Annotated in this window: 50 protein-coding genes (2 of these 50 running past the window's edge); 34 read left to right on the top strand and 16 right to left on the bottom strand. The window is 66.6% G+C overall.

What is annotated here, in order from left to right; translation table 11 throughout:
• A protein-coding gene (locus GUY23_RS16885) for a hypothetical protein (RefSeq protein WP_208085391.1) crosses the window boundary here: on the top strand, positions 1 to 195 show its final stretch. The gene continues 321 nt to the left of window position 1, outside the view; the window shows 195 of its 516 coding nt (coding positions 322-516); the start codon falls outside the window, past its left edge; the stop codon is at positions 193 to 195.
• Positions 188 to 544 carry a hypothetical protein gene (locus GUY23_RS16880; protein ID WP_166974563.1) on the top strand — a complete coding sequence of 119 codons (357 nt, stop codon included), beginning with the start codon at positions 188 to 190 and terminating at the stop codon, positions 542 to 544. The genes GUY23_RS16885 and GUY23_RS16880 overlap by 8 nt, the downstream gene beginning before the upstream one ends.
• 433 nt (positions 545 to 977) lie before the next feature.
• Here GUY23_RS16880 and GUY23_RS16875 read toward each other — a convergent pair whose 3' ends face one another.
• Complete coding sequence (locus GUY23_RS16875) at positions 978 to 1,250, bottom strand: GlsB/YeaQ/YmgE family stress response membrane protein (RefSeq protein ID WP_166974560.1); 273 nt, start codon at positions 1,248 to 1,250, stop codon at positions 978 to 980.
• 381 nt (positions 1,251 to 1,631) lie between these two features.
• Here GUY23_RS16875 and pyrE point away from each other — a divergent pair, with 381 nt between their 5' ends.
• The 4 genes from pyrE (at position 1,632) to GUY23_RS16855 (ending at position 5,543) form a co-directional block, all read left to right on the top strand.
• The gene (gene pyrE, locus GUY23_RS16870) at positions 1,632 to 2,198 is read left to right on the top strand and encodes an orotate phosphoribosyltransferase (RefSeq protein WP_166974557.1); all 567 of its coding nucleotides are present in this window, start codon (positions 1,632 to 1,634) and stop codon (positions 2,196 to 2,198) included.
• A 182-nt stretch (positions 2,199 to 2,380) separates the two neighbouring features.
• Positions 2,381 to 3,262, top strand: coding sequence for an ABC transporter ATP-binding protein (locus GUY23_RS16865; RefSeq protein WP_166974554.1), 882 nt, complete (start codon positions 2,381 to 2,383; stop codon positions 3,260 to 3,262).
• Complete coding sequence (locus tag GUY23_RS16860) at positions 3,262 to 4,899, top strand: ABC transporter permease (RefSeq protein ID WP_166974551.1); 1,638 nt, start codon at positions 3,262 to 3,264, stop codon at positions 4,897 to 4,899. The genes GUY23_RS16865 and GUY23_RS16860 overlap by 1 nt, the downstream gene beginning before the upstream one ends.
• Positions 4,896 to 5,543, top strand: coding sequence for an RNA methyltransferase (locus GUY23_RS16855; protein WP_166974548.1), 648 nt, complete (start codon positions 4,896 to 4,898; stop codon positions 5,541 to 5,543). The genes GUY23_RS16860 and GUY23_RS16855 overlap by 4 nt, the downstream gene beginning before the upstream one ends.
• A 386-nt stretch (positions 5,544 to 5,929) precedes the next feature.
• Here the strand turns inward: GUY23_RS16855 and GUY23_RS16850 are convergent, their stop codons facing one another.
• The 5 genes from GUY23_RS16850 to GUY23_RS16830 all read right to left on the bottom strand — a co-directional run bounded on the left by GUY23_RS16850 (position 5,930) and on the right by GUY23_RS16830 (position 11,838).
• A complete protein-coding gene (locus GUY23_RS16850) occupies positions 5,930 to 7,078 on the bottom strand; it encodes an acyl-CoA dehydrogenase family protein (RefSeq protein ID WP_166974545.1) in 1,149 nt (382 codons plus the stop codon).
• Positions 7,079 to 7,115: 37 nt separating this feature from the next.
• Positions 7,116 to 8,309 (bottom strand): acyl-CoA dehydrogenase family protein, encoded by a 1,194-nt coding sequence (locus tag GUY23_RS16845; protein ID WP_166974542.1) that lies wholly within the window; start codon positions 8,307 to 8,309, stop codon positions 7,116 to 7,118.
• Positions 8,310 to 8,491: 182 nt separating this feature from the next.
• The gene (locus tag GUY23_RS16840; protein WP_208085390.1) at positions 8,492 to 10,261 is read right to left on the bottom strand and encodes an ABC transporter permease; all 1,770 of its coding nucleotides are present in this window, start codon (positions 10,259 to 10,261) and stop codon (positions 8,492 to 8,494) included.
• Between the two features lie 3 nt (positions 10,262 to 10,264).
• Positions 10,265 to 11,200 carry an ABC transporter ATP-binding protein gene (locus GUY23_RS16835; protein ID WP_166974539.1) on the bottom strand — a complete coding sequence of 312 codons (936 nt, stop codon included), beginning with the start codon at positions 11,198 to 11,200 and terminating at the stop codon, positions 10,265 to 10,267.
• On the bottom strand, positions 11,197 to 11,838 hold the full coding sequence (locus GUY23_RS16830) for a TetR/AcrR family transcriptional regulator (RefSeq protein ID WP_166974536.1): 642 nt from the start codon (positions 11,836 to 11,838) through the stop codon (positions 11,197 to 11,199). The genes GUY23_RS16835 and GUY23_RS16830 overlap by 4 nt, the downstream gene beginning before the upstream one ends.
• 101 nt (positions 11,839 to 11,939) lie before the next feature.
• Between GUY23_RS16830 and GUY23_RS16825 the strand changes: the two genes are divergently transcribed.
• Together GUY23_RS16825 and GUY23_RS16820 are read left to right on the top strand one after the other, a co-directional pair.
• Entirely contained in the window at positions 11,940 to 12,281 is a 342-nt protein-coding gene (locus GUY23_RS16825) for an ArsR/SmtB family transcription factor (RefSeq protein ID WP_166974533.1), read from the top strand.
• 31 nt (positions 12,282 to 12,312) lie between these two features.
• Positions 12,313 to 12,801, top strand: coding sequence for an SRPBCC family protein (locus GUY23_RS16820; RefSeq protein WP_166974530.1), 489 nt, complete (start codon positions 12,313 to 12,315; stop codon positions 12,799 to 12,801).
• 106 nt (positions 12,802 to 12,907) lie between these two features.
• On the opposite strand, the gene GUY23_RS16815 is transcribed toward GUY23_RS16820, so the two are convergent.
• On the bottom strand, positions 12,908 to 14,230 hold the full coding sequence (locus GUY23_RS16815; RefSeq protein WP_166974527.1) for an MFS transporter: 1,323 nt from the start codon (positions 14,228 to 14,230) through the stop codon (positions 12,908 to 12,910).
• 166 nt (positions 14,231 to 14,396) lie between these two features.
• Here GUY23_RS16815 and fbaA point away from each other — a divergent pair, with 166 nt between their 5' ends.
• Complete coding sequence (fbaA, locus tag GUY23_RS16810; protein ID WP_166974525.1) at positions 14,397 to 15,422, top strand: class II fructose-bisphosphate aldolase; 1,026 nt, start codon at positions 14,397 to 14,399, stop codon at positions 15,420 to 15,422.
• 156 nt (positions 15,423 to 15,578) lie between these two features.
• Here fbaA and GUY23_RS16805 read toward each other — a convergent pair whose 3' ends face one another.
• Positions 15,579 to 17,117 carry an alanine/glycine:cation symporter family protein gene (locus GUY23_RS16805; RefSeq protein ID WP_166974522.1) on the bottom strand — a complete coding sequence of 513 codons (1,539 nt, stop codon included), beginning with the start codon at positions 17,115 to 17,117 and terminating at the stop codon, positions 15,579 to 15,581.
• Positions 17,118 to 17,549: 432 nt separating this feature from the next.
• Here GUY23_RS16805 and GUY23_RS16800 point away from each other — a divergent pair, with 432 nt between their 5' ends.
• The 5 genes from GUY23_RS16800 (at position 17,550) to GUY23_RS16780 (ending at position 24,594) form a co-directional block, all read left to right on the top strand.
• Entirely contained in the window at positions 17,550 to 19,184 is a 1,635-nt protein-coding gene (locus GUY23_RS16800) for an ABC transporter substrate-binding protein (RefSeq protein WP_166974520.1), read from the top strand.
• 103 nt (positions 19,185 to 19,287) lie between these two features.
• Positions 19,288 to 20,379, top strand: a complete 1,092-nt coding sequence (locus GUY23_RS16795; RefSeq protein ID WP_166974517.1) for an ABC transporter permease — start codon at positions 19,288 to 19,290, stop codon at positions 20,377 to 20,379.
• Entirely contained in the window at positions 20,379 to 21,458 is a 1,080-nt protein-coding gene (locus tag GUY23_RS16790) for an ABC transporter permease (protein ID WP_228282504.1), read from the top strand. The genes GUY23_RS16795 and GUY23_RS16790 overlap by 1 nt, the downstream gene beginning before the upstream one ends.
• Entirely contained in the window at positions 21,455 to 23,218 is a 1,764-nt protein-coding gene (locus GUY23_RS16785; RefSeq protein WP_166974515.1) for a dipeptide ABC transporter ATP-binding protein, read from the top strand. Before GUY23_RS16790 ends, GUY23_RS16785 begins: the two co-directional genes overlap by 4 nt.
• Positions 23,219 to 23,526: 308 nt before the next feature.
• The gene (locus tag GUY23_RS16780; RefSeq protein WP_166969435.1) at positions 23,527 to 24,594 is read left to right on the top strand and encodes an IS110 family RNA-guided transposase; all 1,068 of its coding nucleotides are present in this window, start codon (positions 23,527 to 23,529) and stop codon (positions 24,592 to 24,594) included.
• Positions 24,595 to 24,671: 77 nt separating this feature from the next.
• Here the strand turns inward: GUY23_RS16780 and GUY23_RS16775 are convergent, their stop codons facing one another.
• Positions 24,672 to 25,334 carry a TetR/AcrR family transcriptional regulator gene (locus tag GUY23_RS16775; RefSeq protein WP_166974512.1) on the bottom strand — a complete coding sequence of 221 codons (663 nt, stop codon included), beginning with the start codon at positions 25,332 to 25,334 and terminating at the stop codon, positions 24,672 to 24,674.
• Positions 25,335 to 25,624: 290 nt separating this feature from the next.
• On the opposite strand from GUY23_RS16775, the gene GUY23_RS16770 reads away from it, so the two are divergent.
• On the top strand, positions 25,625 to 26,200 hold the full coding sequence (locus GUY23_RS16770; protein ID WP_166974510.1) for an NADPH-dependent FMN reductase: 576 nt from the start codon (positions 25,625 to 25,627) through the stop codon (positions 26,198 to 26,200).
• Positions 26,201 to 26,376: 176 nt separating this feature from the next.
• Positions 26,377 to 27,138: an SDR family NAD(P)-dependent oxidoreductase gene (locus GUY23_RS16765; protein WP_166974507.1), complete on the top strand. Its 762-nt coding sequence runs from the start codon at positions 26,377 to 26,379 to the stop codon at positions 27,136 to 27,138.
• Between the two features lie 9 nt (positions 27,139 to 27,147).
• Here the strand turns inward: GUY23_RS16765 and GUY23_RS16760 are convergent, their stop codons facing one another.
• The 5 genes from GUY23_RS16760 to GUY23_RS16740 all read right to left on the bottom strand — a co-directional run bounded on the left by GUY23_RS16760 (position 27,148) and on the right by GUY23_RS16740 (position 33,221).
• The gene (locus tag GUY23_RS16760; protein WP_166974505.1) at positions 27,148 to 27,780 is read right to left on the bottom strand and encodes a response regulator; all 633 of its coding nucleotides are present in this window, start codon (positions 27,778 to 27,780) and stop codon (positions 27,148 to 27,150) included.
• The gene (locus GUY23_RS16755; RefSeq protein ID WP_166974503.1) at positions 27,777 to 29,126 is read right to left on the bottom strand and encodes a sensor histidine kinase; all 1,350 of its coding nucleotides are present in this window, start codon (positions 29,124 to 29,126) and stop codon (positions 27,777 to 27,779) included. The genes GUY23_RS16760 and GUY23_RS16755 overlap by 4 nt, the downstream gene beginning before the upstream one ends.
• A gap of 54 nt (positions 29,127 to 29,180) precedes the next feature.
• A complete protein-coding gene (locus GUY23_RS16750; RefSeq protein WP_166974501.1) occupies positions 29,181 to 30,194 on the bottom strand; it encodes a hypothetical protein in 1,014 nt (337 codons plus the stop codon).
• A gap of 85 nt (positions 30,195 to 30,279) precedes the next feature.
• Entirely contained in the window at positions 30,280 to 32,310 is a 2,031-nt protein-coding gene (locus tag GUY23_RS16745; RefSeq protein ID WP_166974498.1) for a sensor histidine kinase, read from the bottom strand.
• A complete protein-coding gene (locus GUY23_RS16740) occupies positions 32,307 to 33,221 on the bottom strand; it encodes a hypothetical protein (protein WP_166974496.1) in 915 nt (304 codons plus the stop codon). Before GUY23_RS16740 ends, GUY23_RS16745 begins: the two co-directional genes overlap by 4 nt.
• 168 nt (positions 33,222 to 33,389) lie before the next feature.
• On the opposite strand from GUY23_RS16740, the gene GUY23_RS16735 reads away from it, so the two are divergent.
• A complete protein-coding gene (locus GUY23_RS16735; protein WP_228282502.1) occupies positions 33,390 to 34,121 on the top strand; it encodes a response regulator in 732 nt (243 codons plus the stop codon).
• A gap of 168 nt (positions 34,122 to 34,289) precedes the next feature.
• On the opposite strand, the gene GUY23_RS16730 is transcribed toward GUY23_RS16735, so the two are convergent.
• Entirely contained in the window at positions 34,290 to 35,321 is a 1,032-nt protein-coding gene (locus tag GUY23_RS16730) for a nitronate monooxygenase (protein WP_166974494.1), read from the bottom strand.
• A 257-nt stretch (positions 35,322 to 35,578) separates the two neighbouring features.
• On the opposite strand from GUY23_RS16730, the gene GUY23_RS18695 reads away from it, so the two are divergent.
• From GUY23_RS18695 to GUY23_RS16655, 15 genes are all read left to right on the top strand, one after another.
• On the top strand, positions 35,579 to 37,450 hold the full coding sequence (locus GUY23_RS18695) for an acyltransferase family protein (protein WP_456061967.1): 1,872 nt from the start codon (positions 35,579 to 35,581) through the stop codon (positions 37,448 to 37,450).
• Positions 37,451 to 37,966: 516 nt separating this feature from the next.
• Complete coding sequence (locus GUY23_RS16720; protein ID WP_228282500.1) at positions 37,967 to 39,604, top strand: ABC transporter substrate-binding protein; 1,638 nt, start codon at positions 37,967 to 37,969, stop codon at positions 39,602 to 39,604.
• A complete protein-coding gene (locus GUY23_RS16715; protein ID WP_166974491.1) occupies positions 39,604 to 40,623 on the top strand; it encodes an ABC transporter permease in 1,020 nt (339 codons plus the stop codon). The genes GUY23_RS16720 and GUY23_RS16715 overlap by 1 nt, the downstream gene beginning before the upstream one ends.
• Positions 40,620 to 41,576, top strand: coding sequence for an ABC transporter permease (locus GUY23_RS16710; RefSeq protein ID WP_166974489.1), 957 nt, complete (start codon positions 40,620 to 40,622; stop codon positions 41,574 to 41,576). Before GUY23_RS16715 ends, GUY23_RS16710 begins: the two co-directional genes overlap by 4 nt.
• Complete coding sequence (locus tag GUY23_RS16705) at positions 41,573 to 43,507, top strand: dipeptide ABC transporter ATP-binding protein (RefSeq protein ID WP_166974486.1); 1,935 nt, start codon at positions 41,573 to 41,575, stop codon at positions 43,505 to 43,507. Before GUY23_RS16710 ends, GUY23_RS16705 begins: the two co-directional genes overlap by 4 nt.
• On the top strand, positions 43,500 to 44,915 hold the full coding sequence (locus GUY23_RS16700) for an LLM class flavin-dependent oxidoreductase (protein ID WP_166974484.1): 1,416 nt from the start codon (positions 43,500 to 43,502) through the stop codon (positions 44,913 to 44,915). Before GUY23_RS16705 ends, GUY23_RS16700 begins: the two co-directional genes overlap by 8 nt.
• A gap of 1 nt (position 44,916) precedes the next feature.
• The gene (gene ssuE, locus GUY23_RS16695; protein ID WP_166974482.1) at positions 44,917 to 45,534 is read left to right on the top strand and encodes an NADPH-dependent FMN reductase; all 618 of its coding nucleotides are present in this window, start codon (positions 44,917 to 44,919) and stop codon (positions 45,532 to 45,534) included.
• Entirely contained in the window at positions 45,531 to 46,496 is a 966-nt protein-coding gene (locus tag GUY23_RS16690; protein WP_166974479.1) for an LLM class flavin-dependent oxidoreductase, read from the top strand. The genes ssuE and GUY23_RS16690 overlap by 4 nt, the downstream gene beginning before the upstream one ends.
• Positions 46,483 to 48,504 (top strand): FAD/NAD(P)-binding protein, encoded by a 2,022-nt coding sequence (locus GUY23_RS16685; protein WP_166974477.1) that lies wholly within the window; start codon positions 46,483 to 46,485, stop codon positions 48,502 to 48,504. Before GUY23_RS16690 ends, GUY23_RS16685 begins: the two co-directional genes overlap by 14 nt.
• Before the next feature lie 215 nt (positions 48,505 to 48,719).
• The gene (locus GUY23_RS16680; RefSeq protein ID WP_166976347.1) at positions 48,720 to 50,003 is read left to right on the top strand and encodes a trans-sulfuration enzyme family protein; all 1,284 of its coding nucleotides are present in this window, start codon (positions 48,720 to 48,722) and stop codon (positions 50,001 to 50,003) included.
• A 201-nt stretch (positions 50,004 to 50,204) separates the two neighbouring features.
• Entirely contained in the window at positions 50,205 to 52,244 is a 2,040-nt protein-coding gene (locus GUY23_RS16675; protein ID WP_166974475.1) for a sensor histidine kinase, read from the top strand.
• Positions 52,232 to 52,876 carry a response regulator transcription factor gene (locus GUY23_RS16670; protein ID WP_166974472.1) on the top strand — a complete coding sequence of 215 codons (645 nt, stop codon included), beginning with the start codon at positions 52,232 to 52,234 and terminating at the stop codon, positions 52,874 to 52,876. Before GUY23_RS16675 ends, GUY23_RS16670 begins: the two co-directional genes overlap by 13 nt.
• Position 52,877: 1 nt before the next feature.
• Positions 52,878 to 53,813, top strand: coding sequence for a DUF4097 domain-containing protein (locus tag GUY23_RS16665; protein WP_166974468.1), 936 nt, complete (start codon positions 52,878 to 52,880; stop codon positions 53,811 to 53,813).
• A 78-nt stretch (positions 53,814 to 53,891) separates the two neighbouring features.
• The gene (locus tag GUY23_RS16660) at positions 53,892 to 54,641 is read left to right on the top strand and encodes an SDR family oxidoreductase (protein ID WP_166974465.1); all 750 of its coding nucleotides are present in this window, start codon (positions 53,892 to 53,894) and stop codon (positions 54,639 to 54,641) included.
• 69 nt (positions 54,642 to 54,710) lie between these two features.
• Positions 54,711 to 55,250 carry a DUF421 domain-containing protein gene (locus tag GUY23_RS16655; protein ID WP_166974462.1) on the top strand — a complete coding sequence of 180 codons (540 nt, stop codon included), beginning with the start codon at positions 54,711 to 54,713 and terminating at the stop codon, positions 55,248 to 55,250.
• 51 nt (positions 55,251 to 55,301) lie between these two features.
• Here the strand turns inward: GUY23_RS16655 and GUY23_RS16650 are convergent, their stop codons facing one another.
• Entirely contained in the window at positions 55,302 to 56,237 is a 936-nt protein-coding gene (locus GUY23_RS16650) for an amidohydrolase family protein (protein ID WP_228282483.1), read from the bottom strand.
• Between the two features lie 63 nt (positions 56,238 to 56,300).
• Between GUY23_RS16650 and GUY23_RS16645 the strand changes: the two genes are divergently transcribed.
• Complete coding sequence (locus GUY23_RS16645) at positions 56,301 to 57,179, top strand: DUF402 domain-containing protein (protein ID WP_166974460.1); 879 nt, start codon at positions 56,301 to 56,303, stop codon at positions 57,177 to 57,179.
• Between the two features lie 48 nt (positions 57,180 to 57,227).
• Positions 57,228 to 57,671 carry the beginning of an NADP-dependent oxidoreductase gene (locus tag GUY23_RS16640; RefSeq protein WP_166974457.1) on the top strand. Its footprint extends 579 nt past the window's final position, so the window shows 444 of its 1,023 coding nt (coding positions 1-444); its start codon is at positions 57,228 to 57,230; its stop codon lies off the right edge, out of view.

The following is a 57,671-nucleotide window of genomic DNA, read 5'->3' as shown; positions in this document are numbered from 1 at the left end:
GCCATGCGGGCCGGGATCGCCTTCGCCCCCGCCGCTGAGACGGTTCGCCGTCGCGTCTCCGAGACGCTGATCGCGGAGCTCGGTATCCCCGCGACGAGCATCGACATCACCGCCGAGGACGTGTTCGTCCCCGGCGGAGCTGAGGGCACCGAGGGTGCTGCGGGCGCCGCCACCGAGGAGGCCGACGATGACTGAGCCGAAAGCACCGGAAGCCTTCGACGAGGCGGCCGCCTCCATGCGGGTGACACCTGCGGTCCTCGCCGTCCCCGGAGTCACGGGACTGGCGCCGGGTCTGCGCGACCTCGTGGCCACGGCCGCGGCGCGGGTGATGCGCAGGGAAGGCGGCGAACCGCCGTCAGTCGACGTGCGGACCACCCGCGAAGGCGTGCACGTGCGTGTCGATGCGTACCTGGACGCCAGTCGGTCCGTGTCCGGGATCGTCGACGATCTCTTCGAGGTCATCGCGGAAGACCTGCAGGGCGGGGTATTCGACCCGGTCGGCGACATCGACATCGATCTGCGCATCGTCGGCCGCGGCTTCTGAGGATCCCGGCCAGTCTGCACAGACAAATCGAGCCCGGTTCGTGTCCTTGGCCCGGCGTCGCTGCCCCGAAGTTCCGGCCTCCGGTCCGACATCGGAGTTTTTCTGCGTTTCTCGGGTCGGTCTGGCCGCGAAGATTGTTGTGGCACGGTCTTCTCTGATTTCATCACGTTCTTCGGTGAGCGTTTCAGAGAAAGGTGTGCCGGTTCGTCGGATCGTGCAGCGGCAACGATGCTGCTGTGGCCATGTCGGCGCCGAAGTGCGGCTGTGTGCGTGTAGCGGTGTGGCTCACTGCGGCGAACGGAGGAGAACTCAAGGGGCTCCAGGGGCGGCTTATGCCTGGCGTGGGTTCACAGTCTTCAGCAATCGCTCTAGACAAATCGAGCCCGGTTCGTGTGAACCGGGCTCGACCTGCTTTGTGTGAGGGTGTCAGGTCTCAGGCGCTCTTGGACTTCGAGCGTCCGGTGATGAGGCCCCAGATGATGAGCACGATCAGCGAACCGCCGATGGCGCAGAGCCACGATGACAGCGAGAAGAACTTGTCCATCTCGACGCCGAAGATCAGGCCGCCGAGCCAGCCGCCGACTATGGCGCCGATGACGCCGAGGATGAGCGTGGCGATGAAGCCGCCGCCCTGCTTACCGGGCAGGATGGCCTTGGCGATGGCACCTGCGATGAGGCCGAGGATGAGATATGCGATGAAACCCATGTTGCTCACGTCCCTTCTGAGACTCTTGACCGGCTGGGAAGCGCGGTACTGGGGTGTTGTGACAGCCGTGCTGTTCACACGGTACTCACAGCGCTGGTGACACTGTACCGCTTATGGGCGCATAAAGAACCAACCTGTGTTGATTCTTTATGACATCGGTACAGACGCACCTTGGGGCGGAACCTCACGCGGTTCGGCTGTGCTGTCCGTCACGACCTGATCATGTGGGCACGATGCGCTGTCGGGAAGGCCCGAGCGCGTACCCGCAGCGGGTGCAGTCGTCAGTGCGCGTGCCCGCCACCTCACCCCGGCAACGTCAATTCCCGGCCCCTGAGATGGCGCTGAACGGTCGACCGATACCCGCGCATTAGACTGGAGACCATGACCGACAGCGCAGACACACGCCGACAACTGCTCGACCTCATCGACGAACTTGCCGTGGTGCGCGGCAGAGTGACCCTCTCCTCCGGCAAGGAGGCCGACTACTACCTCGACCTGCGCCGGATCACCCTCGACCACCGCTCCTCGCCGCTCGTCGGCGACGTGGTCCTCGACCTGCTCGAGGCCGAGGGTCTGTTGGAGAAGATCGACGCCGTCGGCGGCCTGACGATGGGTGCCGATCCGGTCGGCACGGCAGTCATGCACCGCTCGGTGGTGCGCGGCACCCCGCTCGACTCCTTCGTCGTCCGCAAGGAGGCGAAGAAGCACGGCATGTCCCGCCGGGTCGAAGGCCCCGACGTCGCCGGCAAGCGCGTCGTCGCCGTCGAGGACACCTCGACGACGGGCGGATCCGTGCTCACTGCGGTCGACGCGCTCAAGGAAGCCGGCGCCGAGGTGGTCGCGGTCGCCGTGGTCATGGACCGGGACACCGGTGCCAAGGAACGGGTCGAGGCCACGGGAATCCCGTACCTGACCGCGCTGACGACGAAGGATCTCGGCCTCGACTGAGAGCCACCTCGGCGAGGAATGACCTCCGTTCCTGCGGCACGGCCGACCCACCGATCACGACCTGGGACTCGACTGGCAATTCGGTCGAAATCATTGGTCTGGTTTGAAAGACGTCTCTCATTTCAACACGATAGATGAGACACTCCCTTAGTATTTGCCTGATGTATAAGTAAGGATGACGCGTGCTCACACTGAAAGAGATTTCCCTGCGCAAGGGAAAGCGGACATATCTGGACGAGGTGAGTTTCACCGCCGAGGCGGGCCGGATCACCGCGATTGTGGGGACCCGTTCGGCGGGGCGGACCGAGCTGGTGCGCGTCATCATGGGACTGATCTCCGCCGATGAGGGCAGTGTCCAACTCGAAGACTTCGAGCTCGACTTCGGCGACCGGCAGAACTTCGGCTATCTGCCCGCAGAGCGCGGCGGTTACCCGAACATGCGCGTCATCGACCAGATCGTCTACCTCGCGCGCCTGCACGGGATCACCCTGGGTGCCGCCGAGCGCAACGCCCTGACCCTGCTGTCGCACCTCGACCTGGCCGACCGCGGCTACGCTCCCCTGAAGAACCTGTCGGGCGCTGAGATCGCGCGCGTCGACATCGCCGCCACGCTGGCCGCCGACCCCGACGTCGTCGTCATCGACGATGCCTTCGCAGGCCTCGACGCGACCTCGCTGCGCCTGGTCATGAAGCTGCTGCGGGCACACGCCTCCTCGGGCGTGCCCGTCATCCTCGCCACCGACGACTGGGAGGCCGCGCAGACCTTCGCCGACGACGTCATCGTGCTCAGCCAGGGCAAGGTCACCGCCTCCGGCAGCGTCGACAAGCTTCTCGGCGACCCGCACTACCGCGTCGAGACGAAGGACGCCGAGGCGGCCCGCTCCGCTCTCGAATCCCGATCAGGCATCAGCGCGGCGGAGATCGCGAACCGCGACGACAACATCATCAGCTTCCACGCCGCTGATGCGAAGACCGCAGCCGCCGCCGTGGCGGCGCTCGATGGCGTGAAGAACTTCGAAAGTGTCCGCCCGACACTGGCCGAGCAGTACAAGGAGGCTCTGTAATGGCGCGCAAGGACAAAGGTGCGAACGACGAGCCCAACGAACCGCTCGTGTCCAAGGGCACTGCCGGTGAAGGCATCGACGACCTCGGCGTCCCCATCGATGACGACATCGAGGTGACCGAGGACGACGCGGTGACCGAGGACGATTCCGCCGAGGTGGACGCGGAGGAATCCGTGGAATCCGCCGACGATGAGGCGACCGCTGGACTCGACGACGTTCCCTTCGAACTCGCCGAGGACACCCCGGATCCGGACGAACTGCCCGAGACCGGACTGGTCTCCGAATTCGTCGACGTCGGCAGCCGTCAGGCCTCCTGGCTGGTGTCGAACCGTGAGAGCACTACGGCGATGCGCAGCCCGTACTTCCTCGTCACGGCCGGCGTGATCATCCTGGGCGTGCTCGCCGCGATCATCACCGGCATCGTGGCCGACGCGCAGAAGGACTCGGGCACACCGAGCATGGCGATGGTCGGCGTGGGCGACCAGGCCCAGATGTACGAACAGCAGCTGGGCGTGAAGATCACCGATGCGAAGGACGCGAGCGCGGCCGAGAAGCTCGTGCGCCAGGGCAAGGTCGACGCCGCCTTCATCCAGGACCCCAGCGGTCAGGGCCAGCCGACGATCATCGCTCTCGACAAGCAGCCGGAGGCCCTGCTGGAGAAGCTCGCCCCGAAGACCGAGGCGACGCTGCTCAAGACCCCCGCCGTCGAGGCGGACGTGGCCACGCCGCTGCTGTGGGGCATGGTCGCCTTCGCCCTCCTCGTCGTCGGCACCCTCGGAGCGGGGCTCTATCAGAACCTGCGCCTGGAGAAGCGCAACCGGATCACCGAGATCATCGCGGCCACCATCCCACCGCGCGCCTCGGCCTCGGGTCGGATCACGGGAACCCTGACCCTGGTCACCGTCCTGATGGTCGCGGCCGCGGTCGTCACCGAACTCGGACTGTCCCTGTCGGGCAAGACCTCCCTGGCGTTCTCGATGCTGCCGGGCCTCGGATGGTTCGCGCTGACCCTGCTGCTGACCGCATGGTCGGTCTTCGCGCTGCTGGTGTGGGCGTCGACCGTGGTCGGTCCGAAGGCACGCACGACGTTCCTCACGATCATCGGCATCATCACCGTGGCCGGATTCTTCGCCCCGGTCTTCGTCGGAGCCTCCGGCCTGACCGCGAAGATCCTGTCCTGGACGCCGTTCACCTCGCCGCTGGGCACCGCCGGTCGCTTCTTCGCCGGCCAGGCGCAGTGGTGGGAGGGCCTCGTTTCCGCCGGCATTGCGCTCGTGCTCGCGTTCATCCTCCACACCCTGGCCTCGAGCGCGTACGTGCGCTCGGTCCTGGCCGGAGGCGGACGCGCAGGCAAGACCGTGAAGATGAGCAAGCGGGCTCAGAAGGTCGGCGCCGGTACGTCGTCGAAGAAGGAGTCGGGTGCCTCGGCGAAGGATGACGCTTTGGATGATGACGAGACGTCGGACGCCTCGGATTCGGACGTGGACGCCGACTCGGACGTCGACCGGGACTCGTCGGCCGCCTCGGCGAAGAAGTCGTCCGCGCCGAAGGCCACGAAGAAGTCCGGCGTGAAGAAGTCCTCAGACGACGATGAGAAGGATGCGAAGTCGGCGGATGAGTCCGGCGACGAGAAGTGAGCGAGGAACCGTCGGCGTCTGACAGCGCTGAACCGCAGGTGGGGGTCGGTCCGTGGACCGGCCCCTGGCCTGTGGAAGAGCATTTCGACCCGGAGCTGCTGGCGGACGGGGACCGGCGCAACGTCGTCGACAAGTACCGATACTGGCTGCATGATGCGATCGTCGCCGACCTCGACGCCACCCGGCACGAATTCCACGTCGGCGTCGAGAACTGGCAGCACGACCTCAACATCGGATCGGTGGTGCGCACAGCCAACGCCTTCAATGCCGCAGCCGTGCACATCGTCGGGCGGCGCCGGTGGAACCGACGGGGCGCGATGGTCACCGACAAGTATCAGCATGTCATCCACCACCCCAGCGTCGATGACCTGCTGAGCTGGTGCGCCGAGAACGATGTGCCGCTGCTCGGCATCGACAACTTCCCTGACTCTGTGCCGCTGGAGACCTACGACATGCCCAAGCGCTGCCTGCTGCTGTTCGGGCAGGAGGGCCCGGGGCTGAGCGAGGAAGCCCACCAGGCCAGCCGCGACGTACTCTCGATCGCCCAGTATGGTTCGACGCGGTCGATGAATGCCGCCGCGGCCGCCGCGATCACCATGCACTCGTGGATCCGCCGCCACGTCTTCGACCAGCCCGTTTCCTAGGCATCCCACTTCTGCGCCCGCGGCGGCGACGGTGCGCGCCTGCGCCCTGCTTGCGGCGGCGACGGCTGTGCGCGACTGTGACGGCTGTACGCGACCACTCGAGCGCAACTCGGCGCGCAGCGCGGAACGTGTCGCCGTTCTCGCGCGAATAGGGTAATTCTTTGGTCGATCCGCCGCGTTCTGGGCGCGGAAACCACGCCGGAATGACCAAAGACGCCCCGCCGACTGCCGACCGCTGAGCTCGGCTGACCGCGTCCGACCGACACAGAGAAGCGCCGAGGCGGCACGATCGCTTCGTGCCGCCTCGGCGCTTGTCGTGTGGCGGGTCCGCCCTCCGAGGCGGGTCCCGGCCGGAGTCCGTGCGCGGACCCGGCCGGGACCGGACCTCAGTTGAGGTCGGCGGCCTGGGGCTCGATGAGTCCGCCGAGTTCGGCGAGCTCGGCGGTCAGGGAGTCCGCATCGTCAAAGGTGCGGGTCATGACCGTCAGGCGCTTGGCGTAGTGGCCGATGGGGTATTCCATGGTCATGCCGATGCCGCCGTGCATCTGGATCGACTCCTGGCTGATGTTGCGGGCGGCCTTGTCGACGACGATCTTCGCGGCGATGACGTCGCGGTGGCGATCCTTCTCGGCTCCGGCGACCTCGGAGGTCACGGCCAGACGCGAGTACAGGGCCATGCTGCGGGCGTACTCGAGCTCCGCGTACAAGTCGGCGGCACGGTGCTGCAGGGCCTGGTTCGCGCCGATGGGAGCACCGAACTGCTCACGGGTCTTGAGGTACTCGGCGGTCATCGTCAGGGATGCCTCGGCGACACCGACGGCTTCGGCCATGATCGCAGCATTGCCGAGGTCGATGACTTCAGACAGGACCGCGTTGGCATCAGCCGCCTCGAGACGCTCGGCGACAACACCCTCGAGCTTGAGGTTCGCGCTGCCGAGGCCGTCGGCCTGGCGCTGAGCGACGCGGGTCAGACCTTCGGCGTCGGCGGCGACGAGGTAGAGGCCGAGCTCACCGTTCTGCGTGGCGGTGACGACGAAGTGGTCGGCGACGTCTCCGCCGAGCACATTGTTCTTCTCGCCGGTGAGCGTGAAGGCGCCGTCTGCCCCGGCAGCGGCCTGGGTCGCCGGAGTGGTGACCGCGTAGCGCTGTCCGGGTTCGAAGGCGGCGAGGGCGAGGAAGGTCTGGCCTTCTGCCACACCGGGCAGGATAGCCTGCTTCTGCTCCTCGCTGCCGGCCAGCAGAACGGCATTCGTGCCGAGGACTGCGGTGGCGAGGAACGGTTCGAGCACGAGAGAGCGGCCGAACGCCTCGGCGACCACGGCCACCTCGTTGAAGGTCATGTCAGCTCCGCCGTAGGACTCGGGGATGGCGAGCCCGAGCAGTCCCATCTCGGCGAACTCCTGCCACTTCTCGCGGGAGATGCCTTCGTCGCTGCGAAGGATCTCTTCGCGCTTGGCGGCGTCGTACTCGCCGCGCAGGTACTTGTTCAGGGTGCTGGCGAGTTCTTGCTGAATGTCGTTGAGTTCAAGATCCATTGTTGTCCTCTTCTGAAATCGTGTGAGCGTCGGTCTCTCAGAGGCCGAGCAGCGCCTTCGAGATGATTCCGCGCTGCACCTCGGACGAACCGCCGTAGATGGTGACCTTGCGGGTGTTGAAGTAGGCGGGGAGCGCATCGACGGCGCCGTGCGGCAGGTCGGACAGTCCCTGTCCCTGCACCCGGTCGGAGACGAAGTCGAGTCCCTGCGGGCCGAGGACGTCGACGAGGAGTTCGGAGATGTCCTCCTGCAGCTGCGAGCCCTTGAGCTTGAGGACGGATGAACGCGGGTCCGGCTTGTCGGAACCTGCGGCCTGGGTCGAGAGGATCCGCAGCTGGGTCATCTCGAGCGCTGTGAGCTCGGCTTCGATCTTGGTCAGACGCGCCGAGAACAGCGGATCGTCGAGGAGGGTGCCACGAGCAGTCTTCGTCACCGCGGCGTAGGCCTTGGCGCGAGCCAGGTTGACCTTCGAGCCGCCGATGCGGGCGATGCCGGTGCGCTCGTTGCCGAGCAGGAACTTCGCGTACGTCCAGCCCTTGTTCTCTTCGCCCACGAGGTTCTCCACTGGGACCTCGACATTGTCGAAGAAGACCTCGTTGACCTCATGGCCGCCGTCGATGAGCTGGATCGGACGGACGGTGACGCCGGGGGACTTCATGTCGATGAGCAGGAAGGAGATGCCCGCCTGCTTCTTCACGTTCGGGTCTGTGCGGACGAGGTTGAACATCCAGTCGCCGTACTGGCCCAGCGTCGTCCAGGTCTTCTGACCGTTGACGATGTACTTGTCGCCATCGCGCACGGCCGACGTCTTCAGCGAGGCGAGGTCGGAGCCGGCGTTGGGTTCGGAGAAGCCCTGTGACCACCAGATGTCGATGTTCGCGGTGGCGGGCAGGAAGCGCTCCTTGAGTGACTGCGAGCCGAAGGTCGCGATGACCGGGCCGACCATGGAGACGTTGAACGGCAGGGGCTGGGGTACACAGGCGAGCTGCATCTCCTCGAGCCAGATGTGGCGCTGCACGGGGGTCCAGTCCTGACCGCCCCATTCGACGGGCCAGTTCGGCACCGCGTAGCCGTGCTTGTTGAGGATCTGCTGCGAAGTGACCATGTCGTCCTTGGTCAGCTCCTGACCAGTGGCGACCTTGAAGCGGAGCTCCTCGGGGATCTCCGTGCGGTAGAACTGACGCATCTGCTGCGCGAACTCGCGCTCTTCTGCACTCAGTAGGGTGTCCATGCGAACTCCTTATAGATCGTTCAGTAACTTTCCTCCAATGGTACGGTTCGGTGTTCGGGGCCACAAGTGGGTGAGCGGGTCCGCTCTCTGTCGGGCCTGCTCTCTGTCGGGCCCGCTCCTTCGGCTATCTCGCCCAATCATGAATAGCGCCTGCCCCGGATGCTGTCCCGGGCACAGCTCGCTCACCCCGTGGTCAGGTTCCGCCTCCGGAAGCCGACCATCCCCGCCCCGATGAGAACGGCAGCTGCCACGACGAACCACAGCACAGCCTCGGCGGAGAGATCCTCAGCCGGATACTGGCCGATGTGGGTGAACAGGGAGAGGTCGAGGATCGCGTCGTCGAGCTGCAGCAGTCCGCCGAAGAGCGCGAGCATCGCCGAGGAGACGAAGACGGCCCAGGTCAGGCTCATCAGCCGCGGAGCGAAGCCGTAGAGAAGGTAGGACAGGCCGAGCAGAGCCCAGATCGACGGTGCCTGCGCGAGATGGCCGAGCACAGTCGGCCACAGCAGGGACCGATCGTCCATCGACACTGCGGCTCCCACCCCTTCGCCGAGTCCGGCCGCGAACATCAGCCAGGTCGCCCCGACCAGCGTCACCATCGCCCAGGACGCGAGCCAACCTCCCCGTGAGACCCCTGTCGCCAGCACAGTCTCGGCGTGGAATCCCGTCTCTTCGGTGCGCAGGCCCCCGGCAGCGATGACCGCGTAGGCGGCGACGATGATCGCGAAGTAGAGCGCCATGTACCCGAGGTAGCCGTCGACGATTCCCGACCGCCCACCCATGATCGCGAGGATCTCCGGCGGCATCCCCGCCGCGCCTTCGTCCATCGCCCCGGTGAACGACCCGAACACCACCCCCATGACGAGCAGGCTCACCGACCACCACGCGAGGTTCGCGCCCTGCAGCCGCAGCGCCAGCCCCAACGGCGTCGACAGCATCGGTCCTGCGTGCGGCCGGCCGGGACGTTCGGCGACGATGCCCGCCCCGAGATCGCGCCGCGACTGCAGGACCAGTGCAATCACCGCGAGGACGGCAGACAGGCCGACCGCGTACAGCAGCGGCCACCAGCGATCGAGCGTGAATGGTGCGCTCTGCTGCGCCCATCCGAAGGGTGAGAGCCAGGACAGCCAGTCGAGCGAACCCCCGGACACCGCAGACATGTCGCCGATCCCGCGGACGACGAAACCGAGTGCAAGCACGGCACCGGCGATCCCCGAGGCGGCCCTGGCGAAGGCGCTCAGCTGCACGGTGACCGCCGCCACCGTCGCGAATACACACCCCACCGCACCGACTCCGACTGTGAACAGGACCGTCGACGACAACGGATCCGGGTCGGCCTGGGAGAACTGGAGGGCCGCAGTCATACCCGCGCTGAGCAGGACATTCATGATCAAGGTGAGCGCGAGCGCGGCGATGAGCTGGGTGTGCCGTCCCGTCACCCCCGCCCGCACGAGCTCCGCCCGACCGGTCTGCTCCTCAGTGCGGGTGTGCCGAGAGACGGTGAGGATCGACATCAGGGCGGCACCGATCATGAGGAAGACCCCATACATCCCCACGATGAACCGCGGCTCCGTCACCGCGTCGAGCCCATAGCCCGGCCCGGTGATGAGCGCCATGACCGGATTCTTCGCCAGCATCGTCATCGCCTGCAGCGATTCGCCGTCCATCACCGCAGCGATCGCGTTCGCGAAATACGCGGTGAGCGCAGACAGGCTGAGCACCCAGATCGGCAGCCACAGTCGATCCCGCCGCAGCATGAACATCAGCAGGTGCCCCAGCCCCGCAGTGGTCCCCGCGACGAGGCGGCCGCGCCGTTCGCGTTCATGCGCACCGTGATGGCGCCCGGTTCTGCGGGGCGCTTCTTCGGGTCCGAGCGAATGCGTCCGCGATCGTCCGGTGCCGTCGCCATCAGGCGGCTGACCGGAATCCATCGACTTCGCCAGCAGGTTCATGACTCACTCCTCTTTGCCGTAGTGGCGCAGCAGCAGCTGTTCGAGAGTCGGCGGAGTGGCCGTGAGCGACTCGACGTCATGTTCGCCGAGCGTTCGCATGATACGGGGCAGCTGCGCGGTATCGGCACTGAAGTGCAGACGCGCGCCCTCGCGCACGAGGTCGTGGACCCCGGACATCGCAGCCAGCGCAGGAATATCATGTTCGAGTCCGACCGTGATCGTCGTCCGCGACAGATGCCGCAGCTCGGACAGGGTCCCCGTCTCGACGATGCGCCCGGAACGGATGATCGATACCCGATCGGCCAGAGCCTCGACCTGTGCGAGGATGTGGCTCGAAAGCAGCACAGTGCGGCCGGCGTCCTTCGCTTGGCGGATGCAGTCCTGGAACACCGCCTCCATGAGCGGATCGAGCCCGGCCGTCGGTTCGTCGAGGAGAAGCAGTTCGACGTCCGAGGCGAGTGCGGAGATGAGCGCGACCTTCTGCCGATTGCCCTTCGAATACGTCCGCCCCTTCTTCCTGGGGTCGAGGTCGAAGGCGTCGATGAGCTCATCGCGTCGACGCGTATCGACCCCGCCGCGCAGTCGGGCGAACAGATCGATCGCCTCACCCCCGGTCAGTCCCGGCCACAGCTCCACATCGCCGGGTACGTAGGCCAGGCGGCGGTGCAGAGGCACCGCTTTCGACCACGGGTCGTCGCCGAGGAGGCGCACCGTCCCAGCGTCGTGACGGAGGATGCCGAGCAGGATCCGGATCGTCGTCGACTTCCCGGCCCCGTTGGGTCCGAGGAATCCGTGGACTTCGCCGCGGGCGACCTCGAGGTCGAGTCCGTCGAGGGCACGTACGCGGCCATAGGATTTCACGACTTCGTGCATCTCGATCGCCGCCGAGGCGGTGCTGCGGTGATCGTCCGCGCGTCGGTTGCGGGTCAAGGTGCTCATGGTTCTTCTCCCAGTCCGGAGTCGTCGGGAACGGACTCGAGCGCGCCATGCAGATAGAGATCGAGCAGGTGCGGTGCGAGTCGTGTCATCGTGTCGGTGGTGTCGTCGGTGCCGAGGTTGGTCTGCAGTCGCTGTTCGAGCAGAGCCGGGGCCAGTGCCATGACCGCGATCGTCGCAGCCTGACCGTGTGAGTCCTCGCTCTGTCGGAAGGTGTATCCGGCGAAGCCGTCGGTGATATAGGACTCGACGAGGTCGACGTAGTGATCGAAGTAGCGCTGACCATGATCACTGGGATCGAGCAGGGACTTGATGAGGTAGTCCAGGGCAGTGGTCATCGCCGGATCGTCGAACATCATCTGCACGGCCATCGCGGCATAGCCGGCATTCGAAGCCTTCGATTCGGTGAACACGTCGAACACATGGTCATCGCACGCGCTGCGCAGCCCTTCTTTCGACCCGAAGTGGTGGATGACCAGGCCAGGGGAGACCCCTGCGGCAGCAGCGACACCGCGGATCGTCGTCTTCGTGAAACCGCGTTCGGCGAACTCCGCGACAGCGGCGGAGAGGATCTTCTCCGCAGTCTCCGGCGAGGAGTGGGGAGAGCGACGAGAGTCGGAGTCAGGAGTGGTTGAACGCATGTTTAATATTAAACGCGTGTTCAATCGCGAAAGTCAATGGGCAAGTGGAAAGTTTCTCTTCGGCTGTTTACATACAACCATTCGGTTGTATGATTGATCGCATGAAAGGACTTCTCGATGACGAGGCGGATGCGCTCTTTCAGGCATTGGCCGATCGGACGCGACGCGACATCGTGCGCCGGATCGTCGGAGAAGGGCTTTCGGTGTCCGACCTGGCCGCCGACTACGATATGAGCTTCGCCGCCGTGCAGAAACATGTCGCCGTCCTCGAACGTGCGGGACTGGTGACGAAGCGAAGAGTCGGCAGGCAGCAGATCGCTCACGCCGAGGTGGGTCCGCTCCGCACCGTGCGGAGCCTGCTCGCCGAGCTCGAGGACCGCTGGGTCGAACGAGTGCAGAGAATCGACGGCCTCCTGGCCAAGGATGACCAGGCCGGGTCGTGAACCAGCCCATCACCACGCTCAAGGAGCAGCCATGCCAGTCACCGATACTTTCCATGACGAAGAGACACTGACCCTGACGATCGTCGCGGAATTCGCGGCGGACCCCGAGAGAGTCTGGGAGGTCTACGCGGATCCTCGTCAGCTCGAGCAGGTCTGGGGGCCTCCGACCTACCCCGCCACGGTCGTCGATCATTCATTCGAGCCCGGCGGCAGGGTCACCTATTACATGACGAGCCCAGAGGGGGAGAAGTTCTGTGGTCTATGGGAGCTGATCGCCGTCGACCGTCCCCGGCGCCTGGAGTTCCGTGACTATTTCGCTGACGAGGACTTCGCCGTCGTCGAGTCGATGCCGGGAAGCCGGTGCGTCTACACCCTCGAGGCGACCGAGAACGGCACCCGCGCAACCTACGAATCGGTCTTCGACTCGGTCGAGGGTCTGCGCACCGTCCTGGAGATGGGCGTGATCGAGGGTTCGACCGGAGCGATCAACCAGATCGACGATCTGCTCTCGCAAGGCTGAATCCTGGTAAGCGTCGAGACAACGCCGGAGCGCCGAGACCACTATGCACGCGCCGTTGTCTCGGCGCTCCGGCGTTGTTTCGGCGGCTCTGGGTGGATCGGAGCGATCAGGTGTCGCTCTGCGCCTGCATCGAGTGCCTCGGCGCATCGGGCTTGACCGGAATGATGAGGACCAGTCCGACCGCGAGCACGATGAGGATGCCCAGCGTGCCCGCGCGCTGAAAGCCGACGATCGTGATCGCCAAGGCGAACATCGCCGGGCCGAGGAAGCTCACCGCGCGCCCCGTCGTCGCGTAGAGACCGAAGTTCTCCCCGGCCGATTCGGGCGGGGTGATGCGAGCGAGGAACGACCGGCTCGAGGCCTGCACCGGACCGACGCAGAAGCTCAGGATCAGGGCGCAGACCCAGAACACGGCCGCCTCGGCGCTGAAGAGGATCGGCAGCCCACCGAGGATGATGATGACGAGCCCGGCGATGATGACGGGCTTCGGCCCGAGTCGATCATCGAACCAGCCGGCGATCATCGCGCCGGCGCCGGCGGCGACGTTCGCGGCCACTCCGAGGACGATGATCTGGGAGGCGGAGAAGCCGTAGCTGCCGGCGGCGAGGACCCCGGCGAAAGAGAAGATCGCGGCCAGGCCGTCACGGAAGACCGCCGAAGCGATGAAGAACCGCAGTGTCTGATGCTCGGATGACCACATCCGCACCAAGCGACGAACGAGAGCCGCATAGTCGGCGATGAAGGCCCGGATCGGATGCCCCGCCGAGGTGCCCTTGACCTTGGCCCCGGGCGCGGAGACGAGGACGGGTACGGCGAAGATCGCGAACCACACGGCAGACAGAACGGCGACGATGCGGAAACGCAGCCCCTCAGCGTCGCTGGCGCCGAGGAAGCCGACCTCGGGCTGGATGACGAGGACGAGCAGGAGGACCAGGAGCACGAGCCCGCCGACGTAGCCCATGCCCCAGCCGAACCCTGACACCTTGCCGACGTTGTCGGGACGCGTGATGCGAACCATGATGCCGTTGTAGGACACCTCGGCGAATTCGAAGAACACGCTGCCGATGGCCAGGAGCAGCAGACCCAGCCACAGATAGTCCGGGGAGTCGCGGACGAAGAAGAGCCCGAGCATGCTGGCCACGACGACGCCCGTATGCACGCCCAACCACAGACGGTGGCGGCCACCGGCATCCGCGCGGGTACCTGCAGCGGGCGCGACGACGGCGATGATGAACCCGGCCGCAGCCATCGCCCACCCGAGCGCTGAGGATCCGGCCTCCTCGGTGGCGGCGACGGACTTCGTCAGATATGGGGCGAAGACGAAGGTGATGATGACGGCGTTGAAGGCCGCCGATCCCCAGTCCCACAGTGCCCAGCTGAGGATGCGGCCGCGATTGCCGGCTGCCCGAACATCCGGAGGAGTCTGCATGATGTCACTGTACCGGGGGATCGGCTGTGGTCGGCACGCTTCGGCCCGACCGCCTCGGCGTGGGAATTCGGTGTGGACGATCCGGAACGCTTCTGGCCCCGTTGCGGAAACGAGTAGGCTGGGAGCAACCGACAAGCGCACTGCAATCAACGACCAAGGAGCATGTATGCCTATCGCCAGCCCCGAAGTGTATGCCGAGATGATCGACCGCGCGAAGACCCAGGGCTTCGCGTACCCGGCGATCAACTGCACCTCCTCGCAGACGATCAACGCCGCCATCCGCGGCTTCGCCGAGGCCGGATCCGACGGCATCGTCCAGATCTCCACCGGCGGCGCCGAATACATCTCCGGCCCGACGATCAAGGACCGTGTCCGCGGAGCCATCGCTTTCTCCGTCTTCGCCGCCGAGGTGGCCAAGAGCTACGACGTCAACATCGCCCTGCACACAGACCACGCCCCGAAGAAGGAGGTCGAGGAGTGGGTCAAGCCCCTGCTCGCGGCCTCGACTGAGCGCGTGAAGAACGGCGGACAGCCCTACTTCCAGTCGCACATGTGGGACGGTTCCGCCGTCCCCCTCGATGAGAACCTCGTCCTCGCCGAGGAGCTGCTCGAGCTCTCGGCGGCCGCTCACTCGATCCTCGAGATCGAGGTCGGCGTCGTCGGCGGCGAAGAGGACGGAGTCGAGAACGAGATCAACGAGAAGCTCTACACCTCCGTCGAGGACGGACTGGCCACGGTCAGGGCTCTGGGCTCCGGCGAGAACGGTCGCTACCTCACGGCTCTGACCTTCGGGAATGTCCACGGCGTGTACAAGCCCGGCAATGTCAAGCTCCGTCCCGAACTCCTCGGCGAGATCCAGGAGAAGGTCGGCGCCGAGGTGGGCAAGGACAAGCCGTTCGACCTCGTCTTCCACGGCGGCTCGGGTTCGAGCCCGGAGGAGATCGCCGAGGCGGTCCGCCACGGAGTCGTGAAGATGAACATCGACACCGACACCCAGTACGCTTTCACCCGTCCCGTCGTCGAACACATGTTCCGCAACTACGACGGTGTGCTCAAGATCGACGGCGAGGTCGGCAACAAGAAGCTCTACGATCCGCGCGCCTACGGCAAGGCCGCGGAGCAGAGCATGGCCGAACGCGTCATCGAAGCGTGCGAGAACCTCGGCTCGGCAGGAACCAGCGTGAACAAGTGAGCTGATTCAGTGACAAGTGAGCTGATTCAGCGAACGGAACGAGGCCCGGGACACCATTGTCCCGGGCCTCGTCGTCTCTGCGAGCGTGAGCCACAGCGGGTGTGAGCCGCGGCGGCGGTGGGGTCAGTTCTGAACCCGCATTCGCCGCGGCAGTGCTCAGCCTTCCGGCACCGCCTCGCCGGCCCTGACGCGGGCGACGCGCTGATCCCAGAAGTCCGCGTTGCGCACGCCGATCTTCGCCGGCTCGAACACCGGATCCAGACCCTCCTTCGTCTGCCGTTCGTAGTCGCGCAGAAGCTTGAACGCCGGCTGCTGGAGGATGAGGATCGCGATGACGTTCAGCCACGCCATGAGACCCACACCGATGTCGCCGAGTGCCCATGCGCTGCCCGAGGTCGACATCGCACCGACGGCGACGGCGACGAGGATGAGCACCTGGAGGACCCTCATGCCGATCGTCAGGGGCAGCGTGCTCTTCAGCTTGCCGAGCAGGTAGACGAGGTTCGTCTCGGCCATGTAGTAGTAGGCCACGATCGTCGTCAGGGCGAAGAGGAAGATCGAGATCGCGATGAAGCCGGCACCGAGGCCCTGGATCATCGTGTCGAGTCCCGCCTGCGGCCACTTCTCGCCCGGGGTGGCGGCGATCGCCTCGGCCATCTGACCGCGGCCGGTGCCGATGATCGTCTCACCATCGGCGTCGAAGACCTTGTACATGCCGGTCGAGAGGATCATGAACGCCGTGGCCGAGCAGACGAAGAGGGTATCGATGTAGATCGACCCGGCCTGCACCAGGCCCTGCTTCGAGGGGTGTGAGACCTCGGCAGCGGACGCCGCATGCGGTCCGGTTCCCTGCCCGGCCTCGTTCGAGTAGATGCCGCGCTGGACGCCCCACTGGACAGCCATGCCGAGGATGCCTCCGAAAGCCGCCTCGGGGCCGGCGTCGACGCCGAACGCCGAGGTGAACACGAGCTGGAAGACCGGGACGATCTGGTCGGCGTTGAAGAGGGTCACGGCGATCGCCGCAATGATGTAGATGACCGCCATGAACGGCACCGCCAGCGACGCGAAGTGTGCGATGCGCTTGACGCCGCCGATGACGATGAAGCCCATGATGACGGCGAGGATGATCGCCGTCACCCAGGTCGGGGTGCCCCAGGCGTTCTCGACGGCACCGGAGATCGCGTTCGACTGGATGCCCGGCAGCATGAAGCTCATCGCGATGACCGTGACGGCGGCGAAGACCATACCGTAGACCTTGAACAGGCCGCGCGCCTTCGTGTGACGGTAGGCCTTCTCGATGTAGAAGGCGGGACCACCGCGGTATTCGCCTGACTTCGGGTCCTGCTCCTTGAAGATCTGACCGAGCGTCGACTCGACGTACGAGGTCGAGGCTCCCAACAGCGCGGAGATCCACATCCACACGACCGCACCGGGACCGCCGAAGCCGATGGCCGTGGCCACACCGGCGATGTTGCCGACCCCGACTCGACCGGCTAGCGAGATCGCCAGGGCCTGGAACGACGAGACGCCCTCATTGGAGCTCTTGCCCTTGAACATCTGGACGAAGATCGCCTTGATCTGGCGGATCTGGACGGCACGGGACCGGATCGTGAAGTACACGCCGGCGCCGAGGCAGAGGTAGACGAGGGCCGACGACCAGATGATGCCGTTGAGCCAATCGAGAACTGCGGACACGTTTCTCCTCATGTCGGGGAACCGGTTGACTCCGGTTCGCAGAATCGCTGCGCTCCAGATCGTGAAGGCAGGATTCCAGGGGGTTTGGGCACAGCCGAATAACTGTGTGATCGTCGCAGAAACCCTGCGACTTTCCTGTGATGTACTTCATAAGTCAAACCGATTGTGATCTGCGACGCAAATCACCATCGCCGAGGCGGCTCGGCGTCACATCCCACCGTCGTCGAGGTCATTCCCCGGCTTGGCGGGGATCGACCGCGACGGTTTCGCTGTGAGGGCGGCGGTCGCCTCGGCGAATTGTTGCGAAGTCGTTGCGAACTGAGTCACGTCATGTGCATCAGTTCACTATTTGGGACGGGAACCGTATGATGTGATGCGGATCTCTTCGTGCAAAGACGACACGAAGAGCACATCTGTAACGACAGGAACACCATGAAACGACGAACCGGTGCAAAGGCCGTGGCCATCGCCGCGACCGGAGCTCTGCTCCTCTCTGCCTGCTCGACCTCGACGACCGGAGGCGATGGCGGTGACGGCGACGGCGGCATGCTCACAGTCGGAACCACGGACAAGGTCGTGGCTCTCGACCCGGCCGCGGCCTATGACAACGGAAGCTCGCTCGTCGAACAGCAGGTCTACCCGTACATCCTCGCGTACAAGCCGGGCACGGCCGAGCTCAATCCCTCGATCGCCGAGTCCGCCGACTTCACCGAGCCGACGAAGTACGAGGTGAAACTCAAGGACGGGCTCAAATACGCCAACGGCAACGAACTGACCTCCTCGGACGTGAAGTTCTCCTTCGACCGCCAGCTGAAGATCCAGGACCCCAACGGGCCTTCCTCGCTGCTGGGCGGGCTGAAGTCCGTGGAGACCCCGGATGATCAGACGGTCGTGTTCAACCTCAAGCGCAAGAACGACCAGACCTGGCCAGGTGTCCTGGCCAGCGCCGCCGGCCCGATCGTCGATGAGGACGTGTTCTCGCCGGACAAGGTCACCGAGGATCAGGACATCGTGGACGGGAAGGCCTTCGCCGGTCCGTACACGATCGACGGCTTCAAGTTCAACGAACTGCTCACCTACAAGGCCAACCCGGACTATCAGGGCTACGTGGAGCCGGCGAAGACCGACACCGTGCAGATGAAGTACTACTCGGACGCCAACAATATGAAGCTCGACGTCCAGGAAGGCACCATCGACGTGGCCTGGCGATCGCTGTCGGCCACCGACATCGACGACCTCGGCAAGAACGAGGACCTCAAGGTCCACAAGGGCCCGGGCGGCGAGATCCGCTACGTCGTCTACAACATGGACACGATGCCCTTCGGTGCGAAGACCGATGACGCCGACGAGAAGAAGGCACTTGCGGTTCGACAGGCCATGGCTGACTCGGTCGATCGTCAGGCGATCGCCAGCCAGGTCTACAAGGACACCTATACCCCGCTGTACTCGCACGTCCCCGAGGGGCTGCCCGGCGCCGACGAACCGCTGAAGTCCGCATACGGCGACGGCGAAGGCGGAGCCGATGTGGCCAAGGCGAAGAAGACCCTCAAGGACGCGGGTGTCAAGACCCCTGTCGAGCTCAACCTGCAGTACAACCCCGACCACTACGGTCCGTCCTCAGGTGATGAGTACGCGCTGGTCAAGGATCAGCTGGATAAGACCGGGCTGTTCAAGGTCAAGCTGCAGTCGACCGAATGGGTGCAGTACTCGAAGGACCGCACCGACGACGTCTACCCGATGTATCAGCTGGGATGGTTCCCGGACTACTCGGATGCCGACAACTACCTCGTGCCGTTCTTCTACGACACCGATGAGACCCCGTCGTTCCTGGCCAACCACTACCGGGACGAGACGATGAACAAGGAACTCAACGCTCAGTCCTCCATCGCCGATGAGGGCAAGCGCGAAGAGGCCCTGAAGAAGATCCAGGGTCAGCTCTCCGAGGAGCTGCCGACCCTGCCGTTGCTCCAGGGCAACCAGATCGCCGTGTCCGGCAAGGACGTCAAGGGCGTCGATGACACCCTCGACCCCGCGTTCCAGTTCCGACTGGCACTGCTGAGCAAGTGATCGCACGTCTGAGCTGAACACCCACACGAGGTGCAGGTGAGCCGCCCGGCCAACCTGCACCTCGTGGCGCGTCCGCGCACCGAAACACTTACATAAGGAACACATGTCTGCTGCCATCAGCGAACCAGGGGTGGAGGCCGCCGAGACCTCGGTCGCGGTCAAGAAGCCTTCGGGGGGAGGCCTGGGACGCTATGTCCTCATCCGCTTCCTCCTCATCATTCCCACCATCTTCATTCTCACCACTCTGGTGTTCTTCCTCATGCGCATCACCGGTGACCCGATCACCGCGGCGTTGGGAGGACGCCTGACGAAGGCCCAACTGGCCGAACGCGTCCACGCCGCCGGCTACGACCGGCCCCTCCTCGTCCAGTACTTCGAGTATCTGGGCAACCTGCTCAAAGGCGACTTCGGCACTGCCGTCTCCGACGGTCAACCCGTCTCGTCGATCCTGCTCAACTACGGTTCCGCGACCGTCGAACTCGTCTTCTACGCGCTCATCGTCGCGTTCGTCATCGGCATCCCGCTGGGCATGCTCGCCGCCTATCACCGGGACAAGGCCCCGGACGCCGCCCTGCGCGTGCTCGCGATCCTCGCCTATGCGACCCCCGTGTTCTTCGCCGGCATGATCCTCAAACTCGTCTTCGGCGTCTTCCTGCCCATCCTGCCCGTGGCCGGCCGCGGCACCACCGAGACCGAATACATCATGTCCGGCGTCGTCGCTCCGACGCGCTTCTACATCATCGACGCCATCCGCATCGGCAACTTCTCCGTCCTCGGTGACGTGCTCGCCCACGCCGTGCTGCCGGCGATCGCCCTCGGGCTCCTCACCGCCGGAGTGTTCCTCAGACTCGTGCGCACGAACCTCATCGGCACGCTCGAGCAGCAGTACATCGACTCCGGCCGATCCCGCGGAATCTCCGAATACCGCCTGGTCACCAAGCATGCGTACCGGCCGGCGCTGATCCCGATCGTCACCGTCATGGGCATGCAGATCGCCCTCATGCTCGCCGGCGCCGTGCTCACCGAGACGACATTCGAATGGAAGGGGCTCGGCTTCAAGCTCGCCGAGTACCTCACCGCCCGCGACTTCGTGGCCGTCCAAGGCATCGTCGTGTTCCTCGCCGTCATCGTCGCGGTCACGAACTTCCTCGTCGACGTCATCGCCGCCTTCATCGACCCCCGAGTGAGGTACTGATGTCCACTCCTGACAATCCCGACAGCATCGACTCGATCGAAGGCGCAACCTCGGCGGAGACCGCAGGCACCTTCGCCGAGGCGGCTCCCGGTTCCGGTGTCCCCGCCCTCGCGTTCGACGAGACGGCGAAGAAGTCGTGGTTCTCCCGCCTGCCGATCGTCTCTCACCTGCGCCAGTCCGTCGGACTGCAGCGCGGCATGCTCATCACCGGACTCGTGCTCTGCGGACTCGTACTCATCTGCGCGATCTTCGCCCCGCTCATCGCCCCCTACGGGTTCAACCAGCTCGGCACCTCCGAAGGCAACTTCGGCTCCAAGCTGCCGCCCGGGGGCACCCACATCTGGGGTACGACCGTCGGCGGCTACGATGTCTTCTCCCGCGTCATCTGGGGGGCCCAGACTGCCGTGGCCGTCATCGTCGTCGCCGTCATCATGTCGATCTTCGCCGGCGTCATCCTCGGCCTCGTCTCCGGGTACATCGGCGGCTGGCTCGACCGCTTCCTCGTCGTCATCGCCGATGCGGTCTACGCGTTCCCGACCCTGCTGCTGGCGCTGGTCATGTCGATCGCGATCTCCGGCGGGCAGTCGAGCGCATGGGGCGGCATCGCCGCCGCGGCGTTCTCGATCACCGTGGTCTTCATTCCGCAGTACTTCCGCGTCGTGCGTGCTGAGACGCTGCGGCTCAAGGCCGAACCTTTCGTCGAATCGGCGATCGTCCTCGGTGCTTCGAAGACCCGCATCATCTCCAAACACATCTTCCGCAATGCCACGCGCACGCTGCCGCTGATCTTCACGCTCAACTCCTCCGAGGCGATCCTGACCCTGGCCGGGCTCGGGTTCCTGGGATTCGGAATCGAACCCACCTCGGCGTCGGAATGGGGCTACGACCTCAACAAGGCACTGCCGGACGTGACGTCCGGTGTGTGGTGGACGGCCGTGTTCCCGGGGCTGGCGATCGTGCTCACGGTCCTCGGCATCACCCTGGTCGGTGAGTCGATGAACGATCTCAACGACCCGCGCCTGCGCGTGCGACGGAAAGCGAAGACGAAGAACGTCAAACCTGCGGAGGTCAAGGCATGAGCAAGAAGAACGACACGACTGTGCAGTCCGCCGGCAGCATCCTCGACATCGAACGCCTCGACGTCACCTTCTCCACCGACGGCGGCGACGTGCACGCGGTCAAGGATGTCTCACTGAGCGTCTCACCCGGTGAGGTGCTCGCGATCGTCGGCGAGTCCGGATCGGGCAAGACCGTCACCGCACGCTCCATCCTCGGCCTGCTGCCGGAGACCGCTCAGCGCTCGGGAGCCGTGGTCATCTCGGGGCAGAACGTGCTCAGCGTCTCCGCCGAGCAGCTGCGAGCGATGCGCGGATCCGATGTGGCGATGGTCTTCCAGGAGCCCTCGACCGCGCTCAACCCCGTCTACACCGTCGGGTGGCAGATCGCCGAGGGCCTTCGTGCCCATGACCGCAAGGCCGGCAAGGCCGAGCTCAAGGCACGTGTCGTCGCCGCGATGAAACAAGTCGGCATCCCCGACGCGGAGAACCGGTTCGACTACTATCCGCACCAGTTCTCCGGCGGACAGAAGCAGCGCATCGTCATCGCCATGGCGCTCGCCCTGGGTGCGAAGCTCATCGTCGCCGACGAGCCGACCACCGCCCTCGACGTCACCGTCCAGGCCGAGATCCTCGACCTGCTGCGCGAGCTGCGCGATGAGACGGGCACCGCCATCGTGCTCATCACCCACAACATGGGCGTCGTCGCCGACCTCGCCGACCGCGTGGCCGTGATGCTGCGCGGCGACCTCGTCGAGGTCTCGACCGTGAAGCAGCTCTTCAGCGACCCGCAGGAGCAGTACACACGGGATCTGCTCGCCGCGGTACCGCGGATCGGCTCGACCGTCGTCGGCAGTCGGAAGGCTGCCGCCGCCGAGGCGGGGGAGATGTCGGCCGGCACCGCCTCGGCGGGGGAGACTGCTGCCAGCACCACCTCGGCGGGGGAAGGAAGCGTGCGGGAATCGATCGTCACCGCGCGGGACCTCGACATCGTCTACCCAGGTGGGATCGGCCGATCGGACTTCCATGCGGTGAAGAAGGTCAGCTTCGACATCAAGGCCGGCGAGGTCTACGGACTCGTCGGCGAATCGGGATCGGGCAAGACCACCATCGGTCGTGCGATCGCGGGTCTGACCAGGGCCAGCGGCGGCAGCCTGTCCGTGCTCGGGCATGAGATGGTCGGGTTCAAGGAGCGCGCGTTCTCGAAGATCCGGCGCCGGATCGGGTTCGTGTTCCAGGACCCGGCCGCCTCGTTCAATCCGCACCTGACGATCGGCGAATGCATCGCCGAACCGTTCGCGATCCACCGTCGGGAGCTCAGTGCCGCGGATCGGTTGAAGCGGGTGCGCGAGCTGCTCGATTCGGTGCAGCTGCCGAATGAGTATGCCTCCCGGTACCCGCATGAGCTCTCGGGCGGGCAGCGGCAGCGGGCCTCGCTGGCCCGCGGTCTGGCGCTCGATCCGGAGCTGCTCATCGCCGATGAGCCGACCTCGGCGTTGGACGTGTCGGTGCAGGCGAAGGTGCTCGAGCTCTTCGTCGAGCTGCAGAACCGATTCGACTTCGCGGCCCTGTTCATCAGCCACGACCTTGCCGTGGTCGACATGCTCTCCGACCGCATCGGCGTGCTCTTCCATGGGGAGCTGCTCGAAGAGGGCACGGGCGAACAGGTGCTCGGTGCGCCGCGTGAGGACTATACGAAGCGACTCATCGCCTCGCTCCCGGTCCCGGATCCGGCCGAGCAGGCCAAGCGCCGCGAGCAGGCCCGCACCCTCCGCACCCCCTAATTACTACTGTGAGGATTGATAGTGGCTGGTCTGGGACTGGCTGGCAGAGTAGGAACTGACCGTCCCATCGATCATCATGACTCGAATTACTGCTGACTCAGACGATGTCATCGTCAGGATCTGTCTGATGATCGGTGGGCGGTCGGCCCCGGCTCGGCCCACATCGGTAACTTGATCAGAAGGTTGTCCGTTCCTGACCGAACGTGACTCATCACAGTAGTGTTCCGACGTGACTATCTCCCGGACCGGAGCCGACCGTTCGACGGTCGGACATCATCCGCTCTAACACGGGAGAATCACGAACCGTCATGACTATCATCTCGCACTTGTACGCGTTTGTCGTCGGCGTCGACACACACGCGAAGAACCACGTCTACGCCATACTCACCAACCGCGGTGAGCACCTCGATACCCGCGAATTCCCGACCACGAATACTGGCCTGGCACGCGCGTTGGACTGGGTCGGGCGTCGCACCGGCGGGCACCTGGACACCCTGTGGGTGATCGAAGGCATCGGCACCTACGGAGCGATCCTGGCCGAGAACGTCGCTGAGGCTGGGTATACGGTCGCCGAGGCCGCGAGCATGAGTGCCCGCGACCGTCACAGCACGGGTAAGGATGACCAGATCGACGCCCGCAGAATCGCGACCACCGTCCTGCCCTTGGAGCAGTCGCGGCTGCGCGTGCCCAGACAGGCCGATGGGCCGCGTCAGGGACTGCGGATCCTCGTGGGTGCCCGCGAGTCCATGACGCGGGAGAAGACCCGCACCATCAACGCGCTGACCGCGTTGTTGCGGGCGAACGATCTCGGTATCGATGCCCGACGGAAACTGTCAGTCGCCAAGATCCGCACGGTGTCGAAATGGCGGGGCCGGAACGAGCCTGTGGCCCGTTGTGAAGCACGTCGGGAAGCGATCCGGTTAGCCAAACGCGTCATCGAACTCGATGCCGACATCAAGGATTACGCCACACGGATTCTGGCTCTGGTGAAGGACAGTCCTGCCGCTGTGCTGCTGGCCCAGCCGGGGATCGGACCGATCACTGCCGCCGTGTTCTATCTGGCGTGGTCTCATCCAGGACGGGTGCATTCCGAGGCTGCGTTCGCGAAGCTGGCGGGGGTGAATCCGATCCCAGCATCGTCGGGCAATGTGGTGAGATTCCGACTCAACCGCAGCGGGGACCGCCGGTTGAACTCCGCGTTGTACATGGTGGCCATCACGAAGCTGTCCTTCGATGAGGAGACCCGAGCGTACATGGCTAAACGACTTGGGGAAGGGAAGTCGAAGAAGGAGGCTATCCGGTGTATCAAGCGGTTTGTGGCCCGGAGAGTTTATCGGCTTCTCGAGGCGACGAGCGTGGTTGGGCAGGCCGCTTGACAAGCATAGAAGGATCCTGACGGCGGCCCAGCTACCTCGCGCGAGGTTGCTGGGCCGCCGTCAGGTAGCAAGAGGGGTCAGTTGGTGTCGGCGATGAAGTCGAGCATGCCCGCCTGGTTGACCGGCAGGCCGAGCAGGCGGTCGAGCTCCTCTTCCGAGGGGTCGAGGCCGAGGATGCGCAGCGAGTACTGCGTGAAGTCGCGTTCGATCATGTCCGGGGTCAGGTCGCCCGTGGGCCTGTACCACAGTGAGAGCGAGTTGCAGATCGAGTGGATCGCGCGGGTGGCCAGAGTCGAGCTCTCGACGCGGAAGGCTCCCGTCTCGATGCCGGCCCGGACGATCTCGCCCATGACCTCACGTGCCTCCTTCTGGAGGTCCTTGACCTGCGTGGCGTTGTCGCCGGTCAGCCGTTCGGTGTCGCGCAGCAGCACGGTCGAGACCGAGACGTTCTCCATGCGGTAGCGGGCGAGGTAGCGAACGGCGACCGCGAGCTGATCGACCGGGTCGTCGTCGACCTCGGCGATGACGGCGCGAGCGTGTCCGATGTACCACGAGTAGGCGGTGTGGACGAGCTCGTACAGAGCTTCCTGCTTCGAAGGGAAATAGTAGTAGAGTGCGGAGAGGCTCAGCCCCGCCGTCTGGGCGATGTCGCGGATGGATGCCCCGTCGAATCCCTTGTCCGCGAAAGTGTCCCGGGCCGAGCGGAGGATGTTGTTGCGGCCGTTGGTCGAGCGCGCCATGGTCGGGCTCCTTGCCGGCTTTCCGTCGAAGCCTGCTCTTCTATCGAACAATCTTTCACCTGCCCCACGACCATACACGACGAACCGCTCCAACGGGCCCGAATTCGCAAGGAAGTCGACGATGTGCCCGCGGACGAAGTGACCAGGGTCACGTGTGCTGCTGGGAATGATTGAGTGTTCAAGTATGTTCGCTGAAATGGAGCCGGGCAGTCTGCTGCCACGCTCCGCCCGAGAACCCTACCGCTTCGGTCGATCACCGGCCGACACCGCCAATCGATTTGAGGACGTCCATGCTCAACATTGCCATCATCCCCGGAACCTCGCGCCCGCAGGCGCTCAACCCGCAGATCGTCGCCTGGGTCGAGCAGCAGCTGGCCGCCAACGATGGCGTCCGCGCCGAGGTCGTCGACTTCGGCAGCTTCGACCTTCCCCTCCTCGACGAGGTGGTTCCGGCCGGGGCGAAGATGTACGCCAACGATCACACGAAGGCCTGGGGCGCGAAGCTCGAGGAGTTCGACGCCTTCATCTTCGTCACCCCTGAGTACAACCACTCGATCTCCGGTTCGCTGAAGAATGCCCTCGACTTCGTCGCCACCGAGTTCAACCACAAGGTCGCGGGCATCGTCAACTACGGCGCCGACAAGGGCGTGCGCGCCGCCGAGCACCTGCGCCACATCCTCGCGAACTACAAGCTCGCCGTCGTCCGCGACCAGGCTTCGTTCTCCATCTTCACCGACGTCGCCGACGGCCAGTTTGCGCCGACCGAGGTCTCGGCCGCTCCGTTCGCCTCGATGGTGGCTGACATCGTCTCGTGGGGCGAGGCCCTGAAGTCCGTGCGTGAGGCCGCCGAAGAGCAGGCTGCCTGAGTCTCATCGTGCTCGCCTGAGCTCGCCCTACCGGGGACGCGGAATGCAGGCAATCCGAACAAGGCCCGCCGGCCGAACGACCGGCGGGCCTTGTCGTATCCGCGAGTGACCCCGCCCACAGGGCTGGGCTAGAGTCGAACCGAAGGCATGTTCACTCAGCGATGCGAAGGACTCCCATGGATCTCACCAACTCAGTCGCCCTCGTCACCGGCGGAGCCTCCGGGCTCGGCCGCGCCACTACCGAACGACTCCTGGCCGCCGGTGCCCAGGTCGTCATGGTCGATCTCAACGCCGAGGTGGGGCAGCAGGTCGCCGCCGAACTCGGCGACGCCGCCCACTTCGTCACCGCCGACGTCACGAACGAAGAGCAGGTTCAGGCCGCGGTCGACACCGCGACCGGGCTCGGCGACCTGCGCGTCGTCGTCAACTGCGCGGGTGTGGCCACACCCGGCAAACTCGTCTCGCGCAAAGGTCCGCTGCCCCTCGATGCCTTCCAGAAGGTGCTGAACATCAACATCGTCGGCACCGTCAACGTCTGCCGCCTGGCCGCTGCCGCGATGCAGCAGCAGGAAGCGGATGGTGAAGAGCGCGGAGTCATCGTCAACACCGCCTCGGTCGCGGCCTTCGACGGACAGATCGGTCAGATCGCCTACTCCGCATCGAAGGGCGCGGTGGCTGCGGTGACCCTCCCGATGGCCCGTGAGCTCGCCGCCTCCCTCATCCGCGTCGTCACGATCGCCCCCGGCATCTTCGAGACCCCGATGATGGCAGGACTGCCCGCCGAGGCGCAGGAATCCCTCGGCAAATCCGTGCCCCACCCTGCCCGCTTGGGCAAGCCGACCGAATACGCTCAGCTCGTCGAATCGATCGTCGCCAACCCGATGCTCAACGGTGAGACCATCCGCCTCGACGGCGCGATCCGCATGGCCCCGAAATGATTTTCAGGTTCAACGCTTTTCGTTGACGAGCAGCGCCAGCTGCACCCGCGAGCTCACCTCGAGCTTGTCGAAGATGCGCGCCAGATGGGTCTTCACGGTCGCCGTCGACACGAACAGTGCCCTGGCCACCTGTGCGTTCGTCATCCCCTGCGCGACCGCCTCGGCGATCTCCCGCTCCCGGTCCGACAGCGACACGAGCGGATCCGGCACCGGCGCCGAGGTGGTCGGACGTGAGCTCAGCAGCGTCTCCAGGGCCGATGTCGACAGGGTCCGGGTACCGTCGGCAGCCGCCCGGACGGCATTGATGAGGTCCTCGGGCGGGGTGTCCTTGAGGATGTAGCCGGCCGCCCCGGACTGCAGGGCGCGGTGGATGAAATCGTCGGTGCCGAAGGCAGTGAGCATGAGCACCTGCGGATGATCGGGATCGCTTAACAGGGTCTGCGCCGCTTCGAGGCCGTCGACGACCGGCATCCGGATGTCCATGAGCACGAGGTCGGGACTCAGCTCGCGGGCGAGGTCGATGGCTTCGGAACCGTCGGCCGCCTCGGCGATGACCTCGATATCGTTCGCCGCACCGAGGAGGAGCTTGAGCCCCGATCGCATGAGCGATTCGTCGTCGGCGATGATCACACGGATCGTCATGGTCTCTCCTCTGCCGGAGTGATGGGGATGCGGGCGCGGAGTGTGAACTCGGGGGTGGTAGTCACGGTGAGATCCCCGCCCATAGCCTCCATCCTCTCGCGCAGGCCGAGCAGCCCCAGACCGGACCCCGACACGAGCTGCTGCGCGCCGGCGCGGAAGGCCGGGGCCAAGCCCGTGTACGGATTGCTCGCCACGAGTTCGAGGGTCCTCTCGTCCGCATCGATTCCGACCGTGATGGTCACCTTCCGGCCGGGAGCATGTTTGACCGTGTTCGTGATCGCCTCCTGAACGAAGCGGTAGACCGTCGTGCGCTCGAGTGCCCCACACTGCTTGAGCATGGACGAATCGACGGGATCGAGGTAGCGCAGTTCCACGGTGTCGCCACGACCGGCGATGAGGCGGTCGATGTCGGGATCGATCACTGTGCCCTGATCGTCGCTGCGGAGCATGGTCAGCACTTCGCGGAGTTCGACACCGGAGCGGCGGGCGGCATCGGCGATGAGGCGGGCGTTCTGCCGCACCTCGTCAGGGTCGAGGTCCTGCCGCACCGACAGGGCGCCGGAGTACATCGCGATGACGGAGAGGTGATGGGAGAGGGAGTCGTGCATGTCGCGGGCGATGCCGCGACGGACCTCGGCGATGGCGCGATCTTGTCGGGAGCGTTCGCGCAGCAGGGTCTGGGCGGCGGAGTCGATGAAGCCCTGCTCACGGGACCCGCGGATGACGCCGATGATGACGATGACGGCATAGATGACGCCGCCGAAGACGAACACGGGAAGGTCGAAGGTTCCCGCCGCTTTCGGAGTGAGGACGTAGGTCGCCGAGAATGAGGCAAGGGTGGCGGCGAGGGCGACGAAGTCGAGTACCCAGCTGCGCCTGGCCGCCAAGGACACGAGCATGAACGAGGCGGCGAACGCGCCGAGGACGCTGAGCGTGCCGAGGAGGATCCCGATGATGCCGACGGTGACGGGGACCCACCCTCCCGGGCGGCGCTGGAGTGATTCGACGGACCCGTCGGAGGCGAGGAACTCCTCACCCCCGTGGCCAGTGACGGTGAGGAACTCGCGCAGCTTCTCCGCGGCGAGGACCTTCGGTCGCAGCTGCTTGCGTGGGATCCGGCGTCCGTCGAAGAAGAGGACGACGGGCAGGCAGACGAGACCGATGAAGCCGCAGACGAAATGGACGAGGAGCTCGAAGAAGAGCGCATCATCCTGGGGTGCTGGACTGTCGATGCCCGGCCGTCCGGTCCCGACGACGGTGACGAGCAGGAGCGCACCGAGGACAGCGGCGATGCCGGTCCATATGAGGGCATGCGCAAGCGGGCGACGGGCGGGGCGAAGTGTCACCCTTCGACCCTACCCGGGCGGTGGCGCCGAGGCTGTCGTCCGAAAGGATGATTCCTATTCGGACGTCCTGATCGAAGAGTCATCGGGCGCCGTCGGGATGTCCGCACCACCCTGCGAGTCGCCGACCAGCAGGCGGTCGACGAGTTCGTCGGCCGTGATCCCCTCGGCTCGCGCAGCTGCTTCGAGGCGGTCGACGGTGGAGGGCGACAGCGTCGGGCCGACCGGCCTCGTGCTGGCCGGGGAAGCGCTCGTGGCCGGCTCCTCGCTGTCAGGGGAGGTGTCCGCGACCGGCCCCTTACTGTCAGCCGCGGGCGCCTCGTCCGTTTCTGCCGGTGCCGCAGCAGTGTCCGCTGATGCCGCCGCCGCAGCGCTCGCAGCCTCCGGTTTCGAGCCCGCCTTGAGCAGCAGCGATGTCAGGGGCACGACGACCACGCCGAGCGCGGCGAGGATCCACACGATGCCGTTGAGGCGGGTCAGCCAGTCGTGCTGCCACGCTCCCTCCATCCAGATCGTGACGAGAACCAGACAGGTGCCGAGCGCGAGGAAGCAGAGCGTGATCGGCAGCCCGATCCGCACCACCCACGATCGGGGCACCAACAGCAGAATGAGCGAAGCGACCGAAGCGACGGCGGTGACGAGCACGATCGACAAGAGGGTCTGGTAAAGGACATCGACGATGGTCATGCCGGTGGAGCCGATCGGGTCATCCCACCCGTAAGGATCGCCCCAGATGAACAGAAGGCTCACCACGAGAGTGACGAGCGCCAGCAGGATCGTGACGCTGCCGAACCATTGGGCTCGCCGACCGATGAGCGCCGCCCCGCAGAAGGCGGCGACGCTGCACGCGCCGGTCGCTGACGTCGTGCCGATGACCTGGAACGTCGCCTCGGAGTCGATATCGCCGAGCATGACGATGATTCCGCCGATCGCAGCCACGCTGAAGGCCACGACAATGACGATGGCGATCGTGCGCCGCAGATCCCGGACGAACCGGGACTGCTCCTGCACCGTGGGTTCGGGCAGCGGCGCGGACGGACCAGACGGCGACGGTGGGGATGAGTGAGTCACTGTTTCTGCACCTTCCGGAGGGGACTTCAGACGGCAGGGATCCTTGACCGATTATGCCATCGAAGCTCCGCTCTTGCGCGGTTGCTCAGTCCAGCGGCAGTGACACCCTGACCTCGAAACCCCCGTTGTCGGTCGGTCCGACCTGCAGGGTGCCGCCCAGTGCTTCGACGCGCTCGCGCATTCCCTTGAGCCCGAATCCTCCGCCGAGGTGGCTCTTCGCTCCAGCGACCGTGGCCGCCTCGGCGTCGGGAGCGCCATTGACCACGGTGATCTCCACGCGCTGTTCGACCTGGGCGATGGTGACCGACACTGCGGCCCCGGCCGCATGGCGCAGAGCATTCGACAGGCTCTCCTGGACGACGCGGAAGGCCGTCAGGCTCGAGGTGGGGGAGAGGACGGGTACATCGTCGGGGAAGTCGAGATCGACGCGCGCCCCCGACCCGCGCGTGACGTCGACGAGCGCGGGAATGTCCTCGAGACTCGGCTGCGGCGCGAGGTCAGCGTTCCGACCGCCACGGAGGATCGCGAGCAGACCCCGCATCTCCGTGAGTGCCTGCCTGGCCGATGAGGCCATCGAGTCGAATTCGCCGAGGCTGCGCTCATCGAGCCCGGGCAGACGGTACTTCGCCGTTGTCGCCTGCACGCTGATGACCGACATGCTGTGCGCGACGACGTCGTGGAGCTCCTGCGCGATCCGGTTGCGCTCCTCGAGCTCCTGGCGTTTGGCCAGCTCGGCGGCGCTGAGCTCGCGTTCGGTCTCGAGCTGACGGCGACCCTGGATGAGAAGGTTGCCGATGACGCCGATGAGCCCGGCACCCGCCGCGATCGACATTGTGGTGATGACATTGGTCAGGGCACCTGCGAACCCGCCGGCGTGCGGCAGGATGAGCGCAAGCACCCCGATGACGGCGCTGAGCGTCCACAGGGCCACCAGCCGGATCCAACCGTGCCGCAGTCCGATGGTGAGGTGGAGGAAGACCAGCGCCAGCAGCGAGGTGACGGTGAACGGCCAGACCTCACCCGAAGTTCCCGAGGTGAGCGCGATGCCCGCGATCTGAGCTGCGAGCCCGAGTCCGATCGCGATGGTGGGCCACCGGACGGCGAGGACGAGGGCGGCACTCTGAGAGAGGGCGATGAGCATCGCGAAGACCGTCGGCACGTCGTAGAGCACCGTCGTCACCGGCCAGGAGATCGCGACGAGCGCGATCCCGACGAATCCCGCGACCAGCCAGAACCAGCCCAGACCTCCGGTGGTCGACGCGAACATGCGAGGGCTCGAAGACGCAGGCGCCTCGGCCGCTGCGATGCCGGGGCTAGTATTCGAGTGCGCCTCGGTCGTGTCGGCGGACAGGGCCGCGCGGATCGTCACGATCTCGAACAGAGCCAGGGCATGGAGGAGGAAGGGGAAGGAGAGGAGAAGGATGAGTCCGACGACGAACTGGAAGGTTGCCTCGGCGGAGAAGCCGAGATCCGTAACCGGGGAGCCCGTCACCCACGCCACGACCCAATCGACCGTGTCCCCACCGTCTTCGGGCAGGAACCGGCCCCAGACGAAGAACGTGGCACCGCCGAGTCCGCCGAAGAACCACGCGGCGGCGACGGAGAACGTGAGGAGCCGGATCGGCAGGGCGAACACGGCCTCGAAGAGCAGATCCAACCAGGCACGAGTATCACGCAGGGGAGCCAGCCACCAGCGGAGTCCGTGTCCGCGGTGACGGGGAGCCGCCTCGGCGATGGGCGCACCCCAGGCACGGGTGCGCGCTCGGGAGAGGTTGCCGAATGCGCGGGCGACGGTGAGCGTCAGCGGCAGGAGGAGGGCGCCGACCCAGACGATCACTGTGGCGATCGAGACCGAGAACAAAGCGATGAGTGCCGGGACTGCGATGAGGGAGATGAACAGGCCGGGTGCGACGAGCCCGGCATCGCGACCGAGATTGTGCCGCAGTCGATCCCACCAGGACCGCTCCCGGGTCGCGCGGGTCGGCGTCGACGGTCCGTCGGGCGGACCTGTCGGCTGTGGCTCTGCTGGGCGGGGCACCTCTTCAGAGTACGGGGTCGTGGGCTGGGGTGTGCCGATGGCGGAGGACACAGCTGTCGGGGTGGGGGAATTGTTCATGACTGGACTCCTTGGTGGGCAGGTGCGGCTGAGGGCGATGGGTGTGTGCGTGTCGGTTCGGTCGCGCGTGCGTGACCGGAGGAGTCGATGACCTTCGGATGGAAGCGTGAGAGCATCCACACGCCGCCGACGCCGATGCCGGCGGAGACGAGCAGCCCGGCGACGGCCAGCGTGGTGAGGCCTGCGTATTCGCCGAAGAAGGCGGCGCCGATGATCACCGCGACGATCGGATCGATGACCGTGAGCCCGGCGAGCACAGTCTCGGCGGGTCCGCAGGCGTAGGCGGTCTGGACGAGCCAGAACCCCGCCGCCGAGGCTGCCCCGACCGCTGCCAGCAGCAGCCACCACCGCATTCCCCAGGCATCGAGACCGGACAGCCCGGCGACGACGACCGCGCGGGCGAGCACGTGCGTGGCCGCGGCGACGGTGCCGAAGACGATGCCGGTCATCACGACGCGCGGAATGTGCCCGGCGGAGCTGATCGAGAACAGGCCCGCGAAGACGCTGAGGGCGATGAGCACCGCGAGCAGCCACGTCACCGACTGGTCCGTGGAGACGATGTCGTGGGAGTGCCGCGCCGAGGTGGCCACGAACGAGAACACGCCGAACAGGGTGATCGCGATGCTGATGAGCAGCGGGGCGCCGAGGCGCAGCCCGAAGAACCGCCTGCCGATGAGGGCCGCGAAGACGAGGGAGACCGCACCGATGGGCTGAACGATCGCGACCGGGCCGAGCCCGAGGGCGATGACGTTGAGCACGGTGACCAGCCCCATGAGTCCGAGGCCGGCGACCCACGTGGCTCGGCGACGCAGGCCCGGGGCCATGGCGGCCACAGCGTGCTGTTGGAAGTGTGTGCCCAGGGCCAGGCAGAACGCCGCTGCGGTGGCGAGGACGATGGCGGTGATGATCATGGGGATCACGCTAAGGAGCAGGCCTGCCGGTGCACATCATACGAACGGGTGAAAGTGCCTGGGCCGGGGTGCTACCTGAGGGTGAAAATCACGGTTCCGGTGGCGCGGGGACCGTATTCTCGCATGTTATGCGGGCGACGGCGCCCGTGGTTCGGGTAGGTTGGGACCATGCCGGAAGCTGAGGGAACGCAGGACGGAAACGGGGGAGCCGCCTCGGCGAGTGTTCCTCCACCGTCGTCGACGACGATCCGGGTCGCCATCGTCGACGATCAGGCGATGGTCCGGCAGGGGTTCGGGGCGCTGCTCGACGCGCAGACGGACATGCAGGTCGTCGGCAGCGCGGAGGACGGATCGGCCGTCGTCGACCTCGTCCGCCGCACGGATCCCGATGTCATCCTCATGGACATCCGCATGCCCAAGCTCAACGGCCTCGACGCCACCCGTGCGATCTTCGCGATGCCCGGCGAGCACCCGCGCGTCATCATGCTCACCACGTTCGATGCCGACGAATACGTGTTCTCCGCACTGCGGGCTGGGGCCAGCGGATTCCTTCTCAAGGACGCCACCGCCGAGGACCTCATCACCGCCGTGCGCGTCGTCGCCGGTGGGGAGTCGCTGCTCGCGCCCTCGGTGACGCGCCGACTCATCGCCGAATACGTCGCCGGGCCCACCGTGGCCAAGGACACTGCGGTGCTCGGGCAGCTGACCGACCGCGAGATCGACGTGATGACCCTGGTCGCGAAGGGCCATGCCAACTCCGAGATCGCCGATCAGCTCTTCCTCGCCGAGCAGACTGTGAAGACCCACGTGTCGCGGATCCTTGGAAAGCTCGGCCTGCGCGACCGCACCCAGATCGTCGTCGCCGCGTACGAATCGGGCCTCGTCGTCGCCGGGAGCTGAGGGGCGTCGTTGATGCTTCGCGAGGCCTCTTGGGTGGGCGAAATGGTCGGATTCGAGGCGACTCCTCCCGACCAGAATGCCCACCTAAGGCCTCGCGTTCCGACCAGAATGCCCACCCAAGCGCCATGAAATGCTGCTGAGGGGCAGCGTGCCTCGGTGGAGCGTGGGTCAGGGTCGTGTGAAGCGGGAGCCGAGGTCCTTGATGATCGTTTCGGCCGAGCCCTCGCGCGCATTCCGGTAACCGGTCCCGGCCCACAGGTGCAGACCGTGCGGGTCGTCCGCCTTCTTCGCCGCAGCGCGGAACTCCTTCGTCAGATGGTGGACCGCCGGGTAGGCGTCCACGGCGATCTGGTCGAACTCGCGCACGAAGTCGTTGACCAGCGCTCGAGCCGGGCGGCCGGTGAAAGCCCTGGTCAGCTGAGTCTGTGAGAACTCATCGGCAGCGAGCGCGGTACGGTGCGTGGGCGCAGTGCCCGCTTCATCGGAGCGCAGCAGCAGGGTCCCGACGACGACGGCGCTCGCCCCGGCGTCGAGGAGCTCTGCGACCATGGCCTCGCTATCGACTCCGCCTCCGGCTGCCACGGGCAGGTCCACCTCGGCGAGGATGTCGCGAAGGAGATCGAGAGTCGCACGGTCCTCGATCTCCCGGGTCGGATCGGCCGTTCCCGAGTGCCCGCCGGCACGCGGACCTTGGACGATGAGTGCGTCGACACCGCATGAGGCTGCTGTGCGCGCCTCCTCAGCCGTCGTCACCGTCGCCACCACCTGCGTACCGACGGCATGGAGACGGTCGACGACCTCGGCGGTGGGCAGATTGAACGTCGTCGACACCAAGGGAACGGGGTGCGCGACGAGCCAGTCGACCTTCTCCGCATAGAGATCGTCATCGTCGACGGGTTCGGGGTTGAGCGTGATTCCCCGTGCGGCCGCGGCCGGTTCGAGGGCGGAGACGAAAGCGTCGAAGGCCGCGCGATCGATCGGGACGGGATTCGGGGCGAAGAGGTTGACGCCGAAGGTCTCCGTCGTCTCACGCATGCGTCCGACGAGTGGGGCGAGATCCTCTGCGGTGAGGTAGCCGCCGGCGACGAACGGGAACCCGCCGGCGCGAGCGACGGCTTCGGTCAGTTCGGGCGTCGTCGTCCCGCCGGCCATGGGAGCGCCGATGATTGGCAGGCTCGTCGTCTCGAAGGCGATCGTCATGGGTCTCTCTCCTAGCGTTCGACCGGTGGCGGACGTGCTCACTGCCATTTTCACACGCACGTGTCCGCGGGGTATCGGGTGGCCAGGTGATGGGCGGCCGGGTATCGGAGTCCGGGTATCGGGAGGTCGGCGGCCGGCATCACTCGAAAGTATGGGGCGGCGGAGTCGAGAACGCCCCTCTGGCGTGATGCGGCGGGAGGCATCCGGTTCCTAACTTCGGTGTCATCGCACCTGATCGACCCGGACGAAGGACCGACATGTCACTCACACTCAATGAACCACCGGCACCGAGCGGGGGACCACCGGCACCGAGCGGGAGTCTCGCTCACAGCACAAGGCCGGTCACGAGCGCTGCACCGGAACCCGACACGACTCGATCCCGCCGAAACACAGCCCGCCCCCGTCGAGACCCAGCCCACTCCCGCCGGGACCCGGCCATCGACCTCGTCCGCTTCGGCTGCCTCATCGTCGTGGTCGTCCTCCACTCGATGATGAGCACAGCCGTGCTCGGTCCGGGTGGCGCCGTGCAGCCCACCGTCGCGCTGGCCGGCACCGCCGGTTTCACCACCGCATCCTGGTTCTTCCAGGTCATGCCCCTGTTCTTCGTCATCGGCGGCTGCGCGGGTATCATCGGCTGGCGCCGCACACGCGCCCGAGGCGGCACCTGGGCCGATCACCTCCGCGCACGCCTGCGCCGCTTACTCGTCCCGGTCAGCATGCTCATCGCGCTCGCCGGCCTCGCCCTGTCGGTGGCCTCGGAACTCGGCGTCCCCGCCGACTTGCTGAGCGAGGCGAGCCGCCGAATCGGCCAACCGCTGTGGTTCCTGGCCGTCTACGTCGGCCTCACCAGCCTGGTGCCGCTGGCGGTGTATTTCCATGAACGATCGCCGAGGCGGTCCCTCGCCGTCCTCGCCGGTTCCGTCATCGTCGTCGACGTCCTGGTCGCGGTGAGCGGGGTGTACGGACTCGGATATCTCAACTTCATCCTCGTGTGGCCGCTGATCCAGCAGCTCGGCTTCGTCTACGCCGACGCCCTCGAACGACCGGTGCGCAGGCTGCGGACGTGGACGATGCTGGTGACCGCGCTGCTGACCCTGGCAGGGCTCGTCTCCGCGGGGGTCTACAGCCCGGACATGCTCGTCAATCTCAACCCGCCCACCGGCGCTCTTGTCCTGCTCGGCGTGGTCCAGTTGTGCGCGCTGCGGCTCGTCCACGTACGGCTGAACCGGATGCTCGCCGTTCCGAGCGGCAGTGAAGCCGACATCACCGGCGATGAGGCGGCCTTCGACCCCCGAGTCCTCCGCGCGCAGATCTGGCATCGGGTCATCGACTGGGGCAACCGATACGGGATGCACGTCTATCTCTGGCACATGAGCGTGGTCATCGTCCTCATCGGCGGCCTCGGCGCTCTGGCACAGACAGTGTCGGGAATTCCGACAGTGTGGGGACATCCGGGTTTGGCCGGATTCGTCCTGCCTGAGATCGGTTCCGGCTGGTGGTGGGCCTCGAGGTTGCCGTGGCTGTTCGTCGTCATTGGACTCTCGGCACTTGTCGCCATGGTGACCGCGCGGATTCCTGTCCCCTCCGAACGTCGACTGGCTGCGACGGGCCGCGGGATCGGCCGCCTTCTTCGCGAGATGCGTGGGAATACGGGCGCGGCCGGACGAGAAGCGCCGCGAGATGCCGGCCCGACTCCTCAGGTCCGCGCGGTGCCTCCCGAGGTTCAGACGCTGACTGCCCGGGGTCGTGTGGTGCCTCCTCGGGTCCGTGCGGTGATCGCAGTCGCTGCAGCCACCGCCGGCATCGCCATCGCCCTTCTCATCGGGATTGCGCCGATGATCTGGACGGTGACGGCCCTCATCCTGCTGACGGGATCGCTCATCATCGCCGCGGGTCTCGACTCGAGGGCCGGGGCCGCTCAGGGAGCCAGGGTCACTCCACAGCGTCGACATGCGGATGCCAGTTCGTCCCGTTTGCACTCATCCGAGTGGAGAACGCTCCACCGGGAGAGAGCTCGAGGGCGTCGACGCGCAGGGACAGCGGCGCTGGAATCCACCACTGGTCCAACTGGTCCGGGGTGGTCCAGGCCGATCAGATCTTCTCCTGCGGTGCACCAGGGAGGTGCGTGAGCGCCTTCTGTGATGCGGGTCGGGCGTCGAATGTGACGGAGAGTGACGATTTCTGAGACTCAATATTGTTGAGCAATATGGATTACTGGTACCGTGATCATCGTCAACGAAACACGGCATCACTTCACCAGGGGACATGATGATCGCTTTTAAGAACTCACAGACCTGGGCGCTGTCCGCGCGGTTCGAAGCTCTTGATTGTCAGATGCCCATGCCGATGTTTCGGCAAGTCAAGAGCTGATTGTCTCGCCCCATTCGGCGACCGAGCGCTCGTTGCGGGCTGATCACTCGCGGTCTCCCCGGTCGGCAATGGCAGCGTAGGGCATCCCCGCAGTGCTTGGATCCGCAGGAGCATCATCAGCACCCGACTGCTCAGATTGTGTGTTGAGCAATCTCTGCTGATTGGGCAGTCATTTCGCCCGGGAACCCCTAGCCGCGATCCCGCGCTCCCACCCACAGCTGCTCTCGCACGCATCGCTGACATCAACCTCACCTTCGATACCACACAGGACACCCATGACCTCCTTCGCCTCTTCCGCCGCCGCTCCGACGGCCTCACCGCGGCGTCGCGCCCGCTTCGGTTTCGCCGTGCTCGCAGCCGGGTCCCTCCTCCTCGCCGGCTGCTCCGGTTCGGCGGCGGCCGAAGACGAGAACGCAGAACCTCAGGACGGCGGCACACTGAAGATCGCCTACGACGTCGACCCGACCTGCCTCGACGGGCAGCAGCAGGGCACGAACGTCACGCTCAATGTCACTCGTCAGATCACCGACTCGCTGACCGACCAGGACCCCGAGACGCAGGAGATCAAGCCGTGGCTGGCCGAGAGCTGGGATGTCTCCGAGGACGCGAAGACCTTCACCTTCCATCTCCGCGATGGGGTGAAGTTCCAGGACGGCACTGACTTCACCTCCGCCTCGGTGAAGGAGAATTTCGAAGCGATTCAGGACCTCGGGGCGAAAGCCTCCCTCGGTCAGACCTATCTCGACGGATTGAAGTCGATCAAGACTCCCGACAAGCAGACCGTCACCTTCACTTTCGACAAGTCCAACGCCCAGTTCCTGCAGGCGACGTCGACGATGTCGCTGGGCTTCTACTCCTCTGACACGCTCGCGAAGTCCGCAGAGGAGCGGTGCACCGGAGACCTCGTGGGTACGGGCCCGTTCCAGTTGAAGTCCTTCGAACACAACAAGGCGATCAAGCTCGCCCGGTTCGACGACTACGACTGGCCGTCATCGATCGCCGAGCACGAAGGACCGGCTCACCTCGACGGCATCGAATTCTCGATCGTCCCCGAAGCCTCGGTGCGCAACGGCTCGCTGCTCTCGGGACAGGTCGACGTCGACTTCTCCGTCCAGTCCCAGGATGAGAAGACCCTCGAGGCGCAGGGGCTGGGCATCGCCTCCCGCCCGAACCCCGGCGTCGTCTACAACCTCGTGCCCAAGGTCACCGGGAAGATCACCAAGGACAAGGCGGTGCGCCAGGCTCTCGTCAAAGGCATCGACCGTGATCAGCTCAAGAGTGTGATCTCCGCACACCAGGCTCCGGCCACCTCGGTGCTGGCGAAGTCGACTCCTGAGTACGAAGACCTCTCCGACCTCCTGGCCTACGATCCCGACGGTGCCAAGAAGCTCCTTGAGGACGACGGATGGAAAGTCGGTGACGACGGCATCCGGGTCAAGGACGGCACACCGCTGAGCGTGACCCTGACCTACTGGCAGGATGCGTCGTTCCTCGAGCTCGTCCAGCAGCAGCTGCGGGAGATCGGCTTCGACCTCAAGCTCGAGAAGAAGACCACCGCCGAGGTGACTGCTCAGCAGGCGGAGGGCAAAGAGGAGCTGACCTTCGGCAATCTCACCAGAGCCGACGGTGACGTGCTGCGCAACTACTTCGGCGTCAGCGAGCAGAACGGCAACGAGAGGAAGAAGGCGGAAGAGCTCGACAAGATCCTCGCCCGCACCACCTCGACCCTTGATGAGAAGGAGCGTACGGCGGACTTCACCAAGGCGGCGAAGATCCTCATCGACGAAGGCTACTCTGTTCCGATCGTCGAACTCTCCGGAGTCATCGGCACGGGAGAGAACGTCCACGACTTCAAGTACGAAGCCTCATCGCGCTTCCAGCTCTACGACACCTGGCTGGACGGTGAACAGTGATGAGTCTGCGCTATCTCGCCTCTCGCCTCGCCCAAGGGCTGCTGGTGCTGTGGATCGCGTTCACCCTCAGCTTCTTCCTCCTCTACTGGCTGCCCGGCGATCCGGTCACCACGATGCTCGGCGCCGGTGGAGAGCTGCAGAACATCGATCCCGCCGAGGTGGAACGGCTCCGTGCCGAGTTCAACCTCGACCAGCCGCTGCCCATCCAGTACCTGCTCGCCGTGTTCGCCGTCGTCCGACTCGACTTCGGCACCTCGATCCAGACAGGCGCCCCCGTCACCGAGGCGATCGCCTCAGCCCTGCCCTCGACGCTCGCTCTCGCCGCGTTGGCTCTGGGTCTCGCACTGATCGTCGGGGTCGTCATCGCCGTGACGGCGACCCTGACCCGCCGGCCCTGGCTGCGCGATACCCTGGCGGCTCTGCCGGGGCTCGGCGTCGCTCTGCCGACCTTCTGGGTCGGACTCATGCTGCTGCAGGTCTTCTCCTTCCGCATCCCGCTCTTCCCCGCGGTCGGCACCGGCACTCCGGCCGCCATCGTGCTGCCGGCCGTGACCTTGGCGATCCCGCTGTCGGCGATCATCGCCCAGGTCCTGTTCCGGTCACTGCAGAACGCATGGATCCAACCCTTCGTCACGACCTTTACCGCCTCGGGGTACACCCGCCTGCGGCTGCTGCTGCGTCAGGCCCTGCCCGTGGCGCTGCTGCCGGCGCTGACCATGGGCGGGGTGCTGTTCGGCCAGGCGCTGGCCGGGTCCGTCGTCGTCGAGAACGTATTCTCCCGGCAGGGACTCGGTCGCCTCGCCCAGACCGCCGTGACCGGGCAGGACATCCCGCTCGTCCAAGGCATCGTCCTCTTCGCCGCGGCTGTGTTCGTCCTCGTCAACCTCATCACCGACCTCACCTATCCGCTGCTCGATCCACGGCTGCGTGCCGCACGCCGAAAGACCGAATCGACAGACGCGAGCACCCCCGCCGAGGCGGCCGACCGTATCGAAGAGACGGAAGGAGTGCGCGCATGAGCCTGGCCACCGAACTGCAGAAGAACTCCCAGACGGTTCCACCCGAGTCCGGTGCGGACCATGTCCACGACGACCACATCACCGGCGGCAGCGATCTGACCCGCGGCGGCGGTCCCGGCGGCCTGCGTCGCCTCACCTCGGCGGTGGGAGCCTCGAGGATCGGGATCGTCGAGGTCATCGGGATCATCGTCCTCGGTCTCGCGGCACTCGCCGCTCTCTGGCCCACGCTGCTCACCAGCGTCGACCCGCTCACCGGAAACCCTGCCGACCGGCTTCTGCCGCCGGGTACCGAGCACATCTTCGGCACCGATCAGCTCGGTCGTGACGTCTTCGCCCGCACCGTCCACGGTTCGGCGCAGACGCTGTCGGCCAGCCTCGCCGCCGTCCTCATCGGGGTCGGTGCGGGGGTCCTCATCGGTCTGCTCTCCGGATTCTTCACCGGGGTCGTCGATGCGATCTTCATGCGCACCGTCGACGTCCTCCAGGCCGTGCCCGGTCTGCTGCTGTCGATGGCCGTGATCACCGCGCTGGGCTTCGGCACCCTCAATGTCGCCGTGGCCGTCGGCGTCGCGGCCGTGCCCTCGTTCGCACGCCTCACCCGCGCCGAGGTGATCCGGTGGCGGTCGACCGAATTCGTCCGCGCCGCCCGCGCCGATGGACTCTCCGCCGCCTCGGTCCTCGCCCGACACATCCTGCCCCAGGTCAGAGGTCCGATCGGGGCGCTGCTCGCCCTCGAGTTCGGATCCGCGGTGCTCGCCGTCTCCGCATTGAGCTTCCTCGGTTTCGGTGCCCCGCCGCCGCAGCCCGAATGGGGACTGCTCGTCTCCGAAGGCCGTGACTTCCTCGCCGCCGCCTGGTGGATGACGACGTTCCCCGGACTCGTCGTCGCCGCCGTCGTGCTCGCCGCCAACCGACTCTCCCACGCCGTCAACTCCGAGAAGGAATTCCGATGATCAACACCGATCTCCTCGCCTGGCCCGCAGCCGGTGCCGGAACCGAACTCCTCGATGACGACCACGCCGGCCCGACCGACGACGCAACCCGCACGGAGTCGACCGGCACCGACGCCCCCGCCGAGGGCACACCCCGAGATACGGCGGTCCCCGCCTCGGCGCATCAGACGAACGCCGCCGAGACGGCCGTCGCCGAGACGACCCACAAGAGCCCGCCCCGGGGTCCACACGTCCTCGAGGTCACCGGCCTGAGCGTGACCTACCCCGGTGCGACCACCCCGGCGATCACCGACGTCGACCTCACCCTGGCCCCCGGCGGCACTCTCGCCATCGTCGGAGAGTCCGGGTCCGGGAAGTCGACGACCGCCGCCGCCCTGACCGGACTCCTCCCGGCCGGGACGACGGTCGACGCGAGAACGCAGAGCCACCTCGGCGAGGATCTCATCGGGGCGAAGCCGCGCACCTGGCAGCGGATCCTCGGCACGGGGATCGCCTATGTGCCGCAGGACGCGGGCGCCGGTCTCAACCCGGTGCGCACGATCGCCTCCGCCCTGACCGAAACCCTGAGCGTCAACGGTTATGCGAAACCGCAGATCGGACCCCGTATCACCGAGGTGCTCACCGCCGTCGGACTCGACCCCGAGACCCACGGGGCACGGTATCCGCATGAACTCTCCGGCGGGCAGCGCCAGCGCGTGCTCATCGCCAATGCGATCGCCGCGCGGCCGGCGCTCATCATCGCCGACGAACCCACCTCGGCGCTCGACGCCACCGTCGCCAAGCAGGTCCTCGACGTGCTCAGCGGCCTCGTCGCCGAATCGCAGACCGCGCTCGTGCTCATCACCCACGACCTCGGGGTCGCGAAGGAGCGCGCGGACGAACTCATCGTCATGCAGGCCGGCCGCATCGTCGAGACCGGGCCCACCAGCCGTGTCCTCGCCCAGCCTCAGCACGCGTACACGCAGGGACTGCTCGCTGCGGCTCCGCACCTCGGCTGGGGTCGGCTGAGCCCGAGCTCGGGCGCCACCCGGACCGGTGCAGCCCCCACCAGCACCGAGGTGGTCCTGTCCGGACGGGGCATCGTGCGGAACTTCGGCGGGGACCGTCCCGCCGTCGACGGACTCGACATCGCTCTGCGGGCAGGGTCGACGGTGGGAATCGTCGGCGAATCCGGGTCGGGGAAGACCACCTCGGCGAGGATCCTGCTCGGTGCCGACCGCGCGGACGCCGGCGAGATCACCCTCCACGGCACGGCTCTGACTGACTACCGCCGGAAAGACCTCGGCCGGCGCGTCCGCTACGTGCACCAGGACTCGACGGCCGCACTCGACCCGCACTACACGGTCGAGCGGATCCTCACCGAACCCCTGCGCGGGCACCGCATCGGCAGCCGTGCCGACCGGCCGGGCCGGGTGCGGGAGCTGCTCGACTCCGTCGCCCTCGACCATTCGCTGCTGGGGCGCACGCCGCGGGAGCTCTCGGGAGGACAGCGACAGCGGCTCGCGATCGCGCGGGCGCTGGCGGTGGACCCTGAGGTGATCATCCTCGACGAACCGGTCTCGGCACTCGACGTCGGTGTGCAGGCACAGATCCTGCAGCTGCTCGTCGACCTGCAGGCCCGCCTCGGCGTCGCCTACCTCTTCATCTCCCACGATCTGGCCGTCATCGAACAGATCGCCGACGAGGTGATCGTGATGAAGGACGGTCGCGTCGTCGGATCCGGGCCGACCGCTCGCGTGCTGCACGAGAGCCGGGATGACTACACGCGGGCGCTCATCGACGCTGTGCCCTGCTTCGACGACTCGGCTGTGCGGGCCACCGGCGACCGCGACGGCATCGCCGCCGAGGCGGCAGCCGCCACCACCGTCGAGTCACCCGCCCCCACGAACACTCTCTCCGACCCGACCCCGACAGGAGCGCACCATGTCTGACCTCCGCAGCACCGACCAACGACGCAGCACCGACACCCCAGCCGCCGCCATTCCCGGGCAGCCGCGGCAGGTTCACTTCGCCGCCCATTTCCCGGGAGTGAACAACACCACCGTGTGGTCCGACCCGGCCTCGGGCAGCCACATCGAATTCGACTCCTTCTCCCACCTCGCCAAGACCGCCGAGGCCGGACTCTTCGACTTCTTCTTCCTCGCCGAAGGCCTGCGCCTGCGCGAACACCAGGGCCAGATCTTCGACCTCGACGTCGTCGGTCGGCCGAACACCACCGCCGTGCTCTCCGCGCTCGCCGCCGTCACCAAGCACATCGGCCTGGCCGGCACACTGAGCTCGACATTCAACGAACCCTTCGACATCGCCCGCCGACTCGCGACCATCGACCACCTCTCGAACGGTCGCGCCGCATGGAACGTCGTGACGACCTCCAACGCCTTCACCGGCGAGAACTTCCGCCGCGGCGGCTACCTCGACTACGCCGACCGCTACCGCCGCGCCGAGGACTTCATCGACGTCGCCCGGAGACTCTGGGACACCGCCGCCGGCGACGGGTCGTTTACGCATGGCAGCGACTTCTTCGACATCTCCGGCCGCTTCCCCACCGGCGCACTGCCCGGCGGGCACCCCGTCGTCTTCCAGGCCGGGGACTCGGACTCCGGCCGGGACTTCGCCGTCGGTTCGGCCGATGTCATCTTCACCCGCCACTCCGACCCCGAATCCGGTCGGAAGTTCTACGCGGACGTGAAGTCCCGCCTCGCCCGCTACGGCCGGACCGAGGACTCACTGAAGATCTACCCGGGCGTGTCCATCATCCTCGGCGACACCCCCGCCGAGGCGGTCGAACGCTCCCGCGAGGTCGCCGCCCAGCAGGTCAGCGAGGCCGGAGCCATTGCCTTCCTCGAACGCGTCTGGGACCGTGACCTCTCCGCTTTCGACCCGAACGGCCCCCTGCCCGACGTCCCGCCGGCAGCGGAATCGATCTCCCAGGGACGGGTCAAACACATCAAGGACGCGGAAGCCACGATCGCGTCATGGCGGCAGATCGCCGAGGCCGAGAAGCTCTCCGCCCGCGAACTCGTCATCAAGGTCTCGACCCGCCATTCCTACGTCGGCACCCCGGCCCAGGTCGCCACCGACCTCGCCGAGGCGGTCCGCACCAGAGCCGCCGACGGCTTCATCCTCGTCCCCCACCTCACCCCGGGCGGACTCGACGAGGTGGTGGCGAAGGTCGTGCCCGAACTCCAGGAACGCGGCGTCTACCGCACCGAATATCCGGACGGGTCCCTACGCGAGAACATCGGACTGCCTGCGGCCCGCCCGGCCGCGGACTGGGCGGAGAACCGCGATCGTGCCCGCAGCGTCCACACCGACGCAGAACTCAAGGAGGTGGGCTGACATGTCACGAGTCGTCCTGCTCTCGGCCAGCCCTTCGGAAGGATCGAAGACCGAAGCGCTGCTCGAATTCATCGCCCGCAGACTCGGCCAGTACGGCCACCGCACGGAGTTCATCAAGCTCCGCCACCTGCCCGCCGGACCGCTGCTCTCCGGGGATGCGAACGACGGCCTCATCGCCTCGGCCCGGGACACCGTCGCCGCTGCTGATGCCGTCGTCGTCGGATCCCCGGTGTTCAAGGCCACGTACACGGGTCTGCTCAAGGTCTTCATCGACCTGCTGCCGATGGATGCCCTGCACGGCAAACCCGTGCTGCCGGTGCTCACCGGCGGATCCCCCGCCCACGTCCTGGCGCTGGACTACGGCCTCAAACCGCTGCTGGCCACCCTCGGGGCGAGCTCGATCGGACGTGGACGCTTCGTCGTCTCGAGCAACATCCTCCCGACCACGGACACGACCCCGCCGAGCATCGACGAATCCGTCGAACGCGACGTCGTCGACGCCATCGACCAGTTCGACTCGGAGCTGACCGTTCGCGCCCGGTCGTGCACCCACGTCGAGGCGGCCGCCGCCGAATCCCTCATCACCGCCCCGATCGCGACCGACAGGAACCCCTCATGAGCGTCCTCATCGCCACCACCCTGACTCCCGACCCGACCACCGGCCCGGCGACCGCGAAGACCCTCGACGGCCACGCGGACTTCGCCCTCGTGACCGATGACTTCACCGGATTCGATGCGCTCGAGTACGCCTCCTGGCTCGGACCGCTGACCAGTCGCCTGGGAATCGTCCCCGAGGTCCGCACCACCCACCTCGAACCCTTCCACCTGGCCACCGCCTCGGCGACGTTGGACTACACGGCCCGCGCCCGTGCGGGACTGGCCGTGGGCATCTCGACCACCCCCACCGAGGCGGCCCTCTTCGGTCGCCGTGACCCGGCCCCGGCTCCTGCGGCTTGGGCCGAGGCCGCATCCGTCATCGACGTCATCCGCCGCCTCTGGGATTCATGGGATGACGACGCGATCATCCGCGACCGGGCCACCGACCGCTACATCGACCGCGACCGTCTCCACTACATCGAGGCGCAGCTGCAGGACTCGACGGGCACCGACTATTCCGTGCTCGGACCCTCGATCACGCCGCGGCCGCCGCAGGGTCACCCGCCGATCATCGTCCGTGCCGAAGTCGGCAACGAGGCGGCCCGTGCCGCGGCCGACGTCGTCCTCGTCGACGAGGCGGCCGGCAGCATCTCGCTCGAGGATCTGCGCACCGAAGTCGACTCCGGAGTGCCGGTGCTCACCGTCCTGCCGGCACCGACGACCCGTGCCGAGGTGGCCGAACTCATCGGTTCCGTGCGCATCCTCACCGGCCGCGGCGCCGCGGGCGTGCTGCTGAGCGCGTCCGCTGAGAACCAGCTCGACTTCAGCGTCCGCCTCGTCTCCGAGATCCTCCCCGCCCTGTACGCGGCCGGGCTGCGCGAGACCCCGGAGGCTGACTCGGCGCGTCACGGCGGCACCGAGGCGAGCGACCTGCGCACCCGCCTCGGACTCGCCCCGGCAGTGAGCCTCTATGCCGGTGCGTGAACAGCCGGAGTCGGTGGGCCACCACGAACGGCGCGCCGACCTCACGTTCATCGGCGCCGGCCCGAAGACCCTGGGCATCCTGCTTGCAGTCGCCGCGACCGAGGACGCCGGTGCGGGTATGCACATCCACCTCATCGATCCGTTCCCACCGGGGGCCGGACGGATCTGGCGGACCGAACAGTCGCCGCATCTGTGGATGAACTCGCGCACCGAAGACATCACGATCTTCCCCGACGAGTCATGCCGCCTGCTCCGCCCCGGCATCATGGGACCGACCCTGCACGAATGGATTCTCGGTGCCGGACGGGAGAGGCTCGTCGCCGCCGGGCTCGGGGACGAGGCAGCTGTTCTCGACTCCCAGTCGTTCGCCAGCCGTCGGGTCCAGGGTCACTATCTGGCGGCGGCCTTCGGGACCGCCCTGACCCATCTGAATGCGGACGTGCACATCCACCGCACCCGCGCCGAGGCGGTCCGACGTGGCGAGGACGGCCGCGGCTTCGCGGTCACGACCGCGACCGGGACGGTCATCGACACCCGCGTCCTCGTCTCGGCGCAGGGACACCTCGACATGCACCCGACCGTTGCCGACGCGGCTCTCGCAGCCCGGGCAGCAGGCTCGGTGCCGGCGGAGTCGGGTCTGTACTATCAGGGTCCCGGCTACACCGCCGACCTCGACTTCAGCGGCATCCCCGCCGGCGCCGAGGTGCTCACTCGCGGCTTCGGGCTCGCCTTCCTCGACTTCATGGTCATGGTCACCGAGGGTCGTGGCGGCCGGTTCGATTCTGCGGGTGAGTGCCTCGTCTACCGGCCGTCGGGGCGCGAACCCGTGCTGTGGGTCGGGTCCTCACGCGGCATCTCCTACAGCCCGAAGCTCGGCTACAGTCGAGCCGATGTGCCCGGCGCCCCTGCTGTCGAACTGCGGTACCTGAGGCCGGACCGCCTCGGCGCCGGCGACCGCGTCGAGAACCACCTCGGCGGGGACAACCTCGTCGATTTCACGACGGTGATCGGGCCGCTGTTCGAACTCGAACTCACCTATGCCCATTACGCGCACGTGCTGTGGAGGCGGGGAATCGAGGCCCCCGAACTGCTCGAACGCATCGACGATGCCGCGAATCGTGTGCTTGCAGGGGCACAGGGCACCGACGAGCCACGGAATGCCGACGAAAGCCGGCCCTGCCCGGTCGATGCGGTGAGAGAACGTGCCGGATTCGCGACGATAACCGCCTCGGCGCGGGAGGTCATCACCGACCCGGCGGATCTGTTCGACCTGTCCCGCCTCGACCGACCGCTGGAGGAACTGCGGTGCGCGGATCACGCCAGCGCCGAGATCGAGGTGCTCCGTCACATCGAGGATCGCCTGCGCCGCAGCGCCGATGTCCGCTTCTCCGCCGACCTCGCGGTGTTCGACGCCCTGGTCAAGTCCTATATGGCGATCCGAATGCTCGTGCGGTCGGGCCGGGTCAGCCAGATCGATCGTACGGAGATCATCGAAGGCAGCTTCCATTCTCTGTTCTCCTATATCGGCAGCGGACCACCACCGATCCGGGTCAAGCAGATCCTCGCCCTCCACGAGGCGGGACTCGTCCGCTTCCTCGGCCCCGGGCTGCGCGTCGAGGCCGGCGATACCGGGTACACCGCCCGATCCACAGCCCACCCGGAGGCGAAGACATTCACCCACTTCGTCGATGCGCGATTGGCCCGACAGAGTGCAGAGAAGGCCGCCGATCCGGTCCTTGAATCACTTCGCTCGGCCGGAGGGCTGCTCCTCGAGGACACCGCTCATGCGAAGCTGCGCACAGACGAGACTGGTCACGCGCTCGATGCTGCCGGGGATGCGCAGTCGGATCTGTTCCTGATCGGCCCCGCGGTCTCGGGATCGACGGCCGAGGCTTTCACCCGTCCGCACACGGGTGCGCCGGTGTTCGCGGACAATGAGCGCATCGCCTCGGCGATTCTCGACGCCGTGTCGGCAGCGTCCGAGCGTCGGGAGCTCCTCGCCGGGTGATGATGACGTTCTGCGTCGAAATATGACGAACATTATGACGTGGAGTGACCGTGCGCGTCATGGAGCGTGCGCGTGGGGTTCACGGCAGATCAGACTGATGGTCACCGCGGAAGCAGCGGTGACCATCAGTGAAGGAAGGATCCGCCGTGAGTTCATTTGTCACCGAACCCACCACACCCGCCGGAATCTCGACCCGATCGGTGCACTCGGGGGCTATGCCCGAGACGCACACCGGTTCGGTTGTGGCCCCGATCTTCCAGACCTCGACCTTCATGATGGACACCCCGGGCGACACTCGCGCAGGCTTCGACTACGCGCGCACCGGCACCCCGAATCGCAGCGACCTCGAAGAGGCGCTGTGCGAACTCGAGAACGCGACGTTCGCCGCCGCGGTCAACTCGGGTACGTCCGCCGAGGTGGCGGTGTTCTCCGCGCTGCTGGGACCCGGCGATGAGATCATCATTCCCCGCGACGTCTACGGCGGGACGTACCGTCTGCTGAAGAACGAGTACGAACGGTGGGGCGTGGGCGTCCGCACCGTCGACCTCACCGATACGGCAGCGCTGGCGGCAGCAGTCAGCGAGAAGACCGCGATCGTGTGGGTCGAGACGCCGAGCAACCCCGGGCTCGACATCGTCGACATCGCCGAGACCGCACGGATCGCGCACGCGGCGAACGCGCTGCTGGCCGTCGATTCGACGTTCGCGACTCCGGTCCTGCAGCGCCCGCTCGACCTCGGTGCCGACATCGTCATCCACTCGACGACGAAGTTCATCAACGGCCACTCCGATGTCATCGGCGGAGCCGTGCTCGCCGGTGACGGTACGAGCTGTCCCCGCGCCGCCGAGGCGATCGAGCGTCTCGAAAGTCATCTGGCGTCGGTGAGCCTGGGGATCGCTCCCTTCGACGCGTGGCTGACCCGGCGCGGGATCAAGACCCTGCCGGTGCGGATGAAGGCCCACTGCGAGAACGCGCAGGCCGTGGCCGAATGGCTCGAGACCCGCGACGAGATCGCCGAGGTGCACTACCCCGGACTGCCCTCCCACCCGGGTCATGAGGTCGCGAAGGCGCAGATGAGCGGCTTCGGGGGAGTAGTCTCCCTGCGCACCGACACCGAGGAGCGTGCGCTGGTGCTGGTGAAGAGCACTCGGCTGATCACGCTCGCCGAGTCGCTCGGCGGAGTCGAGTCACTCATCGACCATCCGGCGACGATGACGCACCTGGCCGTGGCCGACTGCGAGCTGAGCATCGACGGGGCGTTCATCCGCCTCTCCGTCGGCATCGAGGACATCGACGACATCCTCGCCGACCTCGCGCAGGCTCTCGATGCAACGTCGGGCGCTGTGAGCGGCAGTGCCGATTCGGCCGGCGGTGCCGCGGGCGATGGCGATTCAGCAGAAGGGGCCGCTGCCGACGGCTCGACGACGGACGCCGCGACGGCCGACGACTCGCACCACGAGGCACCGGCAGCGACTCTTCCTACCGTTGCAGCGGTGTGATGCGTCGGTAACGGCGCAATTCGTCGTCACTGGGGTGTTCTGTCGCGGCCGGTGACGGATGCTCGGAGCCGGCGGCGGCGTCTGGGCGGCGAGTCGACCCCGCGGCAGTGGGGTCGGTCACGGTGCGTGGGGGAAAACCCGATGCGGGGTCGGAGGTCTTCGTGCTGTCGGCCGCGACATCACTCCCGTAGCGTTATTGCTATGAGTGAGAAGACCCCCGAGAACCCGCAGGATCAGGAGCCGCAGGGCACCGATCCGGTGGAGCCTCAGACCCCCGACGTCACCCCGGACGCCACCGACCTCGCCGGTGCCCAGGACGCACCTGACCCCGCCGAGGCGGCCACAGCCGACACATCTGACCCCGCCGCCGGTGAGCGCGAAGAATCCATCAGCGCCGAGGCGATCGTCAATGCCCCGCCGACCGCCGAGATCGATGAACCTGAGGCCAGCCGGGCCGGAGAGTTCCGGACCAAGCCGCTCGATCTCGACATGCCGTTCGCCACCGGCTCGACGCGTCAGTATCCGCAGCAGCCGCAGGGATACGGGCCGTCGCAGGGGTACGGGCAGCCGCAGGATCCCCAGCAGCCGACGCGGCAGTACGCACAGGCTCCGCAGCCGGGACCGGCTCCGCAGACCGGGCAGACTCCACCACCCGCACAGGCTCCGACGGCCCATCTCGCATCCCCGAACTACGCGGCAGCACCCAGCCGCTCCGGTCCTCGCGTCTCCCCTTCGACCTCCTACGGCCCCGCCGGACAGCAACCCCACCAGCCGTACCAGCCCGGTCAGCCCCAACAGCCCTACCAGCCCAGGCAACCCCAACAACCTCGCCAACCTCGACCACCCCGCCAGGGGCAGCCTCCGATGCCACCTCCACGGCCACCTCGGCGAGGGAGGCAGCGCACCGAACCGGTCGCCTTCGCACCGGTCACCGGCTCATTGCCGCTGACCCGGGACGACGTCACGGAGATCCCCGCCGACGGTCCCATCACATGGCCCAAGCGGCCGACGGGGTTCATCGGGGTCGCGAACCTCGTCCTCTCGGCCGTGCTCGCCGTGATCTGGGCATGGATCCCGATCGGGCTCCTGTTCACCGGCATCGGCGGCATCTTCGCCCTCGGCCTCGGCGTGCTCGCACTCCTCGTATGGGTCCTCGTCCAGCAGGGCGCGAACGTCGTCGAACGCTACCGCGCCGAACTCATCTACGCCGATAAGATCCCCGTCCCGAAGATCGAAAGCAGCAACCGCGAACCCGGCTTCGGCCGCTTCCTCCACAACCGGTGGCTGCAGGTGAAATCCGGGGCCTTCTGGCGCTCGACCGCCCACCACTACATCAAGATGCTGGTCGGGGCGATCATCGTCGGCGGCACACTCGCCGGCATCTGCGGATCCCTGCTCGGCATCTTCTCCGCCATCAACCCCGACGGAGTCAACACCTTCTTCATCGGCGAATCCATCGAAGGACCCGCCCGCCTCGGCGTCGCCATCGGCTCGGTCATCGTCCTCGCCAGCTCCCTTGCGATACTGTGGTTCGCCCCGCTCCTCGACCGTGCCCTCGACCGGGCGCTGTTGGCCCCGGCCCGCACCGTCGCCCTCCAGGCCGAGGTCACCGAACTCGACCGGGCACGCATGGCCGGCATCGAGGCAGCCGCCGCCGAACGCCTGCGCATCGAACGCGACCTCCACGACGGAGCCCAGCCCCGCCTCGTCGCGCTGACCATGACCCTGGGGATGGCGAAGTCGAAGATCGACACCGACCCCGAACGCGCCAAGGAACTCGTCTCCGAAGCCCACACCGAGGCCAAGGGCATCGTCAACGAGCTGCGTCAGCTCGCCCGCGGTATTCATCCGGCGGTGCTCACCGACCGTGGACTCGATGCCGCCGTCTCCGCGCTCGCCGGACGCTCGACGATCCCGGTCGACGTCGACGTCCGTCTCGAAGGTCGGATCGGGCGGGAAGCCGAAGCCGTGTCCTACTTCGTCGTCGCCGAATGCCTGACGAACATCGCCAAGCACTCCGGCGCCACCAAGGCCAGCGTGTTCATCGCCCCGATCGACACCGGCGTCCAGATCGTCGTCACCGACAACGGTCAGGGTGGCGCCCGCGTCGACCGGACCGGACGGCACACCGGCATCGCCGGTCTCATCGACCGCGTCGAGGCCGCCCGTGGCACACTGAACCTGACCAGCCCCGCAGGTGGGCCGACAACCATAGTTGTGGAGGTGCCATGCGCATCGTAATCGCTGAAGACTCTGCCGTCCTGCGGGCCGGACTCGAACGACTCCTCGCCGACGCCGGACACGAGATCATCGCCGCCGTCCCCGATGCCAACGAACTCCTGGCCGTCGTCCACAACGATCCGCCGGACCTCGCCGTCATCGACGTGCGCATGCCCCCGACGTTCACCGACGAGGGAATCCGCGCCGCCGTCCTCATCCGCAAGCAGAACCCTGACGTCAAGGTCCTCGTGTTCAGCCAATACGTCGAGGAACAGTACGCGTCCGAGCTCATCGCCGAGAACACCGGCGGCTTCGGCTATCTGCTCAAGGACCGCGTGGCCGACGTCGAGGACTTCCTCGCAGCCGTCGACGAGGTCGCCTCCGGAGGCACCGTCCTCGACCCCGAGGTGGTCTCCCAGATCCTCGTGCGCACGCGGAAGAAGGACGGCCTGTCGACCCTGAGCCCGCGGGAACTCGAAGTCCTCCAGCTCATGGCCGAAGGCAAATCCAACGCCGCGATCGCCCGCACCCTCTACCTCAGCGCCGGAGCCGTTGAGAAGCACATCAGCTCGGTATTCACGAAGTTCGGTCTCACCGCCGACACCTCGGACAACCGCCGCGTCCTCGCCGTCCTCACATTCCTCGGAGCCTAGAATGCCTGCCACAGTTCGCATCAGCGAATCCGCCCGACTCGGTCTGCGCACGGTCCTCATCGTCCTCGCCGCCATCGTCCTCCTCATTCCCGTGGTCGTCACCGCCGCCCACGGCGCCTCGCGTCTCAACTACGGCAAACTCGAATCCTCGCAGCCGCTGCCGGAGACGATGAAGGAACTCAAGGTCAGCCTCGATGCGGGCGCCTCCGTCGACGTCCGCACCGATGACGACGCCGATCCCACCGTGAAACTCCGCGCCACCGGGCCCCGCGATGCCGCGCCGGACCTCAGCGTCGACTCGCGCGGTGGTGTCGCCGAGGTCGGTCTGGACGAGCACCGGAAGCTCGAGAACACGCGGGTCACCGTCACCGTCCCCACCGAGATCGCCGGTGACCTCAAGCTCAGCCTCGACAGCAACTACGGCACCTTCGACGTCGACGGCGACTACCGCGAGATCATCGCCGATACCAACGGTGGGGCCCTGTCCGTCACCGGATCGGCCGACCGCATCCACACTTCGACCGACTGGGGAGCGACCTCACTCGAAGGCACCTTCGGAACCGTGGAGGCGAAGACCGAGGTCGGCGCCATCGACGGCGAGGATCTCACCGTCACCGACCACCTCGACGCGGTCACCTCGACGGGCACACTCGACCTCGCCTTCACCGACGAGGCGATCCCGTCCGGCGGCATCAAAGCGAAGACCGAGGAAGGATCGATCGATCTGCGGCTTCCGAACCTCGAACTGGTGAATGAAGAGGCCGATGAGAATTACCTCTACCGGATCAATGCGAAGTCGACCGACGGGTCCGTCGATCTGGCCTCGGATCTCAAGAAATACGATGTGTCCGAGGACCCGAAGGACGACGAGGACACGACCCTCGTGCCGATCTCGGCCACCGCCGACACTGGTACAGTCACGGTCAACCAGAACTGAGAAGCAAGAATCGGGAAGCGACCGGCGCACGGGCGGGCTCATTATGGGCCCGCCCGTGCGGCGTCTGAGAGGTCAGCCATGCAGATCACCGTTTACGGAGCCACCGGAACGTTCGGGGCCCGACTCGTCGACCAGCTGGGCGAGCGCGGACACACGGTCATCGCCGCCCACCGCGGAAGCGGAGTCGACACGTTTAACGGCAATGGCGTCGCCGAGGCGGCCGAAGGCAGCGATGTCCTCGTCGACTGCGTCAACCGGGTGACGATGAATGGGCGCCAAGCCGTCGACTTCTTCTCCCACAGCTCCCGCTCGATCGCGCTTGCCGCGGCCGAACGGCCGGGCACCACCGTGGCCTGCCTGTCGATCGCGTTCCGCCCCGAGGTCGGCGAATCGAAGCTGCTCGGCTACTACCAGGGCAAAGCGGTGCAGGAACGCGTCTACCGGCGAATCGTCCCATCCGACGGGCTGCTGATGTTCCGCTCTGCCCAATGGTTCGAACTCGTCGACACCATGACGGTTACGGCGGGCCCGGTGCGCTTCGTGCCGAAGATGCGCGTGCAGGCTCTTGCCGCCGCCGAGGCGGTGCGGATGATGGCGGAAACCATCGACACCGGCGAGACCGGCACAGTCGAGGTCGCCGGACCGGAAGTGAGCGACTTCGCCGAGATCGCCCGTCGTCTCAGCGCGCAGCGAGCTCAGTCGGCGGGCGCAAAACCGCCGAAGGTCATCGGCCTCCCTCTTCCGGGTCCGATGGCCCGCGAGGGACTCATCCCACCGGCGCCGAGGACGTCGGCCGTGACCGTCGACGAGTGGTTGCGCACGCTCTGAGTCCTGTGTGAAGCGTTGAGCCCGGCTCTGATTCCGCGGCAAGGCGTATCATCCATCCCGGAGGTACACATGGATTGGATGGAATACGGACTCGACGGAGTCGATGCGGTCAGGGTCGTCGTCTCGTGCGTGATCTTCTACTTCGGCGTCATCCTGCTCCTGCGCGTCTTCGGCCAGCGGACTCTGGCGAGCCTGTCGAGCTTCGACCTGGCCGCGATCATGGCCATCGGGGCGATCATCGGCCGGTCCATCCTCGGTGACACTCCGACGTTGGCCGGCGGTGTTCTGGGTCTGGCGACCCTGCTCATCCTGCAGGCTCTGACCGGGCTCGGCCGCCGCTTCGGAGTGATCCGCAGCGTCGTCAGTTCCCCGGCCGTCGTGCTCATGGCGGGGAGTGAGATCCTCGCCGACAACCTCTCCAGGACGCACGTCGACCATGATGAACTGATGGCGAAGCTGCGCTCGGCCGGCATCCGCAACCGTGATGAGGTCGCGTGCGCGATCCTCGAATCGACCGGGCAGATCAGCATCATTCGGCGCGGTGTCCCCATCGCCGAGGAGATGCTCACCGGGGTCGTCGGCGCTGAGCGGGTGCCCCGCGAAGGCTGAGCCGCACTGTTGACCTCACGGCTGTCCTCCAAGGCGGATTCACTCCAGTCCTCAGTCCAGGCCGAGCACCCGTGCCCCGTTGTCCCACAGCACCGAACGCATCCAGTCGTCCCCGAGGCCGAGCCCGGCCAGGCCCGAGAGCTGATCGGCGTAGGGATAGGGGATGTTCGGGAAATCCGAACCGAGGATGATCTTGTCCTGCAGCGTGGCCAAGCGTTCACGGTAGGCGGGGGCCACCTCGGCGGGGGATTGGAAATATCCCGAGACGTACATCGTCGTGTCGAGGTGAACACCCTCGTAGGTTTCGGCGAGGTCGGCGAACTCGTCGTGCTCCGGCATGCCCATGTGGGCGATGACGAACCGCAGTGTCGGGAAGCGCTCGAGCACGTTCGCGACCGCCTTGGGGCCGGTGTACTCACCCGGCAGCGGACGAGAGCCCGCGTGGATGACGATGGGCACCTGCGCCTCTTCGAGGGCCTGCCAAGCAGGGTCGAGCACCCTGTCATCGGGGGAGAAACCGCCCACCTGGACGTGGACTTTGAAGAGCTTCGCACCGGCGGCCAGGGCGGCGGGGACGTAGTCGGCGGCTTCGGGTTCGGCGTAGAGCGTGGCGCAGTGGATGACGTCGGAATGGGCGGCGGCGAACTCGGCGTTCCAGTCATTCAGCCAAGCGGCCATGCCCGGCTTGTGCGGATAGGTCAGCGCCGGGATCGCGCGAATGCCCAGGCCACGGACGATGCGCAGTCGGGTGTCGGTGTCGTATCGATAGTGGATCGGCCAGGGCTGACCGTAATTGGCTTCGGCATTGTCGAAGTAGGCCCACACCTTGTCAAGCACGTTCTGCGGGAGGAAGTGGACGTGGATGTCGGCGAGTCCCGGCAGGCCGAGCGCCGCGAGGTAGGCGGGGATCTCCTCATCCGTGCGCGGGGGAGCGGTCATCGCCTCGGCGGCTGCTTCACTGGTGGCTGCGTCATCGGAGTCGTTCATGGCCCCACTCTATGACGTGGCCGTCCTCAGCGGGCGTCCATGACCGCGGCATAGACTGCCCGCATGAGCCTGCGCGATCCCTACCCGATCACCGCTCCGACCCTGGTCAGACCCGTCGGCCAGGCACCGTATCTGGCACCCGGTGAGACCGTGACCTGGACGTTTCGCCGGTTCGACTTCCAACGCGACCACGCCGAGGTGGCCCGACCGATGCAGGTCATCGCCGATGGACCCGAAGGCCTCGTCCTGTGGTTGGCGGGCGGCATCCCGACCCAGGAGACCCGCATCGTCGGATGGGAGGACACGAACCCGCACGACGTCCCATTGGCTGCGCGGTTCCGGCCGCCCGCCGAAGCTCCGACCAGGATCAACGTCGAGGGAGCGTGGCGCGGGCGCGGAGTCCTCAAGATCGTTCCTCCGCAGGTGCCGTTCTCCGTATGGGTGCTGCTCAAGGACGACGAGAGCGGCGGGGTGCGCGCCGAGTGGTACGTCAACCTCGAAGCCACGCACGTGCGAAACGATGATGCCCTGTTCACGAGCGACCACATCCTCGACATCATCTTTCCTCTCGCTTCGATGCCGCTGCACACTCCTGACGGCGGGTTCGACGTCACCGGGGCGGTCTTCAAGGACGTCGACGAACTCGCCGCGGCCGCGAGCTTCGGGGCCTGGCCGGCTGAGTGGTCGGAGATCATCCGCGCCAATGGTGCGGAGCTGCTCGACCGCCTCGGCGATTTCGCGTGGGCCTTCGACCCCGGCTGGGAGACCGTCGCCCGCAGACAAGCGGGCGAATCGGCGGCCTCGGTCGGTGAGGATGCGGACCCGTCCGAAACGGGTAGGTCGGGGCGAGCGGCACTCGGGGCCGCCTCGGCGAGAGAAAAATCGTTCGATCAGGAACATCGATCGGTCCCGAACGGTTGCTATGACAGACAGTTCCGATGACACCGACGTGTCGATGACACGGATCAGCCGATGAAAGGAAACAGCCAGATGACGACCAACCACCGGATTCGCCTGAACTCACGCCCCGTAGGCGCACCCACCGCGGAGAACTACCTCCTCGACGAGGTGCCTGTGCCCACCCCGGGTGAGGGTCAGGTGCTGCTGCGGACCCTCTACCTCTCTCTCGACCCGTACATGCGCGGTCGGATGTCGGACGCGAAGTCCTACGCCAAGCCTGTCGAGGTCGGCGATGTCATGGTCGGTGCGACCGTCGCCGAGGTGGTCGAATCGAATTCTGATGACTTCGCCGTCGGTGACATCGTCCTCGGCTACGGCGGATGGCAGGAGTACTCGGTCGAGTCGACCGGGCATCTGCGCAAGATCGACCCGGAGCTCGCACCGATCTCCACCCACCTCGGCGTGCTCGGCATGCCCGGTTTCACCGCATATGCGGGCCTGCTCGAGATCGGCCAGCCGAAGGAAGGCGAGACC

Origin of the sequence: Brevibacterium atlanticum (assembly GCF_011617245.1) — a bacterium.
Classification (GTDB): Bacteria; Actinomycetota; Actinomycetes; order Actinomycetales; family Brevibacteriaceae; genus Brevibacterium; species Brevibacterium atlanticum.
This window is presented reverse-complemented; position numbering and strand designations above follow the sequence as displayed.

Coding starts and splice junctions, on each gene's coding strand:
- GUY23_RS16880 (WP_166974563.1), top strand. CDS start 188: ATGACTGAGCCGAAAGCACCGGAAGCCTTCGACGAGGCGGCCGCCTCC.
- GUY23_RS16875 (WP_166974560.1), bottom strand. CDS start 1,250: ATGGGTTTCATCGCATATCTCATCCTCGGCCTCATCGCAGGTGCCATC.
- pyrE (WP_166974557.1), top strand. CDS start 1,632: ATGACCGACAGCGCAGACACACGCCGACAACTGCTCGACCTCATCGAC.
- GUY23_RS16860 (WP_166974551.1), top strand. CDS start 3,262: ATGGCGCGCAAGGACAAAGGTGCGAACGACGAGCCCAACGAACCGCTC.
- GUY23_RS16850 (WP_166974545.1), bottom strand. CDS start 7,078: ATGGATCTTGAACTCAACGACATTCAGCAAGAACTCGCCAGCACCCTG.
- GUY23_RS16845 (WP_166974542.1), bottom strand. CDS start 8,309: ATGGACACCCTACTGAGTGCAGAAGAGCGCGAGTTCGCGCAGCAGATG.
- GUY23_RS16840 (WP_208085390.1), bottom strand. CDS start 10,261: ATGAACCTGCTGGCGAAGTCGATGGATTCCGGTCAGCCGCCTGATGGC.
- GUY23_RS16835 (WP_166974539.1), bottom strand. CDS start 11,200: ATGAGCACCTTGACCCGCAACCGACGCGCGGACGATCACCGCAGCACC.
- GUY23_RS16830 (WP_166974536.1), bottom strand. CDS start 11,838: ATGCGTTCAACCACTCCTGACTCCGACTCTCGTCGCTCTCCCCACTCC.
- GUY23_RS16825 (WP_166974533.1), top strand. CDS start 11,940: ATGAAAGGACTTCTCGATGACGAGGCGGATGCGCTCTTTCAGGCATTG.
- GUY23_RS16820 (WP_166974530.1), top strand. CDS start 12,313: ATGCCAGTCACCGATACTTTCCATGACGAAGAGACACTGACCCTGACG.
- GUY23_RS16815 (WP_166974527.1), bottom strand. CDS start 14,230: ATGCAGACTCCTCCGGATGTTCGGGCAGCCGGCAATCGCGGCCGCATC.
- fbaA (WP_166974525.1), top strand. CDS start 14,397: ATGCCTATCGCCAGCCCCGAAGTGTATGCCGAGATGATCGACCGCGCG.
- GUY23_RS16800 (WP_166974520.1), top strand. CDS start 17,550: ATGAAACGACGAACCGGTGCAAAGGCCGTGGCCATCGCCGCGACCGGA.
- GUY23_RS16795 (WP_166974517.1), top strand. CDS start 19,288: ATGTCTGCTGCCATCAGCGAACCAGGGGTGGAGGCCGCCGAGACCTCG.
- GUY23_RS16790 (WP_228282504.1), top strand. CDS start 20,379: ATGTCCACTCCTGACAATCCCGACAGCATCGACTCGATCGAAGGCGCA.
- GUY23_RS16785 (WP_166974515.1), top strand. CDS start 21,455: ATGAGCAAGAAGAACGACACGACTGTGCAGTCCGCCGGCAGCATCCTC.
- GUY23_RS16780 (WP_166969435.1), top strand. CDS start 23,527: ATGACTATCATCTCGCACTTGTACGCGTTTGTCGTCGGCGTCGACACA.
- GUY23_RS16775 (WP_166974512.1), bottom strand. CDS start 25,334: ATGGCGCGCTCGACCAACGGCCGCAACAACATCCTCCGCTCGGCCCGG.
- GUY23_RS16770 (WP_166974510.1), top strand. CDS start 25,625: ATGCTCAACATTGCCATCATCCCCGGAACCTCGCGCCCGCAGGCGCTC.
- GUY23_RS16765 (WP_166974507.1), top strand. CDS start 26,377: ATGGATCTCACCAACTCAGTCGCCCTCGTCACCGGCGGAGCCTCCGGG.
- GUY23_RS16760 (WP_166974505.1), bottom strand. CDS start 27,780: ATGACGATCCGTGTGATCATCGCCGACGACGAATCGCTCATGCGATCG.
- GUY23_RS16745 (WP_166974498.1), bottom strand. CDS start 32,310: ATGAACAATTCCCCCACCCCGACAGCTGTGTCCTCCGCCATCGGCACA.
- GUY23_RS16740 (WP_166974496.1), bottom strand. CDS start 33,221: ATGATCATCACCGCCATCGTCCTCGCCACCGCAGCGGCGTTCTGCCTG.
- GUY23_RS16735 (WP_228282502.1), top strand. CDS start 33,390: ATGCCGGAAGCTGAGGGAACGCAGGACGGAAACGGGGGAGCCGCCTCG.
- GUY23_RS16730 (WP_166974494.1), bottom strand. CDS start 35,321: ATGACGATCGCCTTCGAGACGACGAGCCTGCCAATCATCGGCGCTCCC.
- GUY23_RS18695 (WP_456061967.1), top strand. CDS start 35,579: ATGTCACTCACACTCAATGAACCACCGGCACCGAGCGGGGGACCACCG.
- GUY23_RS16720 (WP_228282500.1), top strand. CDS start 37,967: ATGACCTCCTTCGCCTCTTCCGCCGCCGCTCCGACGGCCTCACCGCGG.
- GUY23_RS16715 (WP_166974491.1), top strand. CDS start 39,604: ATGAGTCTGCGCTATCTCGCCTCTCGCCTCGCCCAAGGGCTGCTGGTG.
- GUY23_RS16710 (WP_166974489.1), top strand. CDS start 40,620: ATGAGCCTGGCCACCGAACTGCAGAAGAACTCCCAGACGGTTCCACCC.
- GUY23_RS16705 (WP_166974486.1), top strand. CDS start 41,573: ATGATCAACACCGATCTCCTCGCCTGGCCCGCAGCCGGTGCCGGAACC.
- GUY23_RS16700 (WP_166974484.1), top strand. CDS start 43,500: ATGTCTGACCTCCGCAGCACCGACCAACGACGCAGCACCGACACCCCA.
- ssuE (WP_166974482.1), top strand. CDS start 44,917: ATGTCACGAGTCGTCCTGCTCTCGGCCAGCCCTTCGGAAGGATCGAAG.
- GUY23_RS16690 (WP_166974479.1), top strand. CDS start 45,531: ATGAGCGTCCTCATCGCCACCACCCTGACTCCCGACCCGACCACCGGC.
- GUY23_RS16685 (WP_166974477.1), top strand. CDS start 46,483: ATGCCGGTGCGTGAACAGCCGGAGTCGGTGGGCCACCACGAACGGCGC.
- GUY23_RS16680 (WP_166976347.1), top strand. CDS start 48,720: ATGCCCGAGACGCACACCGGTTCGGTTGTGGCCCCGATCTTCCAGACC.
- GUY23_RS16675 (WP_166974475.1), top strand. CDS start 50,205: ATGAGTGAGAAGACCCCCGAGAACCCGCAGGATCAGGAGCCGCAGGGC.
- GUY23_RS16670 (WP_166974472.1), top strand. CDS start 52,232: ATGCGCATCGTAATCGCTGAAGACTCTGCCGTCCTGCGGGCCGGACTC.
- GUY23_RS16665 (WP_166974468.1), top strand. CDS start 52,878: ATGCCTGCCACAGTTCGCATCAGCGAATCCGCCCGACTCGGTCTGCGC.
- GUY23_RS16660 (WP_166974465.1), top strand. CDS start 53,892: ATGCAGATCACCGTTTACGGAGCCACCGGAACGTTCGGGGCCCGACTC.
- GUY23_RS16655 (WP_166974462.1), top strand. CDS start 54,711: ATGGATTGGATGGAATACGGACTCGACGGAGTCGATGCGGTCAGGGTC.
- GUY23_RS16650 (WP_228282483.1), bottom strand. CDS start 56,237: ATGAACGACTCCGATGACGCAGCCACCAGTGAAGCAGCCGCCGAGGCG.
- GUY23_RS16645 (WP_166974460.1), top strand. CDS start 56,301: ATGAGCCTGCGCGATCCCTACCCGATCACCGCTCCGACCCTGGTCAGA.